The organism is Vibrio vulnificus CMCP6 (assembly GCF_000039765.1).
In the GTDB taxonomy this organism is placed as follows: Bacteria; Pseudomonadota; Gammaproteobacteria; order Enterobacterales; family Vibrionaceae; genus Vibrio; species Vibrio vulnificus_B.
In genome coordinates this window covers 1,557,129-1,614,799 of the sequence record NC_004460.2, presented here as the reverse complement: position 1 = coordinate 1,614,799, position 57,671 = coordinate 1,557,129, and the positions used below count along the sequence as shown (strand labels likewise).

Below are 57,671 nucleotides of genomic sequence, written 5' to 3'. Positions count from 1 at the left end.
TGTCGCTTTATCGGAAAGTGTTGCCGCTTTAGCAACCCACTCATCAGGAATATGCTCGGAGAAGGTGGTGAGCTGAGCGACATCAACAGGACTCTCTTCAAGAAAGTCAGCAAAATAGTTTTGGATAGACATAAAAAATCGGAAACCTATAAACAGGTTTCCGATTGTCTCTCATCAGAAGGATCGGTCAACCGATCCTTATCTGATCTACATTGCCAGCATGTTGGGGCGTTTCGTCTATTGTTGGCCACTGCTTATGGTTCGCGGCCATTTATTGCGCCTGTCATATTTGTGCCCACCATGGAGGGTCACTGCGCGATGGCTTGTTCTCTTTCCACATTATCTTGGCTGTTTTCAGCAAGCCAGTAGAGCCAAATCATCATTAGGCATAGAGCGAAACAGAGCCCAAATAACCAGTTTGAGTTCAGCGAATCGATCACCATACCGCCAACCAATGGGGACACCGCAAAACCCAACGAATAAAGCGCTGATGCGCCAAAATAGGAGCCGCGCAAATGCGCCGGTGCCAAGCGGTCAATCTGCACATTCAAGGTTGGGAAGGCAATCACTTCGCCTAAGCTCATCACAAAACAAGCCAGAGCCCAACCCCAAGGTAAATCCGCGGGTGTGAGCATAAATCCGATTTGTGCCAACGCCATCAACATCATGCCAATGCGCGTACGCAAAAAGAGCGGCACGTGCTCTAGCCATTTCAACATCGGAAACTGGAAAATGATGATGGTCAACGTGTTCACCAGCACCAATCCGGCCACCAGCGTTGCCGCATCGGTAATGTCCGAACGTACGATAACCTGCGGGATAGACGATTCCAACTGGGCATAGACAAACATCATCAAGAAGTTGGCAATCATCAATTTAACAAAGATGGCATCGCGACTGATGACCTTCATCGTGGCACGGAAGTTAGGCAACAAAGAGGGATCGGGCTTGGTAAAGGTCTGTTTGCGTTCAATGCCAAAAAACAGCCACACGGTGTAAACCAAATACGTCACACCTGTGATGTAGAAAAGATGTTGTGGTGAGCTCAAACCAATCGTCACCCCCAACAGCGGGCCAATCGCACCACCTAGGTTGAGTAAAAAGTAACGAATGTTCAGCGCCAGTTCGCGGTCTTTCACGTTGGCAAGATTATCGCCAATCACCGCTTTGGCGGGTGCTTCGATCATCGGCCGCATTAGGCCCGTCACCAGCATCAGAAAGTAGAAGTGCCACAATTGATCCGCTAAGGCAATGCCAGTGTACGCCGCAGACGCCACCAAACTGCCGATCACCATCACCCACTTGCGGCCAAACTTATCGGACAAATAGCCCGAATAGAGTCCTGTCACCGCGCCAACAATCGCCGAGCCAGCCAGCATGCCACCGATTTGCGCCGCACTGGCGTTGTAATCTTGGTATAGGAAAACAATTAAAAATGGCCACGCCATAAAGTAACTGGTGCGCGCCAACAAAGTCCCACTGAGCACCGTCCAGATGGAAAAATTAAAACGCCTTATTCTCTCTCTTTGAAATAAACTTTCTCTCTCCATACGCCTAGCCTCTCTCGTCCGTTTTTCTGTTTTTTTTCTTTTTCAAGTTTGTGTCAACCTGCCCATCACAGTCCCCATCGCAAGCGTTGAAAGCGCGCCCTTTCGCAATCGGTTGCTGATCACAATTTGGCCAGTATAGAGAGCTAAGTCACAATATGTAACCCCATTGTTAAAATTATTTTTCCCTCTTATACCGCGAGCTAACGCGCTGCCCAAAATGCGTTTTTTTAACAAAGCAAACGTGAACTGTTGCGCGCGAAAACAGGCGGATTTCTGTTACACTGCCAAGCCAAATGGTGTTGTAAAAGAAGCGCATTCTCATGGTTAACCCGAAACTCATCGCCCTCCTGCCCGATCTTGCCAGTTTTATCTTGGTGGTGAATGAGGGCAGTTTTACCGCCGCAGCAAAAAAGCTCGATGTGACCCCTTCCGCGTTAAGCAAGTTGATCACCCGCTTAGAACAGGCATTGCAGGTGAAATTGTTTGAACGCACCACGCGCAAATTGCTCATCACTCAGGCGGGACAAAAGGTGTATGACCAAAGTATTGCGATGGTGAATGCCGCTCAGCAAGCGATTGAGATTTCTGCCTCTGACCACAGCGAACCGGCAGGAGCTTTAACCGTGGCGGCACCTGAAGCGTTTTTGAATTCCGTGTTGCAACCCTTTGTGGTGCCCTTTTTGCAGCAGTACCCGAATATCCAACTCAAACTGCGCGCCGCAGACGGCGAGATTGATCTGTTCCGCGACAATATTGACGTGGCGTTTAAACTGACCGACAAACCAGATGAAAATTTGGTGCTCAAAGAGCTAAGTAAAACCCATCTGGTTTTGTGCGCCTCTCCGGATTACCTAGCGCAGCGCGGCATGCCCACCCACCCGACCGAACTCACCGAGCATGACTGCTTGTATCTGGCGGAAAACGACAAAGACAACCTGTGGTCATTCTTTAAAGATGAAGCGTTTTATTCGGTAGCCGTTTCTGGTCGCTATGCCGTTAACCATTCGCAAATGCGCCTCAACGGCGTCAAACAAGGGCTCGGCATCGGCATCTTCCATGATTTTGTGATTCGCGATGCGCTTGAACGCGGTGAAGTGGTTAAGGTGTTGGACGATTGGATGATCAAAAGTAATTATCACGGCGCGATTGCCATGCAATATCCGCAAACCAAATACATGCCCGCTCGTTTGCGCGTGTTTATCGATTTTATTAACCAGAAATTGGTGTTGTGATGCTGAAAACCGTTCATCATGTCGCGATTATTTGTTCCGACTACCCTCGCTCAAAGCAGTTCTACAGTGAACTGTTGGGGCTGACGATCATTGCAGAAAATTACCGCGAGGCGCGAGACTCTTATAAGCTTGATCTGGCGCTGCCTTGTGGTACGCAGATCGAACTGTTTAGTTTTCCTAATGCGCCAGAGCGGCCCAGTTTCCCCGAAGCGCAAGGGTTAAGGCATTTGGCGTTTGTGGTGGATGACATTGTGCAAGTGAAAGACTATTTAGAAAGCCACGATGTGCTGGTCGAGCCGATCCGGATCGATGAATTTACCGGTAAGCAGTACACCTTTTTCGCCGACCCTGATGGCCTGCCGTTGGAGTTGTACCAACAGTAGCTTTACCAACGATAGCGTTATCGCGCTAACCAAGGTGATTTGGGCGCGAGTACCCAAATCACCTAAGAACGCGTTCTGCGATCTATTTAAAACGCGCTATTCAAACCTCTCTATTTCAAATAGATCGATTCAAATCGCTCGATTCAAACCACTCGATTCAAACTAATGGGCTTAACGGCTAGCTAAACACAGTTTTCAAACGTTCAACACGATTAAACAGCAGCCAATCAAGCAGCAGTGCCACCGCAATGCTTGCGCCCGCCAGCGGGAAGAGCATACCGATCACCACGAGCGTGACCAACGCAGTTTTCCACACGCCATCGCTGGCAAATTTTGCGGGCACGCCCAGCTTACCCTGACCAACAGGGCGACGAAGCCACCATATGATTCCCCCTGTCACGGCAATCACCACAAAGCCCAAACACAATAACGCGTTGGCCACTTTATTGAACACACTGATGTCCCCTTGGTGCAGCGCAATCCCTGCGGCCATGGCCTTGGCGACGAGGTTGTAATCTTCCCATGTCACATCAGCCAATAACGCGCCACTGTATTGATCAAAATGGCTGGTGCGATCCTGCGTTGGGTCGATAATGTCACCGCTCATGGTGTTGGCAGAAAGGGTAAAGACGCCTGTCTCTGAGCGAGGAAAATTGAGTTTGTAGTGGGTAAATCCTAACTCACGCGCTTTGCTCACCATGACATCAATGCCAATGTTTTCCATCATGGCGTGATACTCTGAATCCGCCATGTTGCTGTGATCGTGAGAGGCTGGCAGTGGCGTTTGTTCCAAATTCCACGGCATTTCTTCTTCGCTGCCATGGTTCAGATCTTGGTGTGTGAGGGTAGAAAGCGGCACATCGTCCCATTTCTGCGCAGGAAAGCTACTCCAAGGTTGCACAAACTTGCCTCCCCAAATGCCTGCCCACGCCAAGCCGGAAAGCAAGAAAAAGAGCAGAATAATGCTGGTTAGCCCACCGAGATTGGCGTGCAGATCTCGCATCATCACGCGCTTGCCTGAGTTCAAACGCAAGCGCAAAAAGCCCGCACGGCTGGCATTATCTCGTGGCCACCACAAGTAAATCCCCGTCACCAGTAACAAAATAGACAAACTGGCTGCCACTTCGATGAGGTAATCGCCATACTCACCGATCAGCAGTTCACCGTGAATATCATTCGCCAATTGGTACCAACTGTCGCTGCGATCAATCGTGCCAAGCACCGCGCCAGTGTAGGGATCCACCGTAACAAAGCGGGAGGTGCCGTCGGCAAACTTGACGTTAAAACGGTTAGCTAAATCTGCCTGTTTCGCAGGCACAAATTGGGTAACGGTACCCTCTGGATAACGCGCTTGCACGTTGGCCAGCTGAACCGATGGCAATACCTCATGATGTTGAGGCGTAACTTGAAGAATGGATTGATAGCGAGCAAATTCGATTTCATCATCAAACAGCATCACAAGCCCAGTGACACTGAGCATCAGCATAAAGGGGATAACAAAGAGCCCGGCATAAAAATGCCAACGCCAGGTGAGAAAGTAGCGAGATTTTGCACGCGAGCTGGGTTTGGCGGTCTTAGAGTGAACGCTCAACATTTTATAAATTCCTTTTGCGAACGCTAAAAAACACCGTGACCGAAGCGGAAACAGTGCGCTTTGAGCGTGTTGACTTTACTTAAATGAGTGTTGTTTTAGGTTTTGTATTAAGTCAGCGTCGTGAAAGGAGGCGCGCGCGGAACTTGTCTTTCAAATCGTACACTTAGAGCCAAAAAAGTGTAGCTGTCTGAAATAACCAAGCTCTGTCGTGTAAGAACAAGTGCAGTTGGAAGCGAATCTTGATGGAAGGTAGAAAAATGGCTAAATGGACAAGGCTTACCACTGTGAGTGGGCACCTCTTCGCCTTCTTCTATTTGAACCAGTTCAAAGCCATTAACGGTACACAGCGTCGCCCATACGCCTGCGCTGTTACCATGAGCATTGATAACAGGCATTAGCGTGACTAATACCCAGCTTAACGCGGTCGCCACGAGCATTGAACGATGGAAAGAAGATAAACGCATCATAACCGTTGTTTAACAATTTGCTCGAAATGTTATAGCAAAGCGTTAATCCTTGCAAAATGGAGGTGAATAAGTGATTCGTTTATCACAAGAAATCACGCATTTCGTTACGATTCTCACCTCCACATTCTCTTCCTTTTAAGTTTGATCTTGCTTCCATAAAGGCTAAGCGATTGGATTTACATCGTTTTTATCTATTAAATCTATCGATAATTCCCATTAAACAAATACTGTTTATAGGGATATATTTCCCGTGGGCAGAAAAGAGCTTTTGATAACCAACTTGGCATAAATAGACAAGTAAGTTGGTGCAACGCATTGGAGAGCAACCATGCATATGTCAAAAAGCTTTTTATTAATTTCGATGGGTTTGGCGAGTATTTCGGTACACGCTCAAACGCTTACTCGTGACAATGGTGCACCCGTTGGTGACAACCAGAATTCGATAACCGCAGGGGAAAACGGCAGCGTATTGCTGCAAGACGTTCACCTGATCCAAAAACTTCAGCGTTTTGCCAGAGAACGTATTCCTGAGCGCGTAGTGCATGCTCGCGGTACAGGTGCGCATGGTGAATTCGTCGTATCTGGTGATTTCAGTGATTTAACTCTTTCTTCTCCTTTTGCTCAATCAGGAAAAGTAACCCCAGTGTTTGTACGTTTTTCTACTGTGATTCATTCCAAAGGTTCACCAGAAACTCTGCGTGATCCGCGTGGATTTGCGACAAAATTTTATACCGACCAAGGCAACTGGGATCTTGTTGGCAACAACCTACCCGTCTTTTTTATTCGTGACTCGATCAAGTTCCCTGACATGGTGCATTCATTAAAACCGTCTCCGGTCACCAATCTTCAAGATCCGAATCGTTTTTTTGATTTTTTCAGTAGCCAACCAAGCGCAACCAATATGCTGACTTGGGTTTACACCAATTTAGGCACCCCAGCGAGCTACCGCACGATGGATGGCTTTGGTGTGCACGCGTACAAATGGATCAACCGAAAAGGCGAAGTGAACTACGTTAAGTTTCACTGGAAGAGCCAACAAGGTGTGAAGAGTTTACGCCCGGCGGAAGTGACCAAAGTGCAAGGGGAAGATTTCAATCACCTGACTAACGATCTCTATACGCAGATTAACGCGGGGAACTTTCCGAAGTGGGATCTTTACGTCAAAGTGCTTTCTCCAAAAGCGTTATCAAAACTCGATTACAACGGTCTAGACGCCACCAAGGTTTGGTTGGATGTGCCTGAGAAAAAGGTTGGCACCATGACGCTCAATCGTGTACCCGATAATTTCTTTTTAGAGACAGAACAATCTGCCTTTGCGCCATCCAATATTATTCCTGGTATTGAACCTTCAGAAGATCGCCTGCTTCAAGGTCGCTTGTTTGCTTATGCCGATACGCAGTTGTATCGCCTTGGTGCCAACTTGTTCCAGTTGCCCGTCAACAGCCCGAAAAGCCCAGTGGCCAATCACAACCAAGATGGCCCAAGCAACAACTCTACTGGTTTAGGAAATGTCGATAGCTTAGACGTGAATTACGAGCCTAGCCGTTTGGTTAATCTGACCGTGGATAAACAAGCGAGAGCAGTAGAAACGCCACTTTCTGGCCATGTTCAACAGCAGGCAATCCGCAATCCGCGAGATTTCTTCCAAGCCGGCGTGCTTTACCGCAGCTTGAGCGAACAAGACAAGGCGGACTTAATTCACAACCTGTCTGGCGATTTAAACAAGGTAAACGATGCCGAAGTCAAAGCCATCATGGTGAGCTACTTCTACCGTGCAGACAAAGAGTATGGCACTCGTCTAGCCAAAGCGACTGACGTCAATTTAAAACAAGTCACTAAACTGGCGTCGATGTAAAAAGTTTTGGCCCATAGAAGAAAATTCTGCTCTTTTCTGCCCCGAAAAACAGGGCTTCTATGGGCCAAATTTGCTCAATGGAGAGACACCAATGAAGCGATTTACTCACATTATTTTGTTTTGCTCACTGACGATCTATTCCACCTTTGCGATTTCGAGCGAAACTGACACAGTCCAAGAAGATCTTTATCAATCCCTCATCGGTTTATTTTTTGATGCCACTAGAATAGGTAATGGCGAAGTCATCAATGAGTTTTTGGATGCCGGTTTTCCGATTAACCAACGGAATTACCAAAGCTATACCGCATTGATGGTCGCAGCCTATCAAGGCCAACGAGAGATTGTTCAACTGTTGTTGGCAAGGGGTGCCAATGCTTGTTTACAGGACAAGAGAGGCAATACCGCGCTGATGGGGGCGTTACTCAAACGTGAAATTGGTATTGCTAAGGATCTTTATCAAGCAGACTGCCCCAGCGATTTGCTCAACAAAGCGGGACTGGATTTGAAACAATTTGCCGAAATATACGGTCAATCTGAAGTGCTAAAATCGCTAGCGAAACAATAACCTATAACATCTATTTCCTCTGGAGGAAAATAATGAATAAACACACCTTACTTGCTGCCATTTTGCTTTATTCGACCTCTTCATTTGCGCAGAGTTTGAGCGTTGACATGAAGGACTTATCCAGCAATCAAACACTCGGCACCGTGACCATCAGTTCAAGTGACTACGGAACGGTGTTTACTCCTGATCTTAAGGGGCTACCTAGTGGCCTGCACGGTTTTCATCTCCACGCCAATGGAAGCTGTGAGAGCAGCAACAAAGACGGCAAAGTGGTATTAGGAGGGGCGGCTGGTGGACACTATGATCCGCAAAATAGTGGCAAACACGGCTATCCATGGACAGAAGACAATCACCTTGGCGATCTACCAGCACTGTTTGCTGATGCATCAGGTAACGCGTCACAGCCAGTGCTTGCCCCTCGTGTTGCGTTAAAAGATGTCCAAGGCCGCGCTCTGATGATCCATGCTGGGGCTGACAATCACTCTGATCACCCAATGCCTCTGGGCGGCGGCGGTGCCAGAATTGTGTGTGGTGTGATCAAATAACCCAGCCTTAGCCTCCCAACATGGCCCTTAGATTCTTCTAGGCTCAGGGAATCTTAGGAGCCAAAACAACAAAGCCGCCTTTGAGTAGTCAGGCGGCTTTTATTGCTAAAACGGATTCACATTATGGTAAGCGTAGTGCTGACTTACTCAATATCGAGATTGGCAGATCGGCTTAACCAAACAATTTGCCCCAAATGCTGGTTTTCTTCTTCTCGTGGTATTCTTTACGCAACTCATCCACTTCAACCAGAGCTTGCTTGGCAGCTTCAAGATTTCCCTGTTCAAGCTCACCATTCACTTTATCAAGCGCCACTGTCAGCTTGTTAAAACCTTCATGATACAAGTCGTTTTTCTCCGGTGCGTATTCGCCGGTTTTTGAGTTTTCCACCAGCGAGCGCAATTGGTTAACAGCCGCTTGCATAGACTCAATATCCTGAGCTTCCGCAGCTTGACGAAATTCCAACTTCATCTCTTTCATGTTGGCTTTTAAATCCACTTTGCTTTCTTGGTTGGCCAAGCCAGTAAAAGAGACCATCACCAATGCTGAGCCTAACAATACTTTACTTAACTTCATTACTTCTCCGAGTTTTGTTGTCTTTATTTTTCCGCAGCAAGTGTACTCTATGAAGTCTGAAAATAGGGTAAAGAAATTGTAAAGATCACTGACGTAATGACGCCAACTCGTCGATAGGCCCCCTGCCCCTTAACTCAAGAAAATCGAGAAATTGCGATGGGCTATGTGTAATCACACGATGTGAATCAATACCGACGGAGTCCAGTAGCTCGCTAGCGAGATCCAACTTGCCAACATCCTGACAAAAGTGTGCATCACTGCCCGTGGTAAAATAGACGCCAAGGGCTTTGCCTACGCGTGCAATCTCGTAGCAACGCTCCACACTGCCGACTCGGCTGTGCCCTTTCAGAGTGGAGTTATTGATCTCAATGGCCACGTTATGATCTTTGGCACAGTGCAGTACGGCATGAAAATCAAAGTCAAAATGGGGATTACCTAAATGCCCTAATGCATCGATTCGGCCACCTTGAATCACATTGAGCAATGCTTGGGTGTGCGCTTCTTTGTTGGACGGCGCAAAAACAGGCTCGTGGAAACTGGCGATCGCCCAATCCAAGTTGGGGTCTACGCTAAGAGGGAGGTCAATCTCGCCTTCGGTATTGAGAATATTGGCTTCCACGCCACGTAAAATCGCCACGCCTTCGAGGAAACGAGGCAATACACGCTGGTTGGCGAAAAACCAATAGTGAGGCGCGCCTGGCATGGATTCTGCGTGGTCGGTGGTACAAAACATGGCCAAGCCGTTTTCTTTTGCGCTACGCGCATTTTCAATCAGCGTGCTATAGGCGTGGCCACTGGCATAAGTATGACTGTGCGTGTCGATCTTCAGTTCCATTTCACTTCTCTAATTCACTTAATCGGATTGACATCGACATTGTACGACACTTCGTAGTGCAACGATCTGATGTGAAATAAGTTTACTCTTCACTCAGCGCTTTTATCAGGGGCAGCGCCTTTTCCCAACCATGATTGAACATGGAAACAAAATCGCTGTGCGTGGTGATCGTCACCATCAACAGCAGTTTGTCATCCTTGGGGCGCAGCTGATAACTTTCCGTCGAGCCAATCCATTTCATGGCAACATCGCTGTCTATGTCTTGAATATGCTCAGGGTTAAAGATGGCAACATGATGAAGTTCGATCCGCTGCTGCGGTTCAATCGCGTCAATCACCGCACGCGTGCCTCCCATGTCTGGGTCAAAGAACTTGATGTCTTCCCCTTCTTGCCAGACACCGTCAAATTGCGAGTGAGGAGAAAACGCTGTCGCCCACTGTTTATACAGTTCAAGATCCGTCAGCACTTGCCACACTTTCTCCGGTGTCGCGTCGATTTCAACATGATAATTCAATGTCAGCATACTCTAGCCTCCCTGCTTGTTTAGTTAACACGCTAGCCTATACAGGCTAAAAATCAACCAGTTATTTTTTGGCAAGCGGCATAATTTCGACAATACTTATCCAAAGTAGGCGCGATCTCTCGATTTCGCCCACAACACCGAGTGGTTGTTTGGTGACAAGGATTGAAACGAAGACGCGAACCTGGAGCGCTCATGAAGAAACAACGTTACCCGCTGAGTATTCATATCACGAGTCTGTTTTTAGTGCTGACAACGGTTGTTGGTATTGTTCTGATCACCATTAGCTATAACCACTCGCAAACCTTGTTGACCAAAAGTGCCGAAGGGTTGAGTAACGAGCACGCTCACAAACTGGAATCGGCGTTTCAAACCTCTGTGGGTCCAATTTTAACCACGTTGGATTTTATGGCCGTGAGTGCTTTTCTTGATGAATACAACAACGAGAACAAGCTAAAGCCGTGGTTAAGCGCTCTGGCCCATATTTTTGAAGAAAATCCCAATTTGGTCGCACTGTATCACGCATCTGAAAGCGGGACTTTCACCCAATATCGTATGCTGAATTCGCCCACCATCCGCCAAAGTTTTTCCGCTCCAGCGAACGCGCTTTTCCTGATTAACAATACCCATGTGGATGGCACCAATGAGTTCATCTTTCTCGACAGCCAGTTTGAACGAATCGACTACAAAAAGACCAATGACAACACATTTGATCCTCGAGTGAGACCTTGGTTTATCAACGCCGAAATGGACGGCGAGATCAGACTGACAGAGCCATATTTTTTTTACTTTCTGAAAACCAACGGGGTGACGCTTTCTCGACGCTCGGTGAATGGGCAATATGTGGTGGGAGCCGACTTCACTTTGGCCACCTTATCAAACCAGCTTGAACAGCTCGCTTATTCAGATCGAACTCGCCTTGCCTTGCTCGATAAAGAGGGACGTTTACTGGCTCAGCACCAAGTTGGCATAGACATTCAAGCCGATGTCAGCGAACAGCAACAAGCGCTTAAAACCAGTATTTTTGCCTCGCTGCTTGCTAAAGTTGGCTACCCGACCACCCTATTTGAAACCGCCACCTTCAACGGCTTGGATTGGTCAATCACCATGACGCCGGTTTTTCTCACTGACAAAGTGCAGCTTTCACTGGCGGAAGCCTCACCCACCGATGAGATCTTGGCGGATCTACTCTCGATGCGTGACAAACAGGTGCTCACGGCGATTCTTCTACTTGCCATCTGTTTTTGTGTGGTGTGGCTAGTGGCCAATCGGCTTTCAAAGCCCCTGATCAATCTTGTGTATCTGACAGACAACATCGCACGCTTTAACTTTAAGAAAACACGCTATCCTCAGAGCATGATCAAAGAGGTCTCTAACCTCACCAGCTCCATCGAGTTGATGGAACACACGCTGCACGATTTATTGCGATTATTACGTGATACTGCTGGTAATCAAGAGTTTGAAGTGTTAGCCAAAACCATTGCGCACCAAGCGTATTTGGTGACCAAAGCTGAAACCATCTTGCTCTACATTCAGTCGGAAGAAGAGAAAAAGCTGATTTTGGCCGCCAATCACGCCATCATCCCATTCAAGGTCGACATCAATGATTTCGTCAATGAAACCCCTTGGTTGATGGCACAACTCAAGGAGGGCGATACTATCCATCTTGATCGCACCACCAATGCGTTAAAACGCCATCAGGACACGATTTTTAACTCGGATATTTTTCTTTTCCCGCTCCTCAATCGTGAAAAACAATTGGTTGGCATTGTCACGGTAGGCTACGAGCGCCCACCCAGTGAAACACAGCTCGCCAAGCACGCATTCTTACGTGAGCTGCTCAGTTTTGCCGAAATCGCTAAAGACAATATTGACCAAATGCAACAACAAAAAGAGATGCTCAACGCCTTCATCGAGCTCATTGCCTCCGCGATCGATACCAAATCGCCCTACACTGGCGGGCATTGTCAACGCGTTCCACAGTTAGTGACTTGGCTGACGGAAGTGGTGGAGAAAGACAACAAATACTTCCCTAGCTTTAAGGTAAATGCCAAACAATGGGAAGAAATCAGACTAGCGGCATGGATGCACGACTGTGGCAAGGTCACCACACCAGAATACGTGGTGGATAAAGCAACAAAACTGGAAACCATTTACGATCGTATTCATGAAGTTCGTATGCGTTTTGAATTACTCAAACTGCAAGGGGAAGTGGACTATTGGCGTGCACGCAGCCAAGGGGAAGATCCCGATGCGGCAAAAGCACACCTCACGATGCTCCATCGTCAGTTGGATGACGAATTTGCTTTTGTGGCCCGTTGTAATGCGGGGGGGGAGTCAATGGCCGAAGCCGATATTGAAAAACTCAACGCGATTGCCCAGCGCCAGTGGAAGCGAACGCTTGATGATCAACTGGGCGTTTCTTGGATTGAACAGCAACGGCACCGCAACAAACCTGAATTACCCGTGATGGAGCCATTGCTGGCAGATAAAGATGTGCACAAAGTGCCATGGGAAGCAGGATTCCACCCAAGCCAACACTGGCAGCAAGCGTATGTACTCAAGCCGGGAGAGTACAAGTACGATCGTGGCGAGCTGCATAACCTGACGGTGCGCTACGGCACGCTTACGGATGAAGAGCGCTTTATCATTAATGATCACATCATCCAGACGCAGATTATGCTTAATCGCCTACCTTACCCTGAGCATTTAAAAAACATCCCTGAAATCGCCGGGGGGCACCATGAGCGAATGGATGGTAAAGGCTACCCACTCGGTCTTCATGAGGAAGAGCTCTCCGTACCCGCACGTATTATGGCCATTGCGGATGTCTTTGAAGCGCTCACCTCAGCGGATCGCCCTTACAAGAAAGGCAAGACATTAGCAGAATCGCTGGAGATCATGACCAATATGGCAACATCAGGGCACATTGATCCTAAGATCTATCTCTTGTTCCTGATCCAAAAAGTGGACCAGAAATACGCCAGCGCATTTGTTAACCGCAGCCAGTTGTCTGAGATAGACCGAGAATCGCACATTGAGCGGGTGAAAAACTACATGCGCAACCAGTTCTGATATTACGCCTGCCTCTGTTTTAGAAACGGAGGACGCGACATGATCATCGGCCACAGTACGTTGAGCATGGTGGCGAAAATGATCAATCCCAAACCGGTGATTTGCCAAAGAGAAAACGACTCATCAAAAAACAGCCATTGCCAAGCCGAGGTAAACAGTAAGTTGGTAAAAATCAATGGTGCTAACTGAGAGCCGCTGCTCGCTAACCGGTACGCTTTAGCTCTGTTCACTTGGGTATTGATGATCAAACAAGAAATCGTCAGCAAGGCGATAGCCACGGGCGCACTGAGCCAAGTTTGCAGCGTTGATGTTGCCTCTGGCGCTGCGATATCGACAAACGCCAAAACAGGCAGGAGCAACAAGGCGGCAAAACTGAATGTCCAGAAGTTAATCTCCTTGGGTGACAGCGAGCTCTTACTGGCTCGATAGAGCGTCAGTTGAGAGCCCGAGTTGAACACTCCCCCAGCCAAACCTGCCAGCAATTCGAGCCTTAATGAGAACTCCCCTTCTTTCCCTGCCAATAGTATTACGCCGACAAACGTCGCCACCAACGCCGCTATTGTCAGTTTCGACACACTAGTTTTGAAAAAGAGACGCTCAAGCAACGGCATAAACAATGGGCCTGTGGCAAAGAGCACCACGCTTTCCACCAAACTGAGATGTTGAAGCGACCAAAGGAAAAAGAGTTGGCAGAGGGCAATACACAGTGCGCGGCCGAGCAAGGGTTTCATTTCCGCCTTATTTGGCATTTTTATTTTAGTTATTCTTAACAGAGCCAATAGTAAAGCGGCTGGCAAAGCAAAGCGCAGAAAGCTAAACCATTCGATGGGAACAATATCGACTAAATATTTGGAAATCAGACCTGTCACCGATAAACTCAATGTCGACAGGAGCATATATAAGATAGATTTGTCTAATGTGTGCATTTCACTACTCCTCATTACCCGCTCATTTTAGGCGGATATGCGGGGTGAAAATAGCGAGTAATACTGACCATATCTGTAAGGAAAACTAACATGAGAAAACAAGTGCCACTCAAATCTCTCTATGCTTTTGTCGCGGTGGCGGAAACGGGCAGTATGACCGAAGCGGCCAATCTGCTTCATGTTAGCCATTCTGCAATCAGCCAAGCGGTAAAATCACTAGAAACTCAAGTCAATCGGCCACTGTTTGAAAGAGTGGGGCGGCACGTTCAGTTAAACAATCATGGTAAGAAATATTACAAACAAGTCGCGCCAGCACTAGAGCAGATCGTTAAAGCAACCGAAGAGTTGGCGCAGTCCAATGACATAGGACGAATAACTCTCAACATGGTGAACTCCCTCGCTCTGCACTGGTGGATCCCACGTTTGGATGACTTACAACAATTTGCGCCCAACTTGGATGTTCGGCTCTCCAATTTGACGGGCATTTTTCATCTTGAGCAACAAGGGGTCGACGTAGCACTGGTCCATGGTAGCCCTGATGAATGGCAAGATTACTACTGTGAAAAACTCAGTGACGATGAACTGATTCTGGTTTGTAGCCCTGAGTTACTTGCTCATCAGCCTTCTGTGCCCGAGCTGCTGGCCCAATCGCGCATCATCACCGTAACGAATGAGCGGAGAAAAAACGATTGGGATATTTGGTGCCAAGCACAGCAGTTCCCACTACCTAAAACCGATAAGCATTTGCAGTTTTTAGTTTCGGTTCAGGCGGTTCAAGCAACCATAAGACGATTGGGCGTGCTAGTGACCCATAAACTGTTCGTCAAAGATGACATTGATGCCGGGCTGCTCACGCAAGTAGGCCCGAGTGTGGTGAATCCTGATCTCGCTTTCTATTGGGTGTGCCATCCTAGCAAACTCAAAAACGAAAGTGTTTTAACGCTGCGCAATTGGATCAGGAATGACTTCATACCAAAATGAGAAAAATTCCGGCTTGCCATGCGTCAAGACGCAAGTTAGATTAAAACCATTCCCTCAGTGAATACTTTACATTGCATTTTTAACCAAAAGAGGGTGACAAATATGATCGTTACAACGACTCAACATATCGAAGGCAAAAAAATCATCGCTTACAAAGGCGTTATTGCAGGAGAAGCCATTTTGGGTGCGAACCTGTTTAAAGATCTCTTTGCCGGAATTCGAGACATGGTTGGTGGACGTTCTGGTACGTATGAACGCGAGTTGGAAAGAGCAAGAACGATTGCTTTTCAAGAGCTGGAACAAAAAGCTCGTGAGTTGGGTGCCAATGCGATCGTCGGTGTTGATATCGACTATGAAGTCTTGGGACAGAGCAATGGCATGCTGATGGTTTCAGCCAGTGGTACGGCCGTCGTTATAGAATAGAAATTCATAATAGCGCATCTAATGCGCTATTTTTATGCATAAGAACTAAGACTTTAGTTCAGGAAATATGAAATTATTATGAAAGCTTGTCTTAAAGTATTTACACCTAAAGGAAAAAGCTTTTAAATTGCATGCATATCCAATGTGATGCAGATTTACGACGCTTTCGCTTGCGCGTCTGGAATTGGCCGAGTTCAACTGAACTCGGCCTTTTTACTTTTTCTTACCTGAGATTTTCTTACTTAAGAACTACGGGCGTGTTGGATTAATCGTCAAAGGCTCCAACGTCACCACCGCATTGACCCCAGCACCTGGGTGATCCACATATGACGTATCTTGCATGAGCGTGTAGTACACGTCGACAAAGTCATCATCGTTGGTTAGGACGCCATCGGGGATCGCATCAATAATTTTATTGGTGATCTGCGGGATTATCGCGTACGCCTGCACTTCTGGATCAGGAATCGCTTTCAACACTTCTTCTGCCACCTGGACCAGTAACTTAGCTAACTGTTTGTAATCCGTGCCATCATCTTGTTCCATCAACACCATATCCGCGGCACCCCAGCGATAGCGGGACCAATGGATCACAATTTGATTGGGGTAATAATCTTTGTTGTCATAATCCAGATAAGGCATCTCCACAAGATCCAACGCTGGCTCATCTCGACTCGGATTCACCCCCGTCACAATGGCATAGATCTCTGCTTTGCCTGAGATCCAAGGCTCTTGGTCATCAGATAAGCGGATTTTCTTCAGCTGTGTGGTTTGGATTGGCGCGGTCGTTTCTGCAGAAAGGTTGTACTGCGGTGCCATGCGAGGGGCTGCATCGCGTTCTTTTTCCACCACATAAGGCTGAATCTGCGTAGGTTGACCTAAGCGTTTCATCTCCGCCTGCATAGCTTGTAGGCCTGCTTTAAGCTCTTTTGTACTGTTGTTATCGACAACAATGACTGGCACATCAGGCATGTTGTAAACATCCAATTGGTGGATCTGGCCGTTGATATCAAATGCTTCAATGTACTGCCAAAGCTCATCATCACCACTTGGTTCAAAAGCAAACAATGGTGAAACGTCCCCTTTCTGCCAAGCCGCGAGCATCGCTTCATTGGCAAGGCGAACTTCAAGCAGCTCGTCGGTGTACTCACTCACGCCTTTCCATGTTCGAATTTGTTCATCGGCTTGAACGAAACGTCGGCTCATTTGTGCCTGTGGTTTCTGCTCAACCAAAGTGGAGATGGGAACATTGAGTTGCTGAGCGTTGATGTTTTGACGAAGCGTGGATTCAACCGAGCTGTAGTTTTCGCCCAGTTGCTTGGCAAGCTCACGTTTGGTATTGACGATATCTTCCGCTTTCTCATTAGAGATGTTGGTCACTTTTGTCTCTTCAGACTGGCAGCCAACAAGCGCTAAAGTACAGAGTGCGGACAGTATTATTTTCTTTTTCATCTGGTGTCCTTCTATGATTTGATTGGATACAAATAGAGCTATTGCTCCATTCATATCCAAAATACCACCGAACACCATTCATTCAATTCGCTTTTATAAAATTGTATAAACTCTGCCCACAGGATCAAATTTCACATAAGGAATTGATAAAGTAGATTTATCTAAATCAACATAAATTGTTAGCTTAAACAGTGAGTTCGTCTTGCAAACAGCAATATTGGTTTTTCCCAAGCCGCTTAGCGACATACATCGCTTCGTCTGCATGATGTATCCGCTCCTCAAGAGAAGCGCCATCTTTGACTGCCCAATGGCTCACGCCAATACTCGCAGTGACATCACATAAGCATCCATCAATGCTGATTGGCTGTTGTAGCTGCTCTAAAATGCGTTCCACCACAGGCACGTAAGTATGCGCATCTCGAATACCAATCAAAAATTCATCGCCCGCGAGACGAGCCACCAAGTCGCGATTAAACACGCTGTTCTTTAGCCGTTTGGCGACCACTCGCAACAGGTCATCCCCAATAGCATGACCAAACTGATCATTGACGGCTTTAAAACCGTCCAAATCCAAAAAGAGCAGATATTGATCTTTGCCTTGATCATGCTCAGTTTGCAAAGATTGAAAGGCGTGGGAGCGATTGGCTAAACCCGTCAACGGATCGTGATTCGCCACATAATTTAAACGCTTAAGCTCTCTTTCCACCGATAGATCACTTAGCGTCACCACGAATGCTTCTACACGACCGGAGGTGCTTTTGAGTACCCTGAGTTTCAGCTGACAAGGTAACAGACTGCCATCTTGACACTTCACTTCCATGGCTCGAATCAAACCACCGCTTTTCATCAATGCCTTGAGTTCAGCTTGAGTAAACTGTAAAGAGTCGTAGTCGTGAATCTCTTCTAACCGGTGTACTTCGCCAAACCAACGCAGACTGGTGAGGTTTTGTGTTTCAACCGAGAATGTACGTGAGAGCACCAAAATCGCGTCTTGGTTTTGTTCAAACATCAAGTCAATCAGTTTGCGACGCTGCTCGGCTAAATAAGCTTCTGAGATATCTTCGAACTGAACCAGTGTCTCTTTGCCTTCCGACATTGGGTGACAGGTAACTCGGTATCTTCGTTCCCCATCACGGGCACGCAGTTCCACCGCTTTGCCTTTGCAACCATTGACGATAGAGTGCATTAACGCATCCACCGCCATTTTAGGCTCATAATAAGCCTCGAGTCGCTGCGCGATGTTTTCTCCTTCGTTTTCAATCTTCAGCTCTTTTTGTGCCGCCGGATTGAAATAGCTGATGGTTTTGTTTTCAGAGACAACCAATACCCCTCGACGCATGGCACCCAGCGCTCGTTGGATATAGCGGTTGCGCGCTTCCAAGTCATTGAGCACGTTTTGAAGATCGCTTTCTCGATCTCGCAGACTGAGCACCATCTCGTTAAAGCAGCGGGTTAGCTTGCCCAGTTCATCATCGTGGTAAATCGGCAGCTCTTTTTTCAACACGCCAAAACGCGACATCTGCTCCATAGAGCGATGCAATGAGGTCAGTGGCATGACAAAGACATTGTGCAGCACACGAGCAAACCACCACACCATAAATGATAAGGTCACGGCGATCACCCCAAGCGTGAGCCACATTCTGCGTTTTCGTTCAAAGTAGGCTTCCAATGAGACCCACACTTCCAATTCACCCAGCACTTCACTGCCCAAGACGATCTCTTGACTTAAGCTCATGATCTCTTGGTTGCGGCACAGCACATTGAGGTCATCCCAGTAACAGTCTTGTGGTAGACGATGGATCGCGGCCTTGGTCAGCAAATCGGTACTTTTGACTTGTGCCGCGATGATGTCGGGGTCAAAGGTCAAAATGTTCAGCTGCTCTTTTGCCGTTGCTGCGTCGGCGAAAGTCAACGCCGCTTGTAAAGTGCTGGCCACCCCTTGTGAAAGGATCTTAATGCGCCCATGCAAGCCTTCGTAGTGAGACAAGGAGATCACTTTGATGGCCGCCCCACCGACGCAGATAAATATCACGGTAAACAGCAACCATGTCGGCAGCGTCATCTTGTAGCGCAGCGGTAAACGGGCAAAGCGTTTGGTCATCATTGAGTGGGCTCCTCATACAACTGAGCAATACTCAACAATTGGGCTCTCAAGCGAATCTGGCTTGGTTCAACATGCTTACGAGAGATTAATGGCAAGATGCGATTATTCACTTTAATAAAGGCGATCATCCCACCGAGGCGAACAAACTTCTCACCATTTCCCACCAGAAGAGCGTGAGGGTAGCGCAGCTGGAGTGTCGGCAGTGCCGTCTGAGGATTGGATTCGACAAACACCAAATGGCAGGACTCTTGCGGGTCCACCTCCTCTAAGTATGAGAAAGTGGCCGCCTCAGGCTGAGTTTCCACTATGGCTTTTAAGCGTTCGGCGATGACACTATTAAATTCACCACAATAGCGTGTCTTCTGCTGCGCTAAAGGCGTCGATTGCCAATCGGCCAGCGAGGCAAAACGATACAAATACACCGCTTTCAAATCTTCATCGCTGTATTTAGGCCAAGCGGGGGCGGCAAGACAATACACCCCCCAAAAAAGTGCGACTCGACAAAGCAATTTCGCGCTTAGCCTACTCTGCCTCATAGGGCACTACCCTGCTCCATGGAAGGAGACCAAGCTAGCGTCAGCCAGTACTGCACCCCATTTTGATAGGGGGAAAACGCTTGTGGAAACTCTGTACTTTGGTCTGCTCCAAGGTTTTCCACCACAGCAGTCAACCTCGGATACGCCTTGCTGTGCTGCCAGCTCAATGCAATACCCACACTGAATACTTCCGGCCATTGGTAACGCTCATCGGAGGTATAGTCCGAGTGCATTTGTGACTCTGAAATGTATTGAAGTGTGCTGCTCGCCCACCATTGCGGAGTGATGTCCCACATGAGCTGAGCGTTGACAAAATGGTTAGGTTGGTTCTCTAACTCACGTTTCACGGCTTGGTTTGAACCACAAATCGCCCCTTCACAATGACCAATAATGCGCTTGTAGCTGTAATTCATGTTGAGTTGCACAGCATCAATCGGTGCCCACTTGAAGGCCAACTCGCCTCCGACGGTTTCTGACCAAAGGGGATCCACCAACTGTGAAACATACTGCTCGATCACGGTTCCGACCGTGCCAGGTGAGGAGTTACCAGGCAACACAATTTGACTCGAAGCAACACCCGCATACGCTCGAATATTGTGGTGCTTACTGTAATAAGTGCCTGCGCTGAACTGCCACACTTCATCGGACCAAATTCGATAGCCCAGTTCGTAAGTTTCCACGTTTTCTACACGTAAATCTTCACTTCCTTGATAAATAAAGGAATAGAAATAGTCATAGTAATTTTTACCATCCGATAGTATACCTTCAATGTAATTGTTACTTTGCAGCGCAGTGGTTAACTCAAGACGAGATGGCGTGACAATCGCCTTGCCCCAGCCTGCCCATATGCGCTGATTGTCAGCAAGTTCATAGCTGGCACGTACCTGCGGTTGCGCATCTACCTCTTTGGTAAGGTTATTGTATTGCCAGCGACTGCCTAAAATGAGATCGGTTTTCTCCGTCACTTCTAGATTCCAATTGACATACACACCATAGCTTTGGCTGAAAAAATCTGCTTGTTGAGCAATACGCAAGTAAGGCATGGAGAAATGTTCTTGCGGCGAATAGGTACCAAATTCTTCGTCGATGAGGCGGACATTTCCCCCAATCGTCAATTGGCTACCAAACCAATCTTGCACCACAATATGAGAATCGAGGTCGAGACGAGTGAATCGGGCATTTCTATCCGTACTGTCGTTCGCGCTGTATGTTAGCCACGCTTCGTTATGCCAGCGATTCCCTGAATGGTGGTCATAGATATGTTGCACGCCAGCAAAGTACTCTTCCATCGTCATTTTGGTGTCGTAGAAATCAATATCGGCTTTGTCTGGGAAGAGAAAATAGGGATTAAGCGTTCCCCACTGGTAATCTTCTTTTGAGCGAATCCCACCCACTTGTGCACTAATCGTGTTAGCCAAATATTGGTAATCCAAGCGTGCACCAAAACGTTCGGTGTACACCGCATAATCTTGGTGCGGTTGCACGCGTGCTTCTTCGCTGGTCCAAGGTTTGTGTTCGACAAATTCCAGATAACCACTGACATAAGCATATTCACCAAGCGGTGCAGCATGCCGCATTTGATACTCTTGATAGTCGAAGTTACCCACTTGCGCGGTCAGTGTCGCCTTGTCAGCCTCTTCTGGATCTTTGGTAATGATGTTCACCACACCAGTCACCGCATTGCCACCCCATATGGTACCTACTGGACCAAGGACGATCTCAATTTGCGCGATATTGGCTAAACTGACGGGGATAAGATCCCAGTCAACACCCGAAAACATCGGGTTAAACACACTGCGTCCATCAACCATCACCAATAGGGTATTGCTTAATGGCTGATTACTCCCACGTGCGGTAATACCCCAATCATAATTAGAAAATTTAGCCACATGCAGTCCTGGCGCCAACGCAAGCACATCGGCCACCGAGCGAGCACCTGAGCGGTTAATTTCTTTAGCGGTGATGACGTAAACCGAGGCGGGGGTATCGGCCAAGCTTTGTGATGTTTTGGTTGCGGATACCACTTTTGTTTCAGCCAAAGAAGACAGTGGCATATCTAATAAGCTGAGAAGATCCTCACTTGCCACACTGGATGGCAAGATAAGAATGGATGGCAATAAAACGGAATAGAACGGTATTGAACGCATGCTGTCTGCTACTTGTGGCGACGACGAATCGAGCTAAACACTCATTGTGTCACTTTATCAAAATAATCAGAACAATGTACCAATAAAGAGGTACACAAACATCAAGACACAGCTCATATTTCTGTTTTTGTGAGCCACTAAGACAAAACTTACATCGCCAACGAAAAGCTTCAATAAGCCACTTATATCAATTGGTTAAATGCATTTATTGTGATTATTGAAATGGAATTTTTCGGGAAAAATAAAAAAGGAGCGCATTGCGCTCCTTAGGTATAAAACGTGCTTATTGTGTTCTTAAACGCTGCCAGTATTTCTCATAAATGGCGAGCGCTTCTGGACCCACATCATTAATAAACTCCCCTTTCTTCACATCGGCATCCGCTGGGAAAATCGTTGGGTTGTTTTTTAGCTCATCAGGTAACAGCGCTCTGCCTGCATTTGTAGCCGACGCATAGCCTAAGCTGTTAACGATTTCTGCTTGATGCTCAGGCTGGTACATAAAGTTGATGAACTTATGTGCGAGCTCTTTGTGCTTGCTGCCTGACGGAATCGTGAAGTTATCCATCCACATAACCGCACCTTCTTCAGGCATGACAAACTTAAGCTCTGGCATTTCAACTTGACCTTGGTAAGCATTGCCATTCCATTGCATACCAACCGACGTTTCTCCAGAGACGTAAGGCACTTGAGGTGCGTCTGAGTTATAAAGCAGGACATTGTTCTTTAGCGCGACCAAGGACTCGTAGGCTTTTTTGATCTCATCTTCGTTTTTCGTATTGATGCTGTAGCCATTTAGCTTCAGTGCCATACCAAATACGTCACGGATATCGTCAATGAGCATAACTTGTTGTGCGTATTTCTTATCCCACAGATCAGCCCAACGCGTAACTGGGGCATCAACCATGCTTTCGTTGTAACTGATGCCCGTAATACCCCAAATGTAAGGCAACGAGTAATCGTTGTTTGGATCGTGGGCTTGGCCTAATAGGCCATCCATGGTGTCTTGCATGTTTGGAATTTTGCTATGATCTAGCTTCGTCAGTAACCCTTCACGTCCCATTTTTTCAATGAAATAGGCCGAAGCGAAAACCACGTCGTAACCCGTCCCTTTCAGCAACTTAAGCTTAGTGTACATCGATTCATTATTTTCAAAAGTTGAATAATTAATCGTGACACCTTCTTGTTTTTCGAAAGCCTTTAATGACGCTTCAGGTAAGTAACTTCCCCAAGCATAAACGTTTAGCACTTCATTCTCTGCCTGAGAAAGAGAGCTAAATGAGAGCGCGCTCAGAACCAATCCTTTGATGAACATTTTCATAGTTTGCAATCCAAACAGTACCAGCACCATGCTGGGGGTCACGCGCATAATTAGGCAATTGTTAATGATTTGAAAGAAAAATAAATTTGTCGTTACGAGTCAACAGATTTGTCGTTTTATTCATCACGCGATGGTGGGTTGCCAGAGTCTTCGAGGGGGCTTTTTTTGAGATTAATTCATGGGTTATAAACAAAAATCGCCTGTATAAATCAGGCGATTTTGCATAGGTTGCTTTACGCTTTTAACCCCGTCACTTGAGCCACTTCATTTACAACGGCGGTGACATTCTCCGCAATCCGCGCCAACGTTGAGAGCTCTTCATCGCTAAAAGGATGCATCAAGACTTTTTCTGCACCTTGCTTACCCACTACCGTTGGTAAGCTCATGAGCACATTGTCGAGCCCATATTGCCCGGACAACATGGTTCCAACAGGCAAAACAGATTTCTCGTTGATCATAATGGCTTGGATGATACGAAACACGCTGGCGGAGATGCCATGAGTGGTGTTGTGCTTTCGCTTGAAAATCTCATAACCCGCTTGTTTGACTGACTCCAGTAACTCATCAGCATCAATACGCTTGATATGATTGGTATCGCAGTAATAATCGGCAGGTTGTCCAGCAATAGAAATCAAACTTTTCGGTGTGAAACAGTGACTACCATGTTCCCCCAATACATAACCGAAGACATTTTTGGGATCAAGTTGCACACGGTTGGCAACGATGGTCATCAGACGTGCAGTATCAATCACACAACCACTACTGATCACCTTGCTTGGTTTAAAGGTCGTGTTACTAACTATAAAATGACTCACCAAATCACATGGGTTTGAAACAACGATTAAGATGGCGTTAGGTGCAACTCGCTCCACTTGGCGCGCAATATCAACCCCAATTTTGGCGTTGATTTCTGCAATATCAATACGAGTTTGCCCTTGTTTGATCTGTGCTCCGGCCGTGATCACCACAATGTCGGCCGCGAGTAGATCGAGATAATCTTTGGTGGGAATAATATGGGTGTTTTTCGAAAAGGTCAGCGCCGCTGTATGGCGAAAATCAAACACTTCCCCTTCCGCCCGCTCTAAGTTCTGGTCCAATAGCACCAACTCACTGACGCTTCCCATCGTGAGAAGGTAGTTACAAATGCCCACGCCCACTGATCCAGCGCCAATTACCCCTATTTTCATCATTCATTCCCTGACATAGTACAACTTAGATCACAATTTTATGCTGATTACGCCAACCACTTCCATTTTATTTGGCCAATAAGACATAATTAAGTTGAAACATCTAACTGCTCTTCTCTTTACGATATATGAGTCGATAAGTTGACGATTTTTCACTCTCTCTATACGGATTTTTGACTCTTCACTAACAAGCTTAGCTTACCGTCTGTCCGATACAAAATCAGTGAGAATAAGATCAGACCGCAGCCAACAAGCTTGTTGGTCGAAAGAGATTCGCTGTACCACAACACACTCAGTATCACAGTCCAAACAGGTTCGAGGATCATGATAAGCGCCGCATTGCCTGGATTGATCTGCTTTTGAGCCATTGTCTGCATCACGTATCGCAATGCGGTAGCGAGAATGGTACTCGCCGCAAACCAAGCCCAGATCGTTGGCTCTATATGAGTTGGCACGCTTTCGAAGAGCAAACTGGCCGACAAACCAATCACCCCCGTCACAAACAGTTGAATACAGGTTAAAACCAAGATGGGGAGTGTTTGCGAATATTTGCTATTGATATTGAAGTGCAAAGCCAAAACGACCGCATTAAACAGAAACCACAACTGACTGACCGAACTCTGCCAACCATCCGCCAAAGAGAGGAAAGCCAACCCCGACGCGGCAATCGGCAAAGAGACCCAGAAAATGCGTTTGGGTCTTTGCTTAAACAGCACCCAAGCAACAAATGGCACCATCAACATGGAGAGGCTGAGGATAAATGCCCCTTCCCCCAAGGTGTCGCTGATGGAAATCGCATGAATCCAACTCATCAGTGCCGTGGCTAAGAGTAATCCCACTAACGCTGCGGAGCGAACATCCCCCCAACTGGCTTTAAACAGAGAACGGTAGCAAAAGGGGAGTAAGCAGAGTGAGGCGATTAAAAAGCGCAGACCGACAAAACCAAATGGCGGCAGCCCTTGTATGGTCTCTTTAGAAAAAATCCACCCAAAGGCAGAAAGGATTGTTGCAAGAATTAAAATGCTGGCAGCTTTACGTTCAGAATTCAAAAGTTTTACTCTTTTACTTGTTCGAAGATGAATCTCTCCGTTGGTTATTATTTCCCGACATAAGCAGGATATTTATTGAGCAAAAACATAATGCCAAAACGCAACCGATATCGCGACACGGTGGGCGAGTAAATTCTCACTCAGTGAGAATTACTTAACCATTAATTAAAAAGAAAACGAACTGTTGTCGATGGATTGAAAAGATCACACAAGAAACATTTGTAACCCGAATAACAGAAAGAGATAAATTACCACTCAATATGAATAGGGGTACCCATCTTAACTAAACGGATAAACTCATCCATCTCTTGGTTGGTGAGTGCAATACACCCGTTCGTCCAATCAAAGCTTTGCACAAATCGCGGATCTCGCTGTTCACCATCACGCAGGCCATGCACCTTGATATCACCACCAGGAGAGAGCCCTTTTTCCTTTGCCAGTAAGCTGTCTATCGGATTCGGGTAACTGATGTGTACAGAGCGATAAAAGGCAGACTCTTCTGTCACATAGTCCAACGTGTAAATCCCTTCAGGGGTACGTTGATCGCCTTCTTGAACCTTATGCCCTTTTGGTTGTTTGCCCAATGCGATTCGATATTCACGTATGACTTCCTCACCCGACATGAGGTAAAGTCGCCGTTTTGATTTATCCACTTTCACCCAATCAACTTGCTCGTTTGCAAAGCAAACTGAGCCAGTGCTGAGTATCAATAGCATCAACAGTAATCGCATCATTCACCGTTTAAGAAAAGCGTTTCCCACACTATACCGGACGAGGAAAAGAACGGGCAACTGCGTGGTAGAAAACATCAAGTTTGCGCTATGCTTTATGCATAGTCAGTGAGATTTGCTGGAAAATGCCAATGACACACCAACGCACATTTCCCTCCTCCTTTGTTTTCTATAATTTATATCGTTGGCTGGTTTGCACCATAGTTTTATGGATGTTTTCCCAGGTCGCGTTGTCTTGCACGCTAACCATGGGATATAGAACCAATGAACGCTTACCGCTCATTGCAGAGTCACCCGATAACAGTGGCCTTTATTTAGACTTTTATTCGTTAGCCGCAGAACGCATCGGTTGTAAGCTCAAGATCATTCGGGGCCCAAAAAACCGAATTCTTAAACTACTAGAGGCCGGCGATATCGACTTCTATCCCGCTTTCAATTACAACGAAACACGAGCACGTTATACCTATTTCATTGAAAATGGTTTTCCGGGGGGAGAAATAGGGGTGTCACGCGCAGATTTTCCCGACATAACGGCATTATCACAGCTTGATGGCTATACCGTTGTACAAGCTTTGGGGTCTCCAGGCTTTGCTAGCGGGCTGAAAGGCGTTTCTATCTACTCCGCACCGGAAATGACCATTGCAGACGCCTTCGAACTACTGCGTAAAAAGCGTGGGGACTTTTACATCTATAATCGAGAATCTCTGCTCTACTATCTAAAACAAGAACAACCTCAAGATGTGAAAGTACATCCAGACTGTTGCGGAGGCATCCAACCCATCTATTTAGGTTTTTCCCGATACTCTTCCCACTATTCGGAAGTACCTAATCTAAGCTTTGATGGCCGTCAGCCACAAAGCGTTATCAACTTCCCTACAGTGATCGCCTCGGATTGCCTCGCGTTTCGTTTTCAAAAAGAGCTGATGGAGATGAAAATCTCCGGCATTACCGACTCCATTTATCGGCAATATTACCATTGATTCTCTGAGGGCTAATTTGAGTTGGGCACAAGCTTAGCCGAAGCAGAGAGTCTAGTTTGGCAGCAGATCAGTAAAATCAGTGCTAAAGAGACACCAAACAAACTCACGTAAAAACTGCTGTAGTAATTAAATAGTTCACCAACCACGCCGACCGACAAACTCGACACCAGCATACTTAGCTGCAACATGTTGGAAAACAAAGTTGAAGCAGTACCTAACTTGTCTTTCATCATATCCTGCATGACAACCATCCCCAGCGTTGCACAGGTCCCGATAAAAATGCCATTCAGTATTTGAGCAACAATGAGGTGCGTGTAGTTGGTCGCCAATAACATCACGCTGTAGAAAAGCACTCCTGAAGCAATACCGACTTTCATTATGGTCAATGCACTCCATCTCCTGGCCAACTTCCCAGCCCACAACATCACTGGAATCTCGCACAGCGCAGCCACTCCAAACAACACGCCAAGCCAGTTTGCATCGACTTTCAATTCTTGAGACAAGTACAACGGCATCGAAACGATGTAGAGATTGTTTGCAGCAAACGCGAGCACGATAATGAGGCAATAAATAGACACCAACGGATTCACTGAAGATACCCAGCCCCCATTCGCCCTACTAGGCTCTTTTTCTACACGGAGGTTACGTTCGACATTAGGGATACCAAGAAATATCACTAAAATTGACATAGCAATAATGGTGGCTGCGACAGTAAATGACGCTTCAAAGCCATAAGCCGCTTTGAGCAGAAAAGCCAACGGAGGACCAAATACCCAAGCGATCGCTATTCCCGCTCGCATAGTGGAAACAAAGCTCGCGCTGTCAGTCACATACTTGTCGCCATACTCTCTTCCCAGAGCAAAAAGTTGCCCAAATGCCGCACCACTGATGCTGCCCAATAAAGAAACCACGACAATCGCAATCCAGTACTCACGGATAAAAATAAAGCTAAATACGGTCACAAGCTGACAACTGACCGAAATCAGCAAGATCGTCTTACGTTGCCAACCTCTGTCTGATTTGCCTGCGATCACTTGCGAAACCGACACAGAGCTTATTACCGCAACCACCATATAAAGACTCAGCATCATCGGTGTGGCATTCAACCGTTCAACCAAAAACAAGCTGGTGAGTGGATAAAAAAACGCGCCACACAAGCCGATAATGGTGGCGGTAATCACAAATAAAATGGCGGTACGATCTTGCAACATACTCATTTCCGACTGACTTCATAAATGCTGAATATGTCGGCTAGTTTATTCTCATGAACCCGCGTAAAGTGGTGCCATTCCATCGTTAACTAATATCATTCCGTCACTTTTCATTAATTAGGTGACCGAAATAGCCTAGCAACATGAAACCTTTCGTCGAAAACGTACTGCTTGAAGAGAGTTTTAATTGGTTAGTAAAAAGGTATCACTGTGAGGCTCCCTTAGAAGAGTTCGCATGCCCATGGCATTACCACACCGAATATGAACTGGTTTTCTACCTCGACTCAGATGGCATCTTTGAAGGGAAATATTTTGCGGGTGATGCCATAGGAACCACATCTCACAATACCTTACTGCTCTATGGGCCAGGACTGCCTCATATGGTTGCAGGCCAGTCGACCAGTCACGTAGCCAAACCCCTAGACACCGTGATCATATGGTTCAGTCATCAGTGGATACTGGATATTGTGAGTACGATTCCAGACGCACAAAGCATTGTCGCTCTTTTAGAGGAATCAAAGTACGGCTTACTCTTCTCTCCAAACATCGTCAACGAGCTATCAGCACGCCTAATCGGATTAGAGCAGAAGCAGCGAAAGTACCAAGCTCTTGATATCATTCATATCCTAATGTGCCTATCAGACGACAAGGCAGCGCAGAGAGTCTCTTATACGCCTTATCAGCTAAAAGCGGTGAATGAACAAGGTGCAACCAATAAAAGGCTGCAACTCGCCAGAGCATTCATCGAAAGCCATTACTCCAAAAACATTCGAATGGACGATTTTTGCCATGCTTTACATCTTAGTGAAAGCTCTGCCTATCGCCTCTTTGCTAAACACTATGGCTGCAGTTTCTCGGAGCATTTGAAGCAATATCGAATCGGCAAAGCGTGCGAAAAACTCACCCGGACGGACCTACCCATCCAATTAATTGCGGAACAAACTGGTTTTCAGAATCTCTCTAATTTTAACCGTCACTTTAAAGCCTTGAAACAGATGACACCGAAACAATTCAGGACGCAGTTTCGCTGATGTTCGTTACCTACGCTTAAGCACTTGTTAACCGCACTCTCTTTATAGCGAGTCTTTTTATCAATGTGATATACTTCACGACCATTTATCACAGAGAACACACCCATGAGCTTAAAAACTGATATTCAACAGCTGCACAACCGTCTTGATGCTTGCCAGCGTAAACTAGACGCAGCCCGTTCTCGTGGCGATCATGAAATGATCAGCAAATTTACCGATGAAGTGGACCAAGTTAGCAAGAAACTCTCTCAACTCAAGCACAAGCAAAGCTACGAGCGTAACAAAGAGCGCAAGAGTATTCTCGACTTACCTTTCTCTCGTGAGATCACCAAAGCAGAACAAGCCGATATCGGTAAACTGAAAAAAAGCGTCAAAGGACTAGTGATCGTCCATCCAATGACCAAAATGGGTAAAGAACTGCGTTTGGAAGTCATGACTGGCTTTGCACCTAAACCATTTTAAGTTGCTCTACATATATGACTGTAGATAAGGCCTGAGATAACTCTCAGGCTTTTTATTTGTCTGCTAGTTTGCCAGTGCCTATAACGCCACTAACCCATCTCGATAGCCTAAAATTTGGAGCTTAGAGTGTCATCATGCTAAGTACGCTTAACGCAGGCTCAGGGATTATGTGAAGTTGCGATGATCTGTCTTCAATGTGACATTTACTTCAGGACGAGACACAAAGTCATTTCAAGCCAACATCCAAACGTCAGAAATGACGAAAGCCTGCAAATTACTTTGCAGGCTTTCTATGTAGTGGCGGAGAGATAGGGATTTGAACCCTAGGTACGCTATTAACGTACGCCGGTTTTCAAGACCGGTGCTTTCAACCACTCAGCCATCTCTCCACAAATTGTCCTAAAACTTAGTCTTACTTATATAATGCTAGGTTTTAGTTTTGTCTTCAGACATCACTTTACAAAAAGGAATAACCTAAAGACAGTAAGTAAGCCTGGCGATGTTCTACTCTCACATGGGGAAACCCCACACTACCATCGACGCTATTTCGTTTCACTTCTGAGTTCGGAATGGATTCAGGTGGGTCCAAAACGCTATGGTCGCCAAGCAAATTCTTAAAATTCGGAAAGCTGTTTATGTTCTCTACACATTCAATTCGTTCTTGCTTTGAGTCCATCAAAACCCTTTGGGTGTTGTATGGTTAAGCCTCACGGGCAATTAGTACAGGTTAGCTCAACGCCTCACAGCGCTTACACACCCTGCCTATCAACGTTCTAGTCTCGAACAACCCTTCAGGATACTTAAAGTATCAGGGAAGACTCATCTCAGGGCTCGCTTCCCGCTTAGATGCTTTCAGCGGTTATCGATTCCGAACTTAGCTACCGGGCAATGCGTCTGGCGACACAACCCGAACACCAGAGGTTCGTCCACTCCGGTCCTCTCGTACTAGGAGCAGCCCCCTTCAATCTTCCAACGCCCACGGCAGATAGGGACCGAACTGTCTCACGACGTTCTAAACCCAGCTCGCGTACCACTTTAAATGGCGAACAGCCATACCCTTGGGACCGACTTCAGCCCCAGGATGTGATGAGCCGACATCGAGGTGCCAAACACCGCCGTCGATATGAACTCTTGGGCGGTATCAGCCTGTTATCCCCGGAGTACCTTTTATCCGTTGAGCGATGGCCCTTCCATTCAGAACCACCGGATCACTATGACCTGCTTTCGCACCTGCTCGAACCGTCATTCTCGCAGTTAAGCGGGCTTATGCCATTGCACTAACCTCACGATGTCCAACCGTGATTAGCCCACCTTCGTGCTCCTCCGTTACTCTTTGGGAGGAGACCGCCCCAGTCAAACTACCCACCAGGCACTGTCCGCAACCCCGATTAGGGGCCAACGTTAGAACATCAAACATACAAGGGTGGTATTTCAAGGACGGCTCCAACGCAACTGGCGTCACGTCTTCAAAGCCTCCCACCTATCCTACACATGTAGGTTCAATGTTCAGTGCCAAGCTGTAGTAAAGGTTCACGGGGTCTTTCCGTCTAGCCGCGGGTACACTGCATCTTCACAGCGATTTCAATTTCACTGAGTCTCGGGTGGAGACAGCGTGGCCATCATTACGCCATTCGTGCAGGTCGGAACTTACCCGACAAGGAATTTCGCTACCTTAGGACCGTTATAGTTACGGCCGCCGTTTACCGGGGCTTCGATCAAGAGCTTCGCTTACGCTAACCCCATCAATTAACCTTCCGGCACCGGGCAGGCGTCACACCGTATACGTCATCTTACGATTTTGCACAGTGCTGTGTTTTTAATAAACAGTTGCAGCCACCTGGTATCTGCGACTCTCAATAGCTCCATCCGCGAGGGACTTCACCGTCGAGAGCGTACCTTCTCCCGAAGTTACGGTACCATTTTGCCTAGTTCCTTCACCCGAGTTCTCTCAAGCGCCTTGGTATTCTCTACCCGACCACCTGTGTCGGTTTGGGGTACGATTCCTTACAATCTGAAGCTTAGAGGCTTTTCCTGGAAGCATGGCATCAATGACTTCACTACCGTAGTAGCTCGACGTCGTGTCTCAGCCTTAAGAGTATCCGGATTTACCTAAACACTCAGCCTACGCACTTGAACCTGGACAACCGTCGCCAGGCCCACCTAGCCTTCTCCGTCCCCCCATCGCAATTGTAAGAAGTACGGGAATATTAACCCGTTTCCCATCGACTACGCCTTTCGGCCTCGCCTTAGGGGTCGACTTACCCTGCCCCGATTAACGTTGGACAGGAACCCTTGGTCTTCCGGCGGGGAGGTTTTTCACCCCCCTTGTCGTTACTCATGTCAGCATTCGCACTTCTGATACCTCCAGCATGCTTTACAACACACCTTCAACGGCTTACAGAACGCTCCCCTACCCAATATCTAAAAGATATTGCCGCAGCTTCGGTTTACAACTTAGCCCCGTTACATCTTCCGCGCAGGCCGACTCGACTAGTGAGCTATTACGCTTTCTTTAAATGATGGCTGCTTCTAAGCCAACATCCTAGCTGTCTAAGCCTTCCCACATCGTTTCCCACTTAGCTGTAATTTGGGACCTTAGCTGGCGGTCTGGGTTGTTTCCCTCTCCACGACGGACGTTAGCACCCGCCGTGTGTCTCCCGGATAGTACTTACTGGTATTCGGAGTTTGCAAAGGGTTGGTAAGTCGGGATGACCCCCTAGCCTTAACAGTGCTCTACCCCCAGTAGTATTCGTCCGAGGCGCTACCTAAATAGCTTTCGGGGAGAACCAGCTATCTCCGAGTTTGATTGGCCTTTCACCCCTAGCCACAAGTCATCCGCTAATTTTTCAACATTAGTCGGTTCGGTCCTCCAGTTGATGTTACTCAACCTTCAACCTGCCCATGGCTAGATCACTCGGTTTCGGGTCTATATCCAGAGACTATGGCGCCCAGTTAAGACTCGGTTTCCCTACGGCTCCCCTAGATGGTTAACCTTGCCACTGAATATAAGTCGCTGACCCATTATACAAAAGGTACGCAGTCACACCACGAAGGTGCTCCTACTGCTTGTACGTACACGGTTTCAGGTTCTATTTCACTCCCCTCACAGGGGTTCTTTTCGCCTTTCCCTCACGGTACTGGTTCACTATCGGTCAGTCAGGAGTATTTAGCCTTGGAGGATGGTCCCCCCATATTCAGACAGGATAACACGTGTCCCGCCCTACTCGATTTCACTGAACATGCATCTACAACTACGGGACTATCACCCTGTATCGTCGGACTTTCCAGACCGTTCGTCTAACACATGTAAAGCTTAAGGGCTAATCCAATTTCGCTCGCCGCTACTTTCGGAATCTCGGTTGATTTCTTTTCCTCGGGGTACTTAGATGTTTCAGTTCTCCCGGTTCGCTTCATTGAGCTATGTATTCACTCAATGATACTGGCTTATGCCAGTGGGTTTCCCCATTCGGAAATCGTAGACTCAAGTGGCTGTTACTGCCTCATCTACGCTTATCGCAAGTTACTACGTCCTTCATCGCCTCTGACTGCCAAGGCATCCACCGTGTACGCTTAGTCACTTAACCATACAACCCCAAAGGGTCTTTGTTAAACAACCAAAGTTGCTATCTCATTATTTGAATGAGCGAGATAGCGTTGATTTTGCCGGACTCAATTTCGAATAGTCACTATAAGTGACATTCCCAAGAACACTTGAATGTGTTTGTTGGTGTTTGTCTTAAAGACAAACATTGAGAACTTTACAAACAACAATAAATTGTTGTTTTGTCAGCTTTCCAAATTGTTAAAGAGCAATGCAATTCTCTACGAGAAACACACTTTTTAAAGACTCTCAGCGTCGAAAAATCAACCACAAACATAAAGAAGGTGGTTTTCATCAAGAAACACTAAAAATATTTAAAGAGTGGTGGGCGATACCGGGTTCGAACCAGTGACCCCCTGCTTGTAAGGCAGGTGCTCTCCCAACTGAGCTAATCGCCCATTGCATTCAAGAATGGTGGAGCTATGCGGGATCGAACCGCAGACCTCCTGCGTGCAAGGCAGGCGCTCTCCCAGCTGAGCTATAACCCCAACTCTTGAAGTAATGGTGGGTCGTGCAGGATTCGAACCTGCGACCAATTGATTAAAAGTCAACTGCTCTACCGACTGAGCTAACGACCCATGGTATCCCGTAGGGGAGTCGAACCCCTGTTACCGCCGTGAAAGGGCGGTGTCCTAGGCCTCTAGACGAACGGGACACTAAGATACTCTAAACTTTCTAAACCATATCAATCTGTGTGAACACTCATCGCAATAATCATCGTATAAGGAGGTGATCCAGCGCCAGGTTCCCCTAGCGCTACCTTGTTACGACTTCACCCCAGTCATGAACCACAAAGTGGTGAGCGTCCTCCCGAAGGTTAAACTACCCACTTCTTTTGCAGCCCACTCCCATGGTGTGACGGGCGGTGTGTACAAGGCCCGGGAACGTATTCACCGTGGCATTCTGATCCACGATTACTAGCGATTCCGACTTCATGGAGTCGAGTTGCAGACTCCAATCCGGACTACGACGCACTTTTTGGGATTCGCTCACTTTCGCAAGTTGGCCGCCCTCTGTATGCGCCATTGTAGCACGTGTGTAGCCCTACTCGTAAGGGCCATGATGACTTGACGTCGTCCCCACCTTCCTCCGGTTTATCACCGGCAGTCTCCCTGGAGTTCCCGACATTACTCGCTGGCAAACAAGGATAAGGGTTGCGCTCGTTGCGGGACTTAACCCAACATTTCACAACACGAGCTGACGACAGCCATGCAGCACCTGTCTCAGAGTTCCCGAAGGCACACCTGCGTCTCCGCTGGCTTCTCTGGATGTCAAGAGTAGGTAAGGTTCTTCGCGTTGCATCGAATTAAACCACATGCTCCACCGCTTGTGCGGGCCCCCGTCAATTCATTTGAGTTTTAATCTTGCGACCGTACTCCCCAGGCGGTCTACTTAACGCGTTAGCTCCGAAAGCCACGGCTCAAGGCCACAACCTCCAAGTAGACATCGTTTACAGCGTGGACTACCAGGGTATCTAATCCTGTTTGCTCCCCACGCTTTCGCATCTGAGTGTCAGTATCTGTCCAGGGGGCCGCCTTCGCCACCGGTATTCCTTCAGATCTCTACGCATTTCACCGCTACACCTGAAATTCTACCCCCCTCTACAGTACTCTAGTCTGCCAGTTTCAAATGCAGTTCCGAGGTTGAGCCCCGGGCTTTCACATCTGACTTAACAAACCACCTGCATGCGCTTTACGCCCAGTAATTCCGATTAACGCTCGCACCCTCCGTATTACCGCGGCTGCTGGCACGGAGTTAGCCGGTGCTTCTTCTGTTGCTAACGTCAAATGATGCCGCTATTAACGACACCACCTTCCTCACAACTGAAAGTGCTTTACAACCCGAAGGCCTTCTTCACACACGCGGCATGGCTGCATCAGGCTTGCGCCCATTGTGCAATATTCCCCACTGCTGCCTCCCGTAGAAGTCTGGACCGTGTCTCAGTTCCAGTGTGGCTGATCATCTTCTCAGACCAGCTAGGGATCGTCGCCTTGGTGAGCCCTTACCTCACCAACTAGCTAATCCCACCTGGGCATATCCTGACGCGAGAGGCCCGAAGGTCCCCCTCTTTGGCCCGTAGGCATCATGCGGTATTAGCCATCGTTTCCAATGGTTATCCCCCACATCAGGGCAATTTCCCAGGCATTACTCACCCGTCCGCCGCTTGCCACCCGAGAAACAAGTTTCTCTGTGCTGCCGCTCGACTTGCATGTGTTAGGCCTGCCGCCAGCGTTCAATCTGAGCCATGATCAAACTCTTCAATTAAAAGTTTTTTGAAGCTTTCGCTTCGGCTCAATGAATACTGAATAAATTGACTGTGCCGATACTTAGTATCGTTTTGGTCACTCAGTTCATTGATAAATCTTTTGGATTATCATCAACGAGTGCCCACACAGATTGATAGGTTTATATTGTTAAAGAGCTTGCTTTTCGAGAAGCTTTTCTCTCAAAGCGGAGGTGCATTCTAGCGAGTTAATTTGAAGAGTCAAACACTTTTTCAAATTTATTTTCTCAGAAGCTTTTGCCTCACCCGACCTTGCTGAAGCCTTACGCTGTCTGCCGTGTCGGTGGATGCGCATTATAGGGAACGAAGTTTCTTTGGCAAGTGCTTTTCGATAAAAAATGTCACAAAACCGTTCGTTCGCGCAAGAAACAATCAAAGGGTTATTTTTCTTGGTTCCATGTTAAAAAAAAGCATCTGTTTTCGTCAGAAATCGTTCAACCAAACAGCTTGGAAATCGGATGCATTGAGCACTCTGTGGTTTTGTTCCCACTGACGAATCCTTTCCAGCTCATTCAATACACTCTTTATTGTCAGTGTATTGTTGTCTAACTCGTACACTTGCTGCTGAGTTTGATAGTAAAACTTAAGAATGGTCATTGCTCTCTCATTGTGTTCGTTATGAGCAGCATGTTTAAGGATATTCACTTTACGATAGATCTTTAAATGAGTCTGTTTAAGCTTCCATACATACAAAAGCTCATCAAAATAGCGATGCGTCTTTATTTGATTCAATATTGAAAGCGTACTGACAAGAGCAATAACTACTCCGACTAGGTTCCAAACAAAGTTTCCCGTTGATTCGCCTTCTACAATCTCTGTGTTGCCAAATAGGGCAATCAACAATGTACTAAATGCAATGGCAGAACAGGCAAAAGCCAGTAGAAACGCCACTATCACCATGTTCCCTTTCTTTCTATATTCTTCTTGATTTATTTGACGCACGAATACCGCCCTCCTTCTTTTAGTGCCAGACTAGTTTAACCAAGCAATATGCACTCGCAACGTTTCCTTTGTAAGCTTTCTCTCAGTTGCTCTCTCTCACTCTACTTCGAATACTCACTTTGATAACAGCATGACTCGCAACAGACTATTTGTTAGGTATATACTCCGTGCATTCGAATTCACTGCAAAGGTCTATCATGCGTACATTTGTATTACGCGCACGCGCAGCGCCGACAAACAGTCGAGCGTTATTAGAAGGAGTCGGTAACGAGGCTCATACTGAGATTCTTGCACATACTCTGATGAACACGATGTTTGTCGCACAGTCACATCGCCAAGATGTTGTCGTTCATCTGGTTTTAGAGAGTACCAAAGACTTTTCGCGTACGATTACCATTCACTCTAACGAAGTTTCAAACGTGGGCGGCTTCCACGAAGCAAATTTGTTGAACATTGTTGTTCGTGCGCTTGATGCTTCTACGGGTATGGGCAAAGAAGAATTAAGAAATGTCGAACCAGGTGTCACCGTTCGTACAATTAGCTTTGAACGATTGGTCCAACAGCTTGCCGAAAACCATCAGCTATATATGTTGGAAAAGAAAGGCGAGTTTGTTCGCGACATTAAGTTTGCTGCCAATCCTTGTTTTTTGCTTACTGACCATATTCCGATGCCAAAGAAAACCTTTAACAGCCTGAAGCGTCTCGGAACGCAAAACATTAGCCTTGGTCCTAAAATGTTGTTTGCCTCCCAATGCGTTACTTTGATTCAAAATGAATTGGATCTGCAGGAATAAATGCGAAGGGCTCATTAGAGCCCTTTTTCTTGCTCAAGATTCATCATTGACGCTGTCTATCCCAATCAACACGTTGACAACACTCAAAGTGTCTTTGTGCCCTTGAATACTTTCTTGCGTCGAGTCCAATTACTGATATCATTTTTGCCAACATAGTCGGGGAGCCTTATCGGCTGAGATCGCCACGCGAGACCCGTTGAACCTGATTCAGTTAATACTGACGTAGGGAACTATTACGCGCATATAACTTTCTGCTTTATGCGTTGGTATACCAATATAGTTGATAATATTGTTGGTATAGACAGTTCCTGTACGTCTTGTTCTAGGATACAAGATGCTACTTACTTCAACTACTCAATCTCTTATTCCATGCGTTCTCACCATTGCTGGTTCTGACAGTGGGGGGGGGGCTGGTATACAAGCCGATATAAAAACCATTTCAGCGACGGGCAGTTACGCAAGCTCAGTGATCACAGCCATCACCGCGCAAAACACGATGGGCGTGAATGCCGTATTTCCGATCCCTACCGAGTGTGTTGCCGCGCAGCTTGATGCTGTTTTCAGCGATCTCAATATTCAAGCGGTTAAAATTGGTATGCTTGCAGACCGTCATATTATTCGATTAGTCGCCGAAAAGATTCGCCAATACGCGCCTGAGAAAGTGGTGCTCGATCCCGTTATGATTTCCACCAGCGGCCACGCTTTATTACAACCAGATGCGATTGCAGCACTGAAGGAGCACTTGATTCCACTTGCTGATATCGTGACGCCAAATATCCCAGAATATGTGGCGCTCACCGGAATGCCCATCCCGAACACTGAAAATGAGATGATCTCGAGCGTCGAAAGTTTGAAAGCGCTGAACTGCCCTGCCATCTTATTAAAAGGCGGGCATTTGCAGAATGAGTCCCACAGTAGTGATCTTTTAATCACACCACAGTTTTGCGAATTCATCCGTAGCAAACGCCACTCCACACGTAACACTCATGGTACTGGCTGCACATTATCTTCCGCCATTGCGTCCTACTTGGCTCAAGGTCATCGCTTGCACAAGGCTGTCTTCTTAGCTAAACAATACATATCACAGGCAATCGCTCATGCCGATGAGCTATCCGTTGGTCAAGGTCATGGCCCCGTCAATCACTTCTTTGCAGGACACATGCACGTCCGCTAGAGAAGGACCTCCATCGTCATCGTTTGCTCGGGAGTAAGTGTTTTCCCAAGGCCTACACTCGCTACCGAGCTTAGAACCAATCTCGAAATAATTGACAGATGCTTGATACTTCCATCTGGCACACTCACCTATAATGGCGGTTTTTCTTCACAAGCTTTCTCGATGAAAACAGTATTCACACCAAAACGTTACTCACTAATCGCTCTTTCGTGTTTCGCAGCTTTGCTTACTTTGGTTACTTGGTTTGCCTCAGGCATTGATTTGACGTCTCCTGTTCCAGACTTTCTTGGTCTCACTTTTACCCTAGTGACCGATTCAGCTGGCAGTAAAGGTTTTGCTATTACCCTGGTCGCTTTAAGCTTGCTGGTTTTACGTAAACACTCTGGACGATATTTTGTTGTAGGTCGATTAGCGGTACTAGCACTTATGCTGGTTTTAAGTTTCGCGGGAAAAACGGGATTAAAGCAATTCACAGAGTCACCCCGTCCCTACACCGAACTGATGGCGTCAGAACATTTAGTTGATACCCCACAAGCGTTCTACAATCTCGACGCGGATCAACAAGTCGCACGAGTCAAAACACTCGAAGAAACGATCAGCCCATGGCGTTTGCAACATTGGGAAGGTGAAACCGACTACTCCTTCCCCTCAGGCCATACCATATTTGCTAGTTTATGTGTGGCTTTCTTTGGTGGTCTCTTCCTGATGCAAAAGCGCTATGTGGCGTTTGTCATAACCCTTGCTTGGGCAAGCTTGGTCGCTTATAGCCGCTTGTGGATTGGTATGCACCGACCAGAGGATCTATTTGGCTCACTTGCATTCATTGTCATGATCACCGTGCTATTGCCAAATTTTCTACCGATACCTACACCAGTAAGGAAGTTTTTACGCATTCCGGAAAGCACGGTTTAAAGTAGCCGTGTTTCACATTTATCTGCCAAGGTATAGAGGGGGGTGAATAATTATGAAGAAACTGAATGGTGTTCAAAATGAACGTAAAAAGAAGGTCGTTTGGTAAAAGTAGGACAACCAAGCGACCAAAAGCTATTTAAGGTAAGCTAGTTTTACAACCAAAGCATAGAAAGTGTTGTCTGTGAGGACCAACTCACTTAGACGAGCACATTATAGCGAGACAATACGGAAAGGAAAGAAATAAAACCCATCATCCGTTATTTACTGACTTTTTTGTGACATTGCTGGTTTACCTTTGGTTGTTTTTTAACCCACCAAAAACCTTTTTAATTAGCTCAGCATATAGGGCAGCTAATATGGACGACTGCATAACCGATCGCCATATAAAGCGCTTTTTCCGCTTTTTTAGAGTCCCCAGAGATTCGATTGGTGAGAGACATTTGCCCTTCCGCCCTACAAATGATTTTTCCCCCATTTTGGATGAGGTTTCGAAACATTCGATTTTCATTTACAGCGTTAACCCAAGAGAGATAAAACGCTTCAGGGGATGAAAATTCAAGGGCTTGGATGATGTGTTCGACCGCTTTCGGTTTGAGCTCATCCAATAATTCTTCTTTTTTCTTGAAATGGCCATTCACACAAGAACGACTCACCCCTGTTTTCTCAGCAATATGCGTATAGGTTAAGTGTTCATAGCCTTCTAGCAGGAGTATTTTAAACGATGCATCTATAATATTTTGGTGTGTTTTTTTGGCCACAGCTTGGCTGACTCTTGGCATTGTCATCTCCTACTAAAAGCGGCAAATCCTAACGCTTTCATAAAACCTGCTCAAGAAAATTGATCGATAAAGTGGTCCGACTTTAGCGACATTCTCCTCTCATGAATCCGCTATTATTATTATCAACAAGGCTCAAAAAGCGCAACAATCAATCAAAAAGTACCATTTTATGACACTTGCAATGATCAAAAAGACCACAATTTGAGTGTTTATCAATAGCACAAATAAAAGACGACTTCTTTTATTTTATTTTCACGCGGTTCGATATCAGCAAGCCTCACACCATTGAGGATAGCCAAAAAGCAAAAATCCTTCGCGCAATACGAAGGATTTTGTTCAGTCAAAACGTTTTAAGTCAGGTATGAGCAGGCGCAACCATAAAAATTAGAGATCGCGCATTAAGATTTCGTACTCTTCTTGTGCTTCTTTAACCAAACTTTTTAGCTCTTGCGCGTCTGCGGTCGCAAGCATCACTTTCCAAGGAGAGTGTGCCTTTTGACAAACTAATGCCACCCCTTGTTCATCGCTAGAGAAAGCCAACTGTTCAAAATCAGCCACATAGTGTTGACGCTGACCTTTTATTTCAACATCAAGCTTTCCTACTGGGTTGATTTCTACATGTGCATAGCGCTCTGGTTTAATACTCACTCGATAATCCCTATGTACCGTGATCATGACGCCCTCCAAACTGTGCGGTTACCATCCCAACATCAGTTTAGGAGAGTTTCTACGCAGTGGAGGCCAAATCGGTTGGAATATTGATCCCGGTTAACTTGTCGTGCAAAAAACGTAAAAATTGCGCATATCGAGTCATTTGATTGGGTATTTAATCAGACAACACCTGCTGCTGGATAACCTGCAAAACACCAGACTCTTCATTGCTTGGTGCGATAAAACGAGCGAGTGCTTTCACTTCAGGATGGGCGTTGGCCATCGCATAGGAATGGTAGCTTTGTTTAAGCATTTCTACGTCATTGAAATAATCACCAAAGCTCATGGTTTGTTGGCGTGTAAAACCCAACGTTTGCTGTAAATGTCTAATCGCCGCGCCTTTTGACGCTTCTGCGTTCATCACATCCAACCAAATCTTGGCACTCACCACCACCTGATGGGTCGCATCAAAACGTTCGCTGAATGATGCGTGTAATTTTTCTTGTGAACCTTCAAAATGACAAATCGCCACTTTGATGAAAGCCTCATCAACATCCAGCAGATCGGGGACATATTGGCAGCGATGGTAATACTTACTGATTTCTTCAATCGCCTCAGGATGCTTTGTTTCGACATAAGCCGATTCTTTACCACATAGCACAATGTGGGCACCATCAATGGTGCGAGCCAACTGAATAATGTCTTTTATATCAGCGCTAGCTAAACCACAGCTGTAGAGCTCTTTTCCTTGGTGCATGACTAATGTGCCGTTTTCCGCAATAAACATCATGCGATCGTTGATTGGTGCAAACGTCTCACGCAGGCTGTAATACTGCCGACCAGAGGCAGCCGCAAAGATAATTCCTTTATCTTCTAACGTTTGATAGATGTGGAAAAACTCTGGTGCCAATTTTCCTGATGGATCCAGTAGGGTGCCATCCATATCGGCAGCAATGAATTTGATTTCTGACAACGACATTTAATTACGACTCTAAACAGAAGAGAAAGGCCATTATGTCACCAGAAAATATCGAGTTTGTACAGTCTTGATGAGTGGTACAACTCATAGAGAATGTTACTTAAAAAGCGGCAGTAGCTGCTTAAATTCTGGACACCTGCCATCACGCATTAATTCAAAAAGCGCCATTTCCAAACCCGACAAACCGATGCCATTGGCTTCAAATTTTCTCAATGCTAAGGCTTTGTTTTGCGGATCTCGGGATGAGACACAATCTGTCACCACCTCCACTTGGTAGCCCATGTGTTTCAAATCGACAGCCGTTTGATAAACACAAATGTGCGCTTCAATGCCGCATAGCAGCCACTGCTGAACGTTACTTGCTTGGATCGCATCACTAATAGCCTTCGTGCCACATCCAGAGAAGGTAGACTTATGCAATGGTTTATGTTCCTGCAACGCATTGGCAATAGGCGCAACCGTAGCACCTAAGTTTTCAGGGATTTGCTCCAACCAAATGATGGGCAGCGCTAACTGCTTTGCCCCTTCAATCAACTTAGTGATGTTATTGATCATCTGTTCACTTTGATCCACCATCTGCGCCAACTTCCCTTGCACATCCACTACAATTAGCCCCGTTTTTTCTTTCTCTAGCATGCTGACCTCTATCAATCCAACCCGTCTGTTTGCTTTCACTATAGCTTGCTTTTCAGTTGCCTACATCACGACCAAAGGCCAATAAGAGCTGTGCATAAATCAAACAAACAGACACACGTGACTTTTCCTGATGCTTTTTCCGCAGTAACATACTTCGGCTGACGTGCTGTGTGAGACAGACGTTTGGCTAAATTATTTTTTATTCTCAGGGCGGGGCGAAATTCCCCACCGGCGGTATACCGAATGAGGTGAGCCCGCGAGCGCTCGATTCGTCGAGGTCAGCAGATCTGGTGAGAGGCCAGAGCCGACGGTTATAGTCCGGATGAGAGAGAATGAAACTTCACCAGTGCCCTCTGGCTCTGGTGCATTTCGTTTTGGAAGAAACACTTCCAGCCTCATGCTGCCCTGATTCTGGTGATTATTAGGAGTTAACCATGAATCAGTCATCTCTACTTGCCGAATTTGGCGATCCGATTACTCGCGTTGAAAACGCTTTGCTTGCGCTCAAAGAGGGCCGTGGCGTACTACTGCTCGATGATGAAGATCGTGAAAACGAAGGCGACATTATCTATTCCGTCGAGCATCTTACCAACGCACAAATGGCGTTGATGATTCGCGAATGCAGCGGCATTGTGTGTTTGTGCCTCACCGACGAGCACGCCAACAAGTTGGAACTGCCACCCATGGTCGTTAACAACAACAGCGCCAACCAAACCGCATTTACCGTCTCCATTGAAGCAAAACAAGGTGTCACCACAGGTGTTTCTGCGCAAGACCGAGTAACCACTATCAAAACTGCTGCAAACCCGTCAGCAAAAGCAGACGACTTAGCGCGCCCGGGTCATGTCTTCCCGTTACGTGCTCGTCCAGGGGGTGTGTTGGCTCGTCGCGGTCATACCGAAGGCACGGTTGATCTGATGCAAATGGCCGGATTACAGCCAGCGGGTGTTTTGTGTGAGTTGACCAATCCTGATGGGACCATGGCCAAAACGCCCGAGATCATTGCCTTCGGCAAGCAACACAATATGCCAGTGCTCACCATTGAAGACATGGTGATGTACCGCAATCAGTACGATCTCAAATTGGCGTAAAATACCTTCAAAGATACTGTATGAATTAAGGCCAGCATTGCTGGCCTTATTGGTCTCTTATTCTCTATTTATCTAAACGAACGTCCTTTCAGTGGTAACTTGACCAAATGGGCACTCGAATGTGGTAAGTCGCGAGTACGACGAACATTGGTTAACGGTTTAAAGTCCGCCACATTAAACGCATCATCCGCTTTGAGATCGTCGCACAACTCATCAATCAGTTTCTCAGTCACGTCCCACATGGTAAACATATGGACGTATTTTCGTGTCTTACGGCCTGTTTCTGGATTTGGCTCGTCAATCTCTTCTTTGGCTAACGAGTATTTGAAAATGATGTCATCCTTTGGCTGACAGAAAATAAGCGATAAAGAGAGCGGCGTTCGTTGCAACCATAACCCTTTGGGAACACCAATATCAGCTCCTTTGTCTTCCCAATAGTTCGCCACTTCTTGCAACTTTTCATAAGCATATTGCGCCATCTTCTGCCCTTTCATCGCCAACTCAATCTGCTTTTCGTAACTGTGCTTGGCGAAATAGTCCCAAAGAATCAAAGGGGAAATGCCACTGCGTGAGCCAGCAAACGTGGTGTCAGGCGAGCCAATGTAAGTCGGGTTATCCGGTGGAGAAACCATAAACTGGTGCTTGGTCATGTATACCCCAGTCGGCCAAGGTGCACCTGGCCACTTATGGCCACTGGTGACAATGGAATGCACCATAGGGTTGCGGAAGTCGAAATCTGGCCCGGTGTAACAATGGTTCTCTTCAAAGAAGCCTTCATACTCGCGCAAATTCGCGGCCATTTTGACAAACGGCATGTAACTTGCGCCGAGCGCACCGTCCACGTGAATCCAATAGCCCGTGCGCGTCTCAGTTTTTGAAGGATCGTTTGGATCGACCGGAACTTGGCGCTCATAGAGCCCATGTTTTTTCAGCACTGTCTCCAACGCCAAGGTCGCTTGATCGATATTGTCGTACGCACCTTTGAAGGTCGTACCGTAGTTGAGCACCACAATAATTGGGTAACCTTTCTCGGCAAAGAACTCAACGTACTTCACCAACTTATCGACATCGATCGCGCCTGAGCCAACAGGCAAACCTTCTGCTGGCGCTTCAGAAGGCACTTCCGCAGGCCACACTTCGCCTTTTCCAAGCGGGTTGTCGTTAGGATAAAGTCGGTTGCCCAAGGCACCAAAGGTCTCAATTTTCTCGACCGACATCGCTTTGACAATCGAATAGTGGGTGTCCTCAGAGAAAAATGCCACTGGCGTATAAGCATTGGGATTTTCTTGTGGCGCTTGCGGATAGTGGGCATAAAGTTGACTTGTCGTGATCGTGCGCCCGTGTGCATCTTCGCCACAAATTTCATCATCCAGTAACGTTTGGCCAGAGAGATAGTCACGCGCATTGAGCATCGCATACAAGTTGCCCTCTGTGCTGCCCATCGTCAGCACGTAGCCCCAATAACTTTCAGGGTCACCTCGCTCCCAACGGCCATCGTCTTTTAAATACGGGCCTTGAGAAGGCCATTTGGCATTCCACAGTGAAGCGAAATAATCGAGTACCATTCGTTCGACAAATTTAGTATTGATGGTGTAGTTGCCATCAACAAACGGGTCACCCACGTTGTTCATGCTCACATCTAAAAACGGGGCAATCCGCTCTCGATAGTTGATATTCTCTTCGGTTTGATAGCCTAAGAATCGTTCTTTTTGTCGATTTACATAGTGATGCACTTCGGCAAAGGCGGTGTTTTGTTGATCATCAGTTTGGCCGTTTGGTGGGATCTCAAAGTCTGCTTGGCGAATCTCATTCACTTCAAAATTAAAGGATTGATTTGCTCTGCGGTAAACTTCTGTCGGGTCGGCTTCCGGTGGTGAAATCAGCCCTCGTGCAAAATCAGGGACCAGCTCGTCCCAAGGGAGTAGATCTGGTCCATAGCCAATTTTAACGTTGTGTTTATTTTTCATATTCATACCTATCTTATTGTTATGGTCTTCCTCAGACCTAGCCAAAACAGATATGAATATAGTTGCTCATTTAAAAATTGCCATCGCCAAAAAAGGCGACCCGTGGTCGCCTTGTACTTTGTTCTTTCTGCTTTACAGTGTCAGCAGATAATTCACCAATTCATTGTATTCTTGAATTGTCGTGATTTTGTCTGCTTTCACAATGTACTTGTTATTTACGATCACACCGGGAACACCCGTTAAGGTGCTTTCCTTAAACTGCTTATCAAAACGCTTTTGCATCGAGTTAACAGCAAAGCTGTTGTAAGCCGCATCGTATTTCTTGGCATCAACACCATTATCGATGAAGAGTTGACGCAACTCAGCTTCCGTTTGTGGTGCTTTGCGTTTTTCGTGGATTTGCGTGAACATCGCCGGAACCATGGTTTTTTCTGCATCCAGCGACACCATTGTGGCGTACGCTTTGGCGACAGGAACCCCCATCTCGCCCCCCATAAAGGAAACATGCACTTTCTCAAATCTTGCCTCTTCAGGCAGAGATTTCTTCATGCTTTCCACCACCCCCTCAAAACGATAACAGTGTGGGCAGTAGAAAGAGAAATATTCTGTCACGACAGGTTTCTGCGATTTGGCGGTAGGTAATACGGTGTAATGAGTGCCTTGCTCAAATTTCGCTGCATAAGCCGATACACTCAGCAAAAGCGCTGAGAGCATGAAAACAAATTTTTTGATCATGTTAATACCTTGAATAATCGAATTGTGGTTATAAATTTCCGAACATTAAACAAGGGAAGAAATCGGAGGACGAAAGCGTTCTTCTTGCATCGAAGTCGCTTTGGCAGATTGATCTTTCGACATCAATGCCAAAGAATAGTCTTGTTGAAAAGCCCCGTGACTGCCTTTTGATGCGGGCATTTTCCCAATGCAAACCGAATGGCAACCATGAGAGGGTTGCTGACTTTCCAACTGAATTTCATGATGAACGTCTGGGCAGTTGGACTCCTGCACGTGTTCCACCGTTTCAGAAGAAAGCAACACCGTATTTTTGACGATTTCTTTCGATGCCAATAGCGTCAGCATCAAAGCCAACACAATCACAAACGGCATTTTTAAAATCGAATACAAAAGTGGCCTCTCCTTGGGTTCCAGCATCAGCGTTAGAGTAACAACAAAAATCCAGACAACAAAAGCTTATCAGTAAATAACTCAGTTATGACTCTCTTTCTGCCTATCAGTTCCCTTCTGCCTATCACAATCTTTACGAACAAGCTTCGGTAACTTGCAAACACTATGAAACAGGAGTAATACTTATTCGGTTGTTATGAGATATATAAGGATATTGTTATGTTAAAAAAACGCTTTTTCAAAACCAAAGACGAAGTCGAAGTGACGTTTGAGGTTCAACAAGAAAACTGGGAAAGCGCGCACGTTGTTGGGGAGTTTAACAACTGGAAGCCAGAGCCAATGACTTTGGTGAAAAAAAGTGGCTTATTTAAATTCAAGACGCGCCTGCCGAAAGAACAAAAAGTGGAGTTCCGCTATCTCTTCAATCAAAACCAATGGGGTAATGATCCGCAGGCTGATGGCTATGTTGCCAACGGTTTTGGTAGCAACAATAGTTTTGTCTTGACCAGCGAATAATGGCCAATCAATGGCCACTCTATCGAGTTGAAAGGCGCAAAATGCGCCTTTTTTCATTGAGTTTTGGCTCAGTCACTCTACTATGCAAAACACGGCAAGGAGAGCCGAATAAACAACAAAGGAAATGCAATGTACTGGATTGTCACCAAATATTTAATCACGGCCGCGATCGTGGTGTTTATTTCTGAGGTCGCCAAACGCAGTGACAAAGCGGGTGCGCTTATCGCCGCTCTCCCCACCGTGACCATTCTCGCGCTGATTTGGATGTACCTTGAAGGACAAGGTAATGAAAAGCTGACGAATCACGCCTACTACACATTTTGGTATGTGCTCCCTACGCTTCCCATGTTTCTGATTTTTCCGTATCTCATGGAACGATTTAGCTTCTGGATTTCCTTATTTTTTTGCGCACTGATTTCCATCAGTTCCTTTGCCTGCGTGGCTTTCATTGTTAAACACTTTGGCATCAAGCTGACTTAATGCTCTTTTGTAACTGACGAAAATAATCGCTGGTGAACTCGATAAACGTTCGAATGCGCTTAGGTTGATAACGATCACGATGATACAGCGCAGAGAACGCCACACTTGGAATATGCCAATCCTCAAATACTTCTTGCAGTAAGCCTTGTGCTAGTTCTGGCATACAGTAAAGCGTGGGTACACGAATGATGCCGTTTCCGGCCAAAGCCCCTTTCAGCATCACTCGGCCATTTTTGCAGCGCAGTCTCCCACGGACCTGGCAATCTGATGTTTGCTTGGTTTGCCGATGTTGGAAGGTCCAACGCGTCACCGAGCCCGTTAAACAAGCGTGTTTATCCAGTTCTTTCGGATGTTCAGGTCGTCCGTGCGTCGCTAAGTAGCTGGGGCTGGCATAAGTGCCCATTTCCACATCAATCAGCTTGCGAGCGACAAAACCAGAATCTTCCAGTTTGCCCATGCGAAACGCGATATCAAATTCATCCTCAATCAGGTCAACACGATGGCTGCTAAAATCCAAATCCACTCGTACTTGCGGATATTGCTGCATAAACTGACCCACGACCTCCGCAATCACCTCTTCCCCTAAGTAACCGCCCACACAGTTAATCCGGATCTCACCCCGAACGGCTTCAATATCATCCACCGCGGCCAATACCGCTTGATCAATGCTATGCAGCGCCGTCTCACACTGAGCAAACAGTGCTTTTCCCGCATCCGTTAATTTGAGCGTGCGCGTGGTTCTGATCAACAACGTAACCCCCATTTGTTTCTCCAGTTGGCTAATTTGGCGAGACACATGCGAGCGCGACACTCCCAGTGCTTCTGCAGCTTTGGTGAAATTACCAAGTTGTGCGATCAGCACAAAGGAGCGGATATCGGCGAGGTTGATCTGTGTTTGCATCATCGGTTTCTCTTTTCTTTTGATGCTTTATTGTTGCCATATAACAACAGAGTTTCAACTAGGTCGATATATATCAACAAAAAATCTTTTCATAAACTACGCATCAACAAGCCAAAACGGCTTTTAAAGAGGATCACAAAATGAAAAAATTAGTCGTTATTACAGGTGCAAGCTCTGGTATTGGTGAAGCCATCGCGCGTCGTTTCAGTGAAGAAGGTCATCCACTGCTGCTCTTGGCACGTCGCGTCGAGCGCCTAGAAGCGCTTAATTTGCCAAACACACTTTGTGCTCAAGTGGACGTGACCGATAAAAACACCTTTGATGCTGCGATTACTCGTGCAGAAAAAATCTATGGCCCGGCGGACGTATTAGTCAACAACGCGGGTGTGATGTTACTTGGCCAGATTGACACTCAAGAAGCGAATGAATGGCAACGTATGTTTGATGTTAATGTCCTTGGTTTGCTAAACGGTATGCAAGCGGTGCTAGCGCCAATGAAAGCACGCAACAGCGGCACTATTATTAACATCAGCTCGATCGCAGGTAAGAAAACCTTCCCAGATCACGCTGCATACTGTGGCACCAAATTCGCTGTGCATGCCATTTCTGAAAATGTGCGTGAAGAAGTGGCTGCCTCTAACGTACGTGTCACGACCATCGCACCGGGTGCGGTCGAAACCGAATTGCTTTCACACACCACATCGCAACAAATCAAAGACGGTTACGATGCATGGAAAGTGGATATGGGTGGCGTGTTGGCAGCAGACGATGTCGCGAGAGCTGTGTTGTTTGCCTACCAGCAACCTCAAAACGTCTGTATTCGTGAAATCGCTCTAGCACCGACCAAGCAGCAGCCATAACCGCTCATGCTTATCGGATCACAAAGGCCTGCAACTACGCAGGCCTTTGCCACAATTGCACATTCTGATCCCATCGCTGCGCGATAAAATCAATAAACTGACGCACCACCGGGGTTTGATAACTGCGAGAAAGATAAACAGCCCACAAGGAAGACGAAGGCAAAGTATAGGGGGTCAATAGTGCGACAAGCTTACCCTGTTGCAAAAGCGGATTGGCCAAATCACATGGCAAACGGATCACCCCTTTCCCTGCCAGCGCCGCACCTAATAAGGTACTGAGATCATTCGCCCGAATATTGCCTTTTACGGATACTTCTGAGATTTGATTATCGGCAACGAATCGCCATAAGTGGGTACTCAAATGGACTAAGCAATTGTGGTTGGCTAAATCTTCCGGCACGACAATGGGCTCATGTTCATCCAAATACCCTTGTGTCGCACACACGACCGCATCGATATCCATCAGTTTTCTCGCAATTAACGTCTCATCGGGTTGATCGGTATATCGCAAGGCGACATCTACGCGCTCATCAACCAATTGCGAAAAGCGATCAGAGGCCAAGATGTCCACCATTACAAGCGGATGCAACTCGGTAAATGCACTGACCGCATCAATAAGATAGTGCTGTGAAAAACCAATCGGAGCAGAAATGCGAATCGACCCTGTTAGCGAATCTCGGCTTTGAACCGCGTCCAACTCCAAAGCTGCCGCTTCATCTAAAATGCGCTGGCATCGAATATAGGCTTGTTCGCCTGCGTGCGTCAGGCTGACTTTTCGAGTCGTGCGATGCAGTAAGCGCTGTTGAAGCCAGCTTTCCACTTCTTGGACATGCCGAGTTACCTGAAGCCGACTTAGCGATAAGGTTTCCGCTGCTTGGGTAAAACTGCGGCAATTGGCCACTTCAATAAAGCTCTTGATGGCGTCGAGTCTGTCCATTTCTATCTCTATTAGATCGGTTTATTGAAACAATCTATATCATTTAAGTTTATTTATCCCGATATATCTCATGAGTAGACTCTCTCCATAACGAAACCTCACATACCCAAACTACTTGGAGTTGCAGGTAGGCGGCAAGTGAGCTCATCCCCATGAACATAGACAGACTATGTGATTGGGTCGGGCTGGCGTGCCAGTGAACGAGCGCAGCCAACACCGCTGCAGCTTCAAGTAGGAAGGGTATAGAACCGGAGAAGAGAAATGAAAATAGCAATATTAGGCGCAACAGGTTGGATCGGCAGTACTCTTGTCAACGAAGCACGCGAACGTGGTCATGATGTGATTGCTGTCGCTCGCAATCCCAATGCCATTGAACGCGATGATGTAGAGAAACGTCCATTTGACGTTCGCCAACCACACAACCTGGCGCAAACATTCCAAGATGCCGATTACGTTATTGCCGCCGTTGGTGGCAGAGCAAACAACGATCACAGCATCGTGGCTGAAACCGCTCAATTGTTACTGACGCAGTTGGCCAACGTCGGTGTTAAGCGCTTGCTTTGGGTTGGCGGAGCGGGTTCGCTAGAAGTGGCACCCGATGTCAAACTTGTCACCGTGCCAGAGTTTCCTGAAGAATATAAAGCAGAAGCGCTGGCACAATCAGACGCACTGGATCAATTTCGTTCCCTCTCTAGCGACGTTGATTGGACCTTTGTCAGTCCAGCGGCAGAAATTTTTCCGGGAGAAAAACGCCATCACTACCGTGTCGGAGGCGATCAACTGCTCAGCGACGACGAAGGTAAGAGCCAAATTTCCGTGGCAGATTACGCAGCGGCCTTGCTCGATGTATTAAAAACGAACCAGTACCTCAATCAGCGCATTGGCGTAGCTTACTAAACTCACCGCCAGTTCCCCTTCAATTGACCAGCACACCTGAGCCGTATTAAGCGCTCAGGTGTGCGCCTCATTGTCTGTTGCCCCTTCAAGATCATGACAAAGTCATACAAAACGACGACATTGATTTTGTGCCCATTCTGATAACCTCCTGCTGTCAATCTCCTTGGTGGTCATTTATATTTGAAAAGGTGAAGTGAGTCGTATAACTTCTCGTTTCATATCAGTACTTCTGATGACGTAGTCAATATAACAACAAAACAAAGCATAGAATGACACCATGGTAGAAGACCAGAAGTTGATCATTGTTGAAGATGACATCAAGCTCCAACAGATGTTAAGTGACTATTTTATGTCACAAGGATTTTCAGTGATCACCGTTGATAATGGCACGGATGCGCCTGAAATGATCCTCAACGAAAAGCCAGCACTCGTCCTGCTTGACCTGATGTTACCTGGTCAAGATGGGTTGAGCGTGTGTCGGCAAATTCGCGACGCCTATAATGGAAAAATCCTGATGTTAACCGCCAGCGATGACGATTTCGATCACGTGGCTGCGTTGGAAATTGGCGCGGATGACTTTGTCAATAAACCCATTAAACCACGCGTTTTGCTGGCTCGGGTGAGGATGCTACTGAGACGACCAGATGTGGCCGTTAACCAAGACGCCAACAACTGCCGATACGGTGCGCTGAAACTCAATCGTATTCGTCGAGAGTGCCAACTGGTCGATCAAACCATCAATTTAACCGATGGCGAGTTTGATTTGCTCTGGCTGCTGGCCACGTCAGCAGAACAAGTGCTGTCGCGCGAATCTTTGACCAAGGCTTTGCGAGGCATCGAATACGATGGCGTGGATCGCACCATTGACAATCGTGTGGTCACATTGAGGAAAAAACTCAACGATACCACCACACCACCAAAGAAAATTCTCACGGTTCGAGGCAAGGGCTATATGTTTATGCCAGACACATGGAATGAATAAACACCGAAAATGAAGCGCATTTATCTGGAAGCCTTTTTTGGCCTGATTCTTTTGTTTTTTGCCACATTGTGGGGCTACGAGGTTATCGTCTATCAGTTAAATACCGACTACGATCGTGTACTGACAGAATTCGAGATCAATGCGTTTCATGATCTACTAACACCGCTGTATCAGGAAAAAGGCCAAGCCTATTTCACCGAAGCGATGGAAAATTACGCCGAAGCCACGCGTTCTATTTTAACCATCTACGAGCAAAAGCAGCTGCCAAAAGAGATTGCTGCTGTTTTTGTTGATCCTGCAATGCTGGTTTATCTGGATGATGATTTTGATGTTTGGATGCGCTTTTCCGCCAACTCGACCATCTATCACTTAGAAGAAGATCTGCAATCACCGTTAAGGCAAGCCATCGATTTTAGCGGTAATTTAGTTTGGGTGTTCTTCATTATCGGCTTTGCTATCTATTGCGTCATTTTGATTTGGTTTCTAAGTCGCCGAGTTCGTGAGTTAGAACGCGTAACATTGGCTTTTGCATCGGGTGATTTGTCCGCGCGAGCCCGTACCACCGCCCGGTATTCCGTCGGCTCCTTGAACAAAAGCTTCAACGTCATGGCGGATAAGATCGCCAATCTGATCACCAGCAACAAGGTTTTGACTAACGCTGTGGCTCATGAGCTACGCACACCCATTTTTCGTCTGCAATGGCAAGCCGATTTACTTGCCGACTCGCCACTCAACGAGAAGCAACAAAAATCGGTTTCCAGCATGGTGGAAGACATTGATGAAATGGAAGCCATGGTAGAAGAGATGCTCTACTACGCAAAAATGGAAAGGCCCGAAGCTCAGTTGCACACACAGGCGATTTCTCTCCAGCCTTGGTGTGAAACCCTCGTGAGAAAATGGCAGAGCGAAACCTATCATCCCATCCATTTACAGATCGACAGCTGTTGTGATCAAGTCAATGTTGATCCTCACCTTGTGAAAAGAGCGCTCGACAATTTGGTGCGTAATGCGATGCGCTACACCCAAACACAAGTTCGCATTCAAGTGACACACACTGCCGAGCAGTTGGAATTTCAAGTACACGATGATGGCAAAGGCGTCGCCGAACAAGATTGGCCTTACCTGTTCGATGCCTTTTACAGCGCCGACAAATCGCGTAACAAATCCACCAGCGGTTATGGCTTGGGATTGGCGATCGTCAAACAGATTTGCCAGATTCACAACGGCAGTGCACACGTTGCCCATAGCCCGCTGGGCGGTGCCTGCTTCATCATTCGTTTTTCCCTCTAACACAGAATGATGCCCTCGGCATCATTCACCTTACCAATCTTACAAAGCGCGACAATTCATTACACGTGCGTGACTGATTTCCATAATAAAACGCTGTACATTTCAACCCAGTCATTGATAGAAGTGATAACAAGGGCAACTTTACGTTGTGATTCTTACGTTACTGGTGCCGAAACACGCAGTTGACGAGCTTAATCTTTCCCAACGCCTCTATTTTCACTTCTTTTCACATTTGCTTGACGAGCGTTGAAGTAGCTTAGCGACCGCTAACTACTCATTTGCCACAACCAGCTTTGAGCTTCCCATTAATAACAAGTAGTAGGGTTATATTTTGAAACCAGGAAAAACAGGTATTCGTCGTATTGTCGACGCAACGGGCTATTCAATGAAAGGCTTGAAAGCCGCATGGATTAACGAGGCTGCTTTTCGTCAGGAAATTCTTCTGACCGCCGCGCTAACCATCACCGCGTTCTTCCTCCCAGTGACGACCATTGAACGAATTCTCATGGTTTCTAGCTTATTGTTGGTGGTTATTGTTGAGCTGATCAACTCTGCGGTAGAAGCCGTCGTAGACCGCATTAGTGACGATTGGCATGAACTCAGCGGCCGAGCGAAAGACATCGGCTCTGCTGCCGTCTTCGTCGCCTTAGCACTGGCGCTGTTTGTTTGGGCGAGTGTATTGCTGTGACCACAATGAATCGAATCAAATCCCTGATTAATCGTGAATGCTCATACACCACATTCACTTTGGTGCTGGCGATCTATTTCGCCACCATCGTTAATTTGCCGATTTACAAAGAACTGTTCAGCATCATTAGCCACCTTGACTCTGTCAAGGTGGGTTTTGTAATTTCAGTCCCTATCTTCTTCCTTGCGGCATTGAACTTCTTGTTCAACTTATTCAGTTGGCCTTGGCTAAGTAAGCCTTTCTTTGCAGTGCTGCTTCTGCTTTCTGCGATGGTAAGCTATGCCGGCTACAACTATGGCACTTTGTTTGATTACGGCATGATTGCCAACATCATGGAAACAGACAGCAGCGAAGCAGGATCATACCTCAGCGCATATTCTGTCATCTGGACCTTGTTGATGGGCGTAGTACCTGCGCTGTTGGTGTGCAAACTGAATTTGAGCCTATCAGGCTCTACGCTGCACATGGTGGCGAAGAAAGCAGCGAGTATGCTCGCTTCTTTGGCCGTGATCGCGGTGATTGCAGGCCTTTATTACCAAGATTACGCATCTATTGGGCGAAACAATACCCATCTGAAAAAGATGATCATCCCGACTCAGTATGTGTACAGTGCCACAAAGTATGTTCGCGATACCTACTTTTCCACACCGCAGCCCTACCGCCAATTGGGCCTTGATGCCAAACAGTCAGAACTGGCTCTACAACAAGCGGAGCAAAAGCCGACCTTGTTGGTCTTTGTCGTCGGTGAAACGGCACGTTCGCAAAACTACCAAGCGAACGGTTATGCCCGTCCTACGAACCAATACACCAACGAATTAGGCATGATCTCGTTTCAAGATGTCAGCTCATGTGGCACCGCAACCGCAGTCTCCGTACCATGCATGTTCTCTAACATGACACGCTCAAACTTTGACCGCCCAACGGCAGACAATCAAGACAATGCACTGGACATCTTAAACCGTGCAGGTGTGTCACTTCTGTGGAAAGAAAATGACGGTGGCGACAAAGATGTGGCGAAAAACATTCCTCTGTTTACCGTCGATCGCTCTCGTAAGGATGCGCTTTGTAATGGCAGCACCTGCTATGACATGGCGTTACTGGAAAACTTCGAACAGGATGTCGAGAATCTAAAGGGGAACCGTGTGTTGGCTCTACATTTGATTGGCAGCCACGGTCCAACGTATTTCCAACGTTATCCGAAAGACAAAGCGGCCTTTATGCCCGATTGTCCGCGTGCCGACATCGAAAACTGTTCGGTAGAACAGATCGTCAACACTTACGACAACACCATCCTCTATACCGATTATGTATTGAGCCAAACTATCAATAAGCTCAAGGCACTTGAGGAGCATTACAACACGGCGCTGATTTACGTTTCTGACCACGGGGAATCTCTTGGCGAGAATGGTTTGTTCCTACATGGCATGCCTTACAGTTTAGCCCCGGAATACCAAACAAAAGTACCGCTGATGCTTTGGATGTCACCGGGTTTTGCCCAGGCAAAACAGATCAATGCTGACTGCCTTAAGCAGCAAGCCAAGCAAACCGATACCTACTCGCATGATTACATTTTCCATTCACTGCTCGGCGTGATGGATGTGAGTACCAGTGAGTACGATGCGACCCTTGATCTCTTTAAGCAATGCCGCGCGCAATAAGGAAACATCAATGCGTAAGATTAATTTAGGTCCCTTACAGCCGATTGCTGCCTTTGCAGCCATTGCCCTTGGTCTTGTGACACTCTCGCGATTCCTACTCGCTTTGTGGCAATTTGATCGCATTACCGCCGCTGATGGATGGAGCAATTTGCTGTTCCAAGGTTTGCGCGTGGACATCGCCACCTTGTGTTGGCTATTTATCCTCCCTTGCCTCTTAGCGGCCATCCTGCCTGTCGAGGGTATGGTAGGCAAAATTTGGCGCGCCGTGTTACGCGTATGGCTTGTGGCTGGTCTTTGGATCATGGTTTATATGGAACTGGCTACGCCGCCATTTATCATGGAATACGATCTTCGCCCAAATCGCCTCTTTGTGGAGTATCTGATTTACCCGAAAGAAGTGTTCAGCATGCTTTGGCAAGGCTATAAGATTGAGCTCTTTATCGGGCTTGTCGGGTCCATCGCCACGCTTTGGTTAGGTTGGATTTTCAGTGGCAAAGTCACTGAAAACGTTCGTCAAATCAAATGGCAATGGCGCCCTGTATTAGCCATTGCGGTCGTGCTATTGGGCGTATTGGGTGCGCGTTCGTCTTTGGGACACCGCCCGCTGAACCCAGCGATGGTGGCATTTTCCAGTGATCCGCTGGTTAACGATCTGGTACTCAACTCCTCGTACTCGGTCTTCTTTGCCATCAACAACATGAAATCAGAGCGCAGCGCAGACAAGTTTTACGGCCAAATGAGCCAAGACAAGATCATCGAACTGGTGAAAGCCTCATCGGCCAAGCACGATTTTGTCCAAGGATCGCTGCCAACCCTCAACATGAATAACGCCACTTATCAAGGCAAACCAAAAAACTTGGTGATTTTGCTGCAAGAAAGTTTAGGCGCTCGTTTTGTCGGTGGCTTAGGCGGTTTACCGCTAACACCCAATCTAGACAAACTGCTGGAAGAAGGCTGGAACTTCACTCAAATGTACGCCACCGGTACTCGTTCCGTACGGGGTATTGAAGCGATAACCACGGGTTTCCCGCCATCGCCATCACGTGCCGTCGTTAAACTCAGTAAGAGCCAAACGGGTTTCTTTACCATCGCGGACTTGCTGAAGAAACAGGGCTACCACACGCAGTTTATTTACGGTGGTGAAGCACACTTTGACAACATGAAGAGCTTTTTCCTTGGCAATGGCTTCGAGCAAATTGTCGATGAGCCGCAATACCAAAATCCGGAGTTCACCGGTTCTTGGGGTGTGAGTGACGAAGACTTGTACAACAAAGCAGATGAAGAATTTACCCGTCTTAACAAAGAGGGAAAACCGTTTTTCAGCCTCGTCTTTACCTCCAGCAATCACAGCCCATTTGAGTATCCAGCGGGTAAAATTGAGCCGTATGAGAGTGAGTTCAACACGCGCAACAATACCGTTAAATACTCTGATTACGCGCTAGGAACCTTCTTCGACAAAGCCAAGCAGTCCGATTACTGGGAAAATACCATTTTCATCGTCATTGCAGACCATGATGCCCGAGTATTTGGTTCGCAATTGGTGCCTGTCGATCGCTTCCATATACCGGCGGTGATTTTGGGCAAAGGCATTGAACCACGAAAAGATGATCGCCTAGCGAACAACATCGATATGCCTCCGACGCTGCTGTCGCTGATCGGCATTGATGCAACATCGCCAATGATCGGCCGTGACTTGACCAAGCCTTTGGCTCGCGAAGATGAACGTGCAATGATGCAGTTTGACAAAAACTACGGTTATTTAACGCGTGACAGCTTGGTGGTGTTCTCTCCGGGTGA

General features: G+C 46.8%; 51 protein-coding genes, 5 tRNA genes, 3 rRNA genes and 2 riboswitches (2 of these 61 cut by a window edge). Of the genes, 24 read left to right on the top strand and 35 right to left on the bottom strand.

Going from position 1 to position 57,671, the window contains the following annotated elements; genetic code table 11:
* Together VV1_RS21990 and VV1_RS21985 are read right to left on the bottom strand one after the other, a co-directional pair.
* Positions 1-132, bottom strand: the 5' end (the start) of a protein-coding gene (locus VV1_RS21990) for an IS4-like element ISVvu3 family transposase (RefSeq protein WP_011080785.1). Its footprint begins 1,206 nt before the window's first position; the window shows 132 of its 1,338 coding nt (coding positions 1-132); its start codon is at positions 130-132; its stop codon lies off the left edge, out of view.
* A gap of 176 nt (positions 133-308) precedes the next feature.
* Positions 309-1,550: an MDR family MFS transporter gene (locus VV1_RS21985; protein WP_011082337.1), complete on the bottom strand. Its 1,242-nt coding sequence runs from the start codon at positions 1,548-1,550 to the stop codon at positions 309-311.
* Positions 1,551-1,870: 320 nt separating this feature from the next.
* On the opposite strand from VV1_RS21985, the gene VV1_RS21980 reads away from it, so the two are divergent.
* Both VV1_RS21980 and gloA2 read left to right on the top strand, forming a co-directional pair.
* On the top strand, positions 1,871-2,782 hold the full coding sequence (locus VV1_RS21980) for a LysR family transcriptional regulator (protein ID WP_011082336.1): 912 nt from the start codon (positions 1,871-1,873) through the stop codon (positions 2,780-2,782).
* Positions 2,782-3,165, top strand: a complete 384-nt coding sequence (gene gloA2 / locus VV1_RS21975) for an SMU1112c/YaeR family gloxylase I-like metalloprotein (protein WP_011082335.1) — start codon at positions 2,782-2,784, stop codon at positions 3,163-3,165. The genes VV1_RS21980 and gloA2 overlap by 1 nt, the downstream gene beginning before the upstream one ends.
* A gap of 178 nt (positions 3,166-3,343) precedes the next feature.
* Here the strand turns inward: gloA2 and VV1_RS21970 are convergent, their stop codons facing one another.
* Both VV1_RS21970 and VV1_RS21965 read right to left on the bottom strand, forming a co-directional pair.
* The gene (locus VV1_RS21970; RefSeq protein WP_011082334.1) at positions 3,344-4,759 is read right to left on the bottom strand and encodes a PepSY-associated TM helix domain-containing protein; all 1,416 of its coding nucleotides are present in this window, start codon (positions 4,757-4,759) and stop codon (positions 3,344-3,346) included.
* A 107-nt stretch (positions 4,760-4,866) separates the two neighbouring features.
* On the bottom strand, positions 4,867-5,223 hold the full coding sequence (locus tag VV1_RS21965) for a hypothetical protein (RefSeq protein ID WP_015727525.1): 357 nt from the start codon (positions 5,221-5,223) through the stop codon (positions 4,867-4,869).
* Positions 5,224-5,554: 331 nt separating this feature from the next.
* Here VV1_RS21965 and katE1 point away from each other — a divergent pair, with 331 nt between their 5' ends.
* The 3 genes from katE1 (at position 5,555) to sodC (ending at position 8,191) form a co-directional block, all read left to right on the top strand.
* Positions 5,555-7,081 (top strand): catalase KatE1, encoded by a 1,527-nt coding sequence (katE1, locus tag VV1_RS21960; protein ID WP_011082332.1) that lies wholly within the window; start codon positions 5,555-5,557, stop codon positions 7,079-7,081.
* A gap of 91 nt (positions 7,082-7,172) precedes the next feature.
* Positions 7,173-7,646 (top strand): ankyrin repeat domain-containing protein, encoded by a 474-nt coding sequence (locus VV1_RS21955; protein ID WP_011082331.1) that lies wholly within the window; start codon positions 7,173-7,175, stop codon positions 7,644-7,646.
* Positions 7,647-7,678: 32 nt separating this feature from the next.
* Entirely contained in the window at positions 7,679-8,191 is a 513-nt protein-coding gene (gene sodC / locus VV1_RS21950; RefSeq protein WP_011082330.1) for a superoxide dismutase family protein, read from the top strand.
* Positions 8,192-8,363: 172 nt separating this feature from the next.
* On the opposite strand, the gene VV1_RS21945 is transcribed toward sodC, so the two are convergent.
* The 3 genes from VV1_RS21945 to VV1_RS21935 all read right to left on the bottom strand — a co-directional run bounded on the left by VV1_RS21945 (position 8,364) and on the right by VV1_RS21935 (position 10,123).
* Positions 8,364-8,765: a cytochrome b562 gene (locus VV1_RS21945; protein WP_011082329.1), complete on the bottom strand. Its 402-nt coding sequence runs from the start codon at positions 8,763-8,765 to the stop codon at positions 8,364-8,366.
* 85 nt (positions 8,766-8,850) lie between these two features.
* Positions 8,851-9,600 carry a phosphatase gene (locus tag VV1_RS21940; RefSeq protein WP_011082328.1) on the bottom strand — a complete coding sequence of 250 codons (750 nt, stop codon included), beginning with the start codon at positions 9,598-9,600 and terminating at the stop codon, positions 8,851-8,853.
* 82 nt (positions 9,601-9,682) lie between these two features.
* Entirely contained in the window at positions 9,683-10,123 is a 441-nt protein-coding gene (locus VV1_RS21935; RefSeq protein ID WP_011082327.1) for an SRPBCC family protein, read from the bottom strand.
* A 192-nt stretch (positions 10,124-10,315) separates the two neighbouring features.
* On the opposite strand from VV1_RS21935, the gene VV1_RS21930 reads away from it, so the two are divergent.
* Complete coding sequence (locus tag VV1_RS21930) at positions 10,316-13,195, top strand: HD domain-containing phosphohydrolase (RefSeq protein ID WP_011082326.1); 2,880 nt, start codon at positions 10,316-10,318, stop codon at positions 13,193-13,195.
* Between the two features lie 2 nt (positions 13,196-13,197).
* Here VV1_RS21930 and VV1_RS21925 read toward each other — a convergent pair whose 3' ends face one another.
* A complete protein-coding gene (locus VV1_RS21925) occupies positions 13,198-14,121 on the bottom strand; it encodes a DMT family transporter (protein WP_043921219.1) in 924 nt (307 codons plus the stop codon).
* Positions 14,122-14,211: 90 nt separating this feature from the next.
* On the opposite strand from VV1_RS21925, the gene VV1_RS21920 reads away from it, so the two are divergent.
* Entirely contained in the window at positions 14,212-15,102 is an 891-nt protein-coding gene (locus VV1_RS21920; protein ID WP_011082324.1) for a LysR substrate-binding domain-containing protein, read from the top strand.
* Positions 15,103-15,204: 102 nt separating this feature from the next.
* Positions 15,205-15,525: a heavy metal-binding domain-containing protein gene (locus VV1_RS21915; RefSeq protein ID WP_011082323.1), complete on the top strand. Its 321-nt coding sequence runs from the start codon at positions 15,205-15,207 to the stop codon at positions 15,523-15,525.
* 249 nt (positions 15,526-15,774) lie between these two features.
* Here VV1_RS21915 and VV1_RS21910 read toward each other — a convergent pair whose 3' ends face one another.
* The 8 genes from VV1_RS21910 to VV1_RS21875 all read right to left on the bottom strand — a co-directional run bounded on the left by VV1_RS21910 (position 15,775) and on the right by VV1_RS21875 (position 26,046).
* Positions 15,775-16,974 (bottom strand): DUF3103 domain-containing protein, encoded by a 1,200-nt coding sequence (locus tag VV1_RS21910; protein WP_015727520.1) that lies wholly within the window; start codon positions 16,972-16,974, stop codon positions 15,775-15,777.
* A 184-nt stretch (positions 16,975-17,158) separates the two neighbouring features.
* Positions 17,159-19,078, bottom strand: a complete 1,920-nt coding sequence (locus tag VV1_RS21905; protein WP_011082321.1) for a diguanylate cyclase domain-containing protein — start codon at positions 19,076-19,078, stop codon at positions 17,159-17,161.
* Positions 19,075-19,614 (bottom strand): YfiR family protein, encoded by a 540-nt coding sequence (locus tag VV1_RS21900; protein WP_011082320.1) that lies wholly within the window; start codon positions 19,612-19,614, stop codon positions 19,075-19,077. The genes VV1_RS21905 and VV1_RS21900 overlap by 4 nt, the downstream gene beginning before the upstream one ends.
* Positions 19,611-21,761 (bottom strand): TonB-dependent receptor plug domain-containing protein, encoded by a 2,151-nt coding sequence (locus VV1_RS21895; RefSeq protein ID WP_011082319.1) that lies wholly within the window; start codon positions 21,759-21,761, stop codon positions 19,611-19,613. The genes VV1_RS21900 and VV1_RS21895 overlap by 4 nt, the downstream gene beginning before the upstream one ends.
* Before the next feature lie 283 nt (positions 21,762-22,044).
* Positions 22,045-23,079, bottom strand: coding sequence for an ABC transporter substrate-binding protein (locus tag VV1_RS21890; RefSeq protein WP_015727516.1), 1,035 nt, complete (start codon positions 23,077-23,079; stop codon positions 22,045-22,047).
* Positions 23,080-23,312: 233 nt separating this feature from the next.
* Positions 23,313-24,266, bottom strand: coding sequence for a lactate/malate family dehydrogenase (locus VV1_RS21885; RefSeq protein WP_015727515.1), 954 nt, complete (start codon positions 24,264-24,266; stop codon positions 23,313-23,315).
* A gap of 161 nt (positions 24,267-24,427) precedes the next feature.
* A complete protein-coding gene (locus tag VV1_RS21880) occupies positions 24,428-25,315 on the bottom strand; it encodes a DMT family transporter (RefSeq protein ID WP_011082316.1) in 888 nt (295 codons plus the stop codon).
* A gap of 248 nt (positions 25,316-25,563) precedes the next feature.
* A complete protein-coding gene (locus tag VV1_RS21875; RefSeq protein ID WP_043921279.1) occupies positions 25,564-26,046 on the bottom strand; it encodes a L,D-transpeptidase family protein in 483 nt (160 codons plus the stop codon).
* A 248-nt stretch (positions 26,047-26,294) separates the two neighbouring features.
* Between VV1_RS21875 and VV1_RS21870 the strand changes: the two genes are divergently transcribed.
* Positions 26,295-27,026 carry a substrate-binding periplasmic protein gene (locus VV1_RS21870; RefSeq protein WP_224639029.1) on the top strand — a complete coding sequence of 244 codons (732 nt, stop codon included), beginning with the start codon at positions 26,295-26,297 and terminating at the stop codon, positions 27,024-27,026.
* 11 nt (positions 27,027-27,037) lie between these two features.
* Here the strand turns inward: VV1_RS21870 and VV1_RS21865 are convergent, their stop codons facing one another.
* Positions 27,038-28,237, bottom strand: coding sequence for a sugar efflux transporter (locus VV1_RS21865; RefSeq protein ID WP_011082313.1), 1,200 nt, complete (start codon positions 28,235-28,237; stop codon positions 27,038-27,040).
* Positions 28,238-28,380: 143 nt separating this feature from the next.
* Here VV1_RS21865 and VV1_RS21860 point away from each other — a divergent pair, with 143 nt between their 5' ends.
* Positions 28,381-29,268, top strand: a complete 888-nt coding sequence (locus tag VV1_RS21860) for an AraC family transcriptional regulator (RefSeq protein ID WP_011082312.1) — start codon at positions 28,381-28,383, stop codon at positions 29,266-29,268.
* Between the two features lie 105 nt (positions 29,269-29,373).
* Positions 29,374-29,730 (top strand): YibL family ribosome-associated protein, encoded by a 357-nt coding sequence (locus tag VV1_RS21855; protein ID WP_011082311.1) that lies wholly within the window; start codon positions 29,374-29,376, stop codon positions 29,728-29,730.
* A 298-nt stretch (positions 29,731-30,028) separates the two neighbouring features.
* On the opposite strand, the gene VV1_RS21850 is transcribed toward VV1_RS21855, so the two are convergent.
* The 9 genes from VV1_RS21850 to VV1_RS21810 form a co-directional block, all read right to left on the bottom strand.
* Positions 30,029-30,119: transfer RNA gene (locus VV1_RS21850), tRNA-Ser, on the bottom strand.
* Positions 30,120-30,221: 102 nt separating this feature from the next.
* Positions 30,222-30,337 (bottom strand): 5S ribosomal RNA (rrf, locus tag VV1_RS21845).
* An 89-nt stretch (positions 30,338-30,426) separates the two neighbouring features.
* Positions 30,427-33,314 (bottom strand): 23S ribosomal RNA (locus tag VV1_RS21840).
* 339 nt (positions 33,315-33,653) lie between these two features.
* Positions 33,654-33,729 (bottom strand) — tRNA-Val (locus VV1_RS21835).
* Between the two features lie 14 nt (positions 33,730-33,743).
* Positions 33,744-33,819: transfer RNA gene (locus VV1_RS21830), tRNA-Ala, on the bottom strand.
* A 14-nt stretch (positions 33,820-33,833) separates the two neighbouring features.
* Positions 33,834-33,909 (bottom strand) — tRNA-Lys (locus VV1_RS21825).
* Between the two features lies 1 nt (position 33,910).
* Positions 33,911-33,986: transfer RNA gene (locus VV1_RS21820), tRNA-Glu, on the bottom strand.
* Between the two features lie 67 nt (positions 33,987-34,053).
* Positions 34,054-35,596 (bottom strand): 16S ribosomal RNA (locus VV1_RS21815).
* Together the 16S, 23S and 5S rRNA genes with 5 tRNA genes alongside form the textbook arrangement of a ribosomal RNA operon.
* Before the next feature lie 442 nt (positions 35,597-36,038).
* Positions 36,039-36,557 (bottom strand): DUF3087 family protein, encoded by a 519-nt coding sequence (locus VV1_RS21810; protein ID WP_043921218.1) that lies wholly within the window; start codon positions 36,555-36,557, stop codon positions 36,039-36,041.
* Between the two features lie 197 nt (positions 36,558-36,754).
* Here VV1_RS21810 and trmY point away from each other — a divergent pair, with 197 nt between their 5' ends.
* The 3 genes from trmY (at position 36,755) to VV1_RS21795 (ending at position 39,437) form a co-directional block, all read left to right on the top strand.
* Positions 36,755-37,351, top strand: a complete 597-nt coding sequence (trmY, locus tag VV1_RS21805; protein ID WP_011082309.1) for a tRNA (pseudouridine(54)-N(1))-methyltransferase TrmY — start codon at positions 36,755-36,757, stop codon at positions 37,349-37,351.
* A 147-nt stretch (positions 37,352-37,498) separates the two neighbouring features.
* A riboswitch (TPP riboswitch) is annotated at positions 37,499-37,597 on the top strand.
* Between the two features lie 88 nt (positions 37,598-37,685).
* A complete protein-coding gene (gene thiD / locus VV1_RS21800) occupies positions 37,686-38,525 on the top strand; it encodes a bifunctional hydroxymethylpyrimidine kinase/phosphomethylpyrimidine kinase (RefSeq protein ID WP_011082308.1) in 840 nt (279 codons plus the stop codon).
* A 162-nt stretch (positions 38,526-38,687) separates the two neighbouring features.
* Positions 38,688-39,437: a phosphatase PAP2 family protein gene (locus VV1_RS21795; RefSeq protein ID WP_011082307.1), complete on the top strand. Its 750-nt coding sequence runs from the start codon at positions 38,688-38,690 to the stop codon at positions 39,435-39,437.
* 335 nt (positions 39,438-39,772) lie between these two features.
* On the opposite strand, the gene VV1_RS21790 is transcribed toward VV1_RS21795, so the two are convergent.
* The 4 genes from VV1_RS21790 to VV1_RS21775 form a co-directional block, all read right to left on the bottom strand.
* Positions 39,773-40,216, bottom strand: a complete 444-nt coding sequence (locus VV1_RS21790) for a TetR/AcrR family transcriptional regulator (protein WP_011082306.1) — start codon at positions 40,214-40,216, stop codon at positions 39,773-39,775.
* 384 nt (positions 40,217-40,600) lie between these two features.
* Positions 40,601-40,891, bottom strand: a complete 291-nt coding sequence (locus VV1_RS21785; protein ID WP_011082305.1) for a hypothetical protein — start codon at positions 40,889-40,891, stop codon at positions 40,601-40,603.
* A 151-nt stretch (positions 40,892-41,042) separates the two neighbouring features.
* Positions 41,043-41,846 (bottom strand): Cof-type HAD-IIB family hydrolase, encoded by an 804-nt coding sequence (locus VV1_RS21780; protein WP_011082304.1) that lies wholly within the window; start codon positions 41,844-41,846, stop codon positions 41,043-41,045.
* A gap of 96 nt (positions 41,847-41,942) precedes the next feature.
* Positions 41,943-42,482 carry a hydrolase gene (locus VV1_RS21775; RefSeq protein ID WP_011082303.1) on the bottom strand — a complete coding sequence of 180 codons (540 nt, stop codon included), beginning with the start codon at positions 42,480-42,482 and terminating at the stop codon, positions 41,943-41,945.
* 197 nt (positions 42,483-42,679) lie between these two features.
* Positions 42,680-42,820, top strand: a riboswitch (FMN riboswitch).
* Between the two features lie 96 nt (positions 42,821-42,916).
* Between VV1_RS21775 and ribB the strand changes: the two genes are divergently transcribed.
* Positions 42,917-43,573: a 3,4-dihydroxy-2-butanone-4-phosphate synthase gene (ribB, locus tag VV1_RS21770; protein ID WP_011082301.1), complete on the top strand. Its 657-nt coding sequence runs from the start codon at positions 42,917-42,919 to the stop codon at positions 43,571-43,573.
* 68 nt (positions 43,574-43,641) lie between these two features.
* Here the strand turns inward: ribB and VV1_RS21765 are convergent, their stop codons facing one another.
* The 3 genes from VV1_RS21765 to VV1_RS21755 all read right to left on the bottom strand — a co-directional run bounded on the left by VV1_RS21765 (position 43,642) and on the right by VV1_RS21755 (position 46,665).
* Positions 43,642-45,540, bottom strand: coding sequence for a PLP-dependent aminotransferase family protein (locus VV1_RS21765; protein WP_011082300.1), 1,899 nt, complete (start codon positions 45,538-45,540; stop codon positions 43,642-43,644).
* Between the two features lie 132 nt (positions 45,541-45,672).
* On the bottom strand, positions 45,673-46,275 hold the full coding sequence (locus VV1_RS21760) for a thiol:disulfide interchange protein DsbA/DsbL (RefSeq protein ID WP_011082299.1): 603 nt from the start codon (positions 46,273-46,275) through the stop codon (positions 45,673-45,675).
* A 45-nt stretch (positions 46,276-46,320) separates the two neighbouring features.
* Positions 46,321-46,665, bottom strand: coding sequence for a hypothetical protein (locus VV1_RS21755; protein WP_243742171.1), 345 nt, complete (start codon positions 46,663-46,665; stop codon positions 46,321-46,323).
* Positions 46,666-46,884: 219 nt separating this feature from the next.
* Between VV1_RS21755 and VV1_RS21750 the strand changes: the two genes are divergently transcribed.
* Both VV1_RS21750 and VV1_RS21745 read left to right on the top strand, forming a co-directional pair.
* Positions 46,885-47,181: an isoamylase early set domain-containing protein gene (locus tag VV1_RS21750; protein WP_011082297.1), complete on the top strand. Its 297-nt coding sequence runs from the start codon at positions 46,885-46,887 to the stop codon at positions 47,179-47,181.
* A gap of 129 nt (positions 47,182-47,310) precedes the next feature.
* Entirely contained in the window at positions 47,311-47,661 is a 351-nt protein-coding gene (locus VV1_RS21745) for a DUF3147 family protein (RefSeq protein ID WP_011082296.1), read from the top strand.
* Here VV1_RS21745 and VV1_RS21740 read toward each other — a convergent pair.
* Entirely contained in the window at positions 47,648-48,562 is a 915-nt protein-coding gene (locus VV1_RS21740; RefSeq protein ID WP_043921277.1) for a LysR family transcriptional regulator, read from the bottom strand. The two genes, VV1_RS21745 and VV1_RS21740, sit on opposite strands and share 14 nt — an antisense overlap.
* 140 nt (positions 48,563-48,702) lie before the next feature.
* Here VV1_RS21740 and VV1_RS21735 point away from each other — a divergent pair, with 140 nt between their 5' ends.
* Positions 48,703-49,422, top strand: a complete 720-nt coding sequence (locus VV1_RS21735; protein WP_011082294.1) for an SDR family oxidoreductase — start codon at positions 48,703-48,705, stop codon at positions 49,420-49,422.
* A gap of 34 nt (positions 49,423-49,456) precedes the next feature.
* Here VV1_RS21735 and VV1_RS21730 read toward each other — a convergent pair whose 3' ends face one another.
* Positions 49,457-50,359: a LysR family transcriptional regulator gene (locus VV1_RS21730; RefSeq protein ID WP_011082293.1), complete on the bottom strand. Its 903-nt coding sequence runs from the start codon at positions 50,357-50,359 to the stop codon at positions 49,457-49,459.
* Positions 50,360-50,620: 261 nt separating this feature from the next.
* On the opposite strand from VV1_RS21730, the gene VV1_RS21725 reads away from it, so the two are divergent.
* The 6 genes from VV1_RS21725 to VV1_RS21700 form a co-directional block, all read left to right on the top strand.
* Positions 50,621-51,256: an NAD(P)-dependent oxidoreductase gene (locus VV1_RS21725; protein WP_011082292.1), complete on the top strand. Its 636-nt coding sequence runs from the start codon at positions 50,621-50,623 to the stop codon at positions 51,254-51,256.
* 277 nt (positions 51,257-51,533) lie between these two features.
* Entirely contained in the window at positions 51,534-52,238 is a 705-nt protein-coding gene (locus VV1_RS21720) for a response regulator (protein WP_011082291.1), read from the top strand.
* Between the two features lie 9 nt (positions 52,239-52,247).
* Complete coding sequence (locus tag VV1_RS21715; RefSeq protein ID WP_011082290.1) at positions 52,248-53,528, top strand: ATP-binding protein; 1,281 nt, start codon at positions 52,248-52,250, stop codon at positions 53,526-53,528.
* Positions 53,529-53,859: 331 nt separating this feature from the next.
* On the top strand, positions 53,860-54,216 hold the full coding sequence (locus VV1_RS21710; protein WP_011082289.1) for a diacylglycerol kinase: 357 nt from the start codon (positions 53,860-53,862) through the stop codon (positions 54,214-54,216).
* A 5-nt stretch (positions 54,217-54,221) separates the two neighbouring features.
* A complete protein-coding gene (locus VV1_RS21705) occupies positions 54,222-55,874 on the top strand; it encodes a phosphoethanolamine transferase (RefSeq protein ID WP_011082288.1) in 1,653 nt (550 codons plus the stop codon).
* A gap of 10 nt (positions 55,875-55,884) precedes the next feature.
* On the top strand, positions 55,885-57,671 hold the 5' portion of the coding sequence (locus tag VV1_RS21700; RefSeq protein ID WP_011082287.1) for an LTA synthase family protein. It continues 145 nt past the right edge of the window; the window shows 1,787 of its 1,932 coding nt (coding positions 1-1,787); the start codon lies at positions 55,885-55,887; its stop codon lies off the right edge, out of view.

Excerpts from the sequence above, each read along its gene's own strand:
- VV1_RS21965 (WP_015727525.1), bottom strand. The coding sequence starts at position 5,223 with ATGCGTTTATCTTCTTTCCATCGTTCAATGCTCGTGGCGACCGCGTTA.
- VV1_RS21890 (WP_015727516.1), bottom strand. The coding sequence starts at position 23,079 with ATGAAAATGTTCATCAAAGGATTGGTTCTGAGCGCGCTCTCATTTAGC.
- VV1_RS21775 (WP_011082303.1), bottom strand. The coding sequence starts at position 42,482 with ATGCTAGAGAAAGAAAAAACGGGGCTAATTGTAGTGGATGTGCAAGGG.
- VV1_RS21720 (WP_011082291.1), top strand. The coding sequence starts at position 51,534 with ATGGTAGAAGACCAGAAGTTGATCATTGTTGAAGATGACATCAAGCTC.
- VV1_RS21900 (WP_011082320.1), bottom strand. The coding sequence starts at position 19,614 with ATGAGGCAGAGTAGGCTAAGCGCGAAATTGCTTTGTCGAGTCGCACTT.
- VV1_RS21910 (WP_015727520.1), bottom strand. The coding sequence starts at position 16,974 with ATGAAAAAGAAAATAATACTGTCCGCACTCTGTACTTTAGCGCTTGTT.
- VV1_RS21885 (WP_015727515.1), bottom strand. The coding sequence starts at position 24,266 with ATGAAAATAGGGGTAATTGGCGCTGGATCAGTGGGCGTGGGCATTTGT.
- VV1_RS21940 (WP_011082328.1), bottom strand. The coding sequence starts at position 9,600 with ATGGAACTGAAGATCGACACGCACAGTCATACTTATGCCAGTGGCCAC.
- VV1_RS21715 (WP_011082290.1), top strand. The coding sequence starts at position 52,248 with ATGAAGCGCATTTATCTGGAAGCCTTTTTTGGCCTGATTCTTTTGTTT.
- VV1_RS21855 (WP_011082311.1), top strand. The coding sequence starts at position 29,374 with ATGAGCTTAAAAACTGATATTCAACAGCTGCACAACCGTCTTGATGCT.
- VV1_RS21925 (WP_043921219.1), bottom strand. The coding sequence starts at position 14,121 with ATGCACACATTAGACAAATCTATCTTATATATGCTCCTGTCGACATTG.
- VV1_RS21795 (WP_011082307.1), top strand. The coding sequence starts at position 38,688 with ATGAAAACAGTATTCACACCAAAACGTTACTCACTAATCGCTCTTTCG.
- VV1_RS21730 (WP_011082293.1), bottom strand. The coding sequence starts at position 50,359 with ATGGACAGACTCGACGCCATCAAGAGCTTTATTGAAGTGGCCAATTGC.
- VV1_RS21985 (WP_011082337.1), bottom strand. The coding sequence starts at position 1,550 with ATGGAGAGAGAAAGTTTATTTCAAAGAGAGAGAATAAGGCGTTTTAAT.
- VV1_RS21740 (WP_043921277.1), bottom strand. The coding sequence starts at position 48,562 with ATGCAAACACAGATCAACCTCGCCGATATCCGCTCCTTTGTGCTGATC.
- ribB (WP_011082301.1), top strand. The coding sequence starts at position 42,917 with ATGAATCAGTCATCTCTACTTGCCGAATTTGGCGATCCGATTACTCGC.
- VV1_RS21860 (WP_011082312.1), top strand. The coding sequence starts at position 28,381 with ATGAAACCTTTCGTCGAAAACGTACTGCTTGAAGAGAGTTTTAATTGG.
- VV1_RS21765 (WP_011082300.1), bottom strand. The coding sequence starts at position 45,540 with ATGAAAAATAAACACAACGTTAAAATTGGCTATGGACCAGATCTACTC.
- VV1_RS21935 (WP_011082327.1), bottom strand. The coding sequence starts at position 10,123 with ATGCTGACATTGAATTATCATGTTGAAATCGACGCGACACCGGAGAAA.
- VV1_RS21895 (WP_011082319.1), bottom strand. The coding sequence starts at position 21,761 with ATGCGTTCAATACCGTTCTATTCCGTTTTATTGCCATCCATTCTTATC.
- VV1_RS21920 (WP_011082324.1), top strand. The coding sequence starts at position 14,212 with ATGAGAAAACAAGTGCCACTCAAATCTCTCTATGCTTTTGTCGCGGTG.
- thiD (WP_011082308.1), top strand. The coding sequence starts at position 37,686 with ATGCTACTTACTTCAACTACTCAATCTCTTATTCCATGCGTTCTCACC.
- VV1_RS21875 (WP_043921279.1), bottom strand. The coding sequence starts at position 26,046 with ATGCGATTACTGTTGATGCTATTGATACTCAGCACTGGCTCAGTTTGC.
- VV1_RS21970 (WP_011082334.1), bottom strand. The coding sequence starts at position 4,759 with ATGTTGAGCGTTCACTCTAAGACCGCCAAACCCAGCTCGCGTGCAAAA.
- VV1_RS21735 (WP_011082294.1), top strand. The coding sequence starts at position 48,703 with ATGAAAAAATTAGTCGTTATTACAGGTGCAAGCTCTGGTATTGGTGAA.
- VV1_RS21725 (WP_011082292.1), top strand. The coding sequence starts at position 50,621 with ATGAAAATAGCAATATTAGGCGCAACAGGTTGGATCGGCAGTACTCTT.
- VV1_RS21790 (WP_011082306.1), bottom strand. The coding sequence starts at position 40,216 with ATGCCAAGAGTCAGCCAAGCTGTGGCCAAAAAAACACACCAAAATATT.
- sodC (WP_011082330.1), top strand. The coding sequence starts at position 7,679 with ATGAATAAACACACCTTACTTGCTGCCATTTTGCTTTATTCGACCTCT.
- VV1_RS21750 (WP_011082297.1), top strand. The coding sequence starts at position 46,885 with ATGTTAAAAAAACGCTTTTTCAAAACCAAAGACGAAGTCGAAGTGACG.
- VV1_RS21760 (WP_011082299.1), bottom strand. The coding sequence starts at position 46,275 with ATGATCAAAAAATTTGTTTTCATGCTCTCAGCGCTTTTGCTGAGTGTA.
- trmY (WP_011082309.1), top strand. The coding sequence starts at position 36,755 with ATGCGTACATTTGTATTACGCGCACGCGCAGCGCCGACAAACAGTCGA.
- VV1_RS21785 (WP_011082305.1), bottom strand. The coding sequence starts at position 40,891 with ATGATCACGGTACATAGGGATTATCGAGTGAGTATTAAACCAGAGCGC.
- VV1_RS21915 (WP_011082323.1), top strand. The coding sequence starts at position 15,205 with ATGATCGTTACAACGACTCAACATATCGAAGGCAAAAAAATCATCGCT.
- VV1_RS21705 (WP_011082288.1), top strand. The coding sequence starts at position 54,222 with ATGAATCGAATCAAATCCCTGATTAATCGTGAATGCTCATACACCACA.
- katE1 (WP_011082332.1), top strand. The coding sequence starts at position 5,555 with ATGCATATGTCAAAAAGCTTTTTATTAATTTCGATGGGTTTGGCGAGT.
- gloA2 (WP_011082335.1), top strand. The coding sequence starts at position 2,782 with ATGCTGAAAACCGTTCATCATGTCGCGATTATTTGTTCCGACTACCCT.
- VV1_RS21865 (WP_011082313.1), bottom strand. The coding sequence starts at position 28,237 with ATGTTGCAAGATCGTACCGCCATTTTATTTGTGATTACCGCCACCATT.
- VV1_RS21945 (WP_011082329.1), bottom strand. The coding sequence starts at position 8,765 with ATGAAGTTAAGTAAAGTATTGTTAGGCTCAGCATTGGTGATGGTCTCT.
- VV1_RS21955 (WP_011082331.1), top strand. The coding sequence starts at position 7,173 with ATGAAGCGATTTACTCACATTATTTTGTTTTGCTCACTGACGATCTAT.
- VV1_RS21930 (WP_011082326.1), top strand. The coding sequence starts at position 10,316 with ATGAAGAAACAACGTTACCCGCTGAGTATTCATATCACGAGTCTGTTT.
- VV1_RS21745 (WP_011082296.1), top strand. The coding sequence starts at position 47,311 with ATGTACTGGATTGTCACCAAATATTTAATCACGGCCGCGATCGTGGTG.
- VV1_RS21870 (WP_224639029.1), top strand. The coding sequence starts at position 26,295 with ATGGGATATAGAACCAATGAACGCTTACCGCTCATTGCAGAGTCACCC.
- VV1_RS21980 (WP_011082336.1), top strand. The coding sequence starts at position 1,871 with ATGGTTAACCCGAAACTCATCGCCCTCCTGCCCGATCTTGCCAGTTTT.
- VV1_RS21905 (WP_011082321.1), bottom strand. The coding sequence starts at position 19,078 with ATGATGACCAAACGCTTTGCCCGTTTACCGCTGCGCTACAAGATGACG.
- VV1_RS21780 (WP_011082304.1), bottom strand. The coding sequence starts at position 41,846 with ATGTCGTTGTCAGAAATCAAATTCATTGCTGCCGATATGGATGGCACC.